Genomic DNA, 57,671 nt, shown 5'->3' with positions numbered 1-57,671 from the left:
GCAGTCGCGCGGATGCAACTCCATACGGCCGGCTTCAATTTTTGCTAAATCCAGCAGGCTGTTGATCATTTGTAACAAACGATCTGCATTTTTGAGCACCCGGTTCAGATCATCCTGCAGATCAAACTGATTTTGCAGTTCCAGCTGTTCTTTTACTAAATCAATGTAGCCAATGATCGATTGAATCGGAGTGCGTAATTCATGGCTCATATTGGCCAGAAATTCTGATTTATGGCGGCTGGATGTTAAGGCCGCATCACGGGCGCTGGTGAGTTCTATGGTACGGATCTGTACCAGAGCTTCCAACTCGTTTCTGTGCTGACGCAATTGTTCATCCCGTTCATTTAAGGCTGTCATCATTGCGTTGTACGACAAGGCTATTTGCTGAACTTCTGATGTTCCGGCTACCCTGACCTGTTGATGCTGTTGTGTCAAATCTGCTTCTGACATACTTTTCGATAAGGTATTCAATGGCTGAGTGATCTTTTTAACACTATGGTTTATGACAAGCAGAAGCAACAATAAGGCTGCGGTAGTGATCGCCAGCATCGCCAACATAATAGAGTTACTGTAGTTACTCAAACGTTCTTTACTGAAACTAACCAGCGCATAACCAATATGTTGGCGCCCGTCGCTGTCAAAGGATAGCTCTGCTGCATTGTCGTTTTGTTCTAATACGACTGCAGCAGCCAGATACCAGTAGTGTTTATCCTGCCAGTTCAGACTTTGCTCCGGTGTTTGTGGCCATTGATGGTGCTTGAACAGTCGTTTATTTTCATCTGAGCCATGCCAGACCAGAATTTCGTTGCTTGCAGTAAGCAAACCTACTCCGGTCACGTCAGGGAAGCTGCTGATTTGTCCTAATGCATTTTCAGCGTTTTCAGCACTTTCTGTCAGCAAAGCCAACACCGACTGATTAGCTAACGAGCGTACCACCTGCTGTGCATTGGAAAATACCATGGTACTGGTGTGGCTGGTGGTCATCCAGACCAGCAACACACTGAAACAACTCATCATAAAAACCAGACCAGGTACCAGAAGTTTAAGAAGTTGTCGCCTGAGAGTCGGGGAATGTTGAGGCATCAGTATTATTTGTTGAACACAATAGAAAAGTTATTACGCAGCTGGGTGTTGTACGCAAATCCAAGATGTGCCGCTGTTCGCAGATTGACAGCTAATTGCATTTTATCCATAGGCAATACGGATGAGGCTATTTCTTTACTGCGAAGTCTTTCCACCATAAAGACCAGGCCTTTGCCCAATTCATAGTGATTCGGGAACATGGAAAACAAAGCGCCCCTTTTGGCATGCTCTGGTTTGCTGGAGAATAACACCAGATTGTGTTCCCAGGCATATTCAAGCAGTTTGGGTAAAATGACCTGCTCATTTGCAGTCACTGGGTCCAGCGGCAACCAAATGGCGTCTGTTTGTGGGTCTAATTCTTTAAGCAATGAGTCATATTCTGCTACTGCATTTTTCAAATCGGACACTTCGATATGTAATAAGGTTAACCCCAACTGATCTGCCTGAGCTTTAGCCCTGCCAATCAACCACTTATTCGCTGGGGTGTGCAAAACGGCCACACGTTTGACTGAAGGAGCCAGCAAACGAAGTGAATCAAACAATACTTTAGGTTCGGCCAATAAACTGACGCCTGAAATACCGTTGGGTTGGATAGGTAAAGCACCCACTGCCACAGATTTACGCTGATACACCTCTTTTGCAACCTGATAACCACTTTTTCCAAGCGCGATGACCATTTGCTCATTGTTTTGATCAAGCTGTCGCACTGTATCTGTGACTGAGAATGTTGATTTGAGTGGGTACAATTTTATCGGGCCCTGATATTCATCCTCAATACCTTTGACGATTTGCTTAAATATCTCATCGTAAGGTGCTTTAACTTCGGGATAAATAACTGACAGCACTTCTGCTGCCAAAAGCGTTGGACTGCTCAGCAAAAGAGAAATAAGACAGAGTTGTTTATACAACAATTTGCCCATTACTATGTTGGCTACCCGTCATCTGTTTGTATTGCCTGAGTTTAACCATGAAATTGCAGTTTTTACCAGAAAGAAATCAGGGTTATTGTGAACAATAACCCTGATTTGTGTTTAAGGGATGGCCGGATACTGGTAGCTGGCACCAATACCTAAAGGTATACCCAGCATCCAGAACAGTATTAAAAAGGCGGTCCAGCATACCAATAAGGTGATGGAATAAGGCAGCATCAGTGCCACTAAAGTACCAATACCTGTTGATTTCACATACTTCTGGCAAAACACCACGATCAGCGGAAAATAAGGCATTAAAGGGGTGATGATGTTAGTTGACGAATCACCAACACGGTAAGCGGCTTGTGTTAAGTCCGGTGACACACCCAATTGCATTAACATAGGCACCAGTATGGCGCCAATCAGTGCCCATTTTGCCGAAGCTGAACCTATCACCAGATTCACCAGACCTGTCAGCAACACCAGGCCGACCAGATTTAATGCCATAGGAAAGGCCATCTCCTGCAGATAATTAGCTCCTTTAATGGCAAGCAAAGCACCTAAATTCGACTGACCAAACGCGAAAATAAACTGAGCACAGAAAAATGCCATCACAATGTAGTAGCCCATACCGCTCATGGCTTTGCTCATACCCTGCACTACGTCTCTATGGGTTTTTACTTTGCCTGAAACATAGCCGTACACTATGCCCGGCAGCAGGAAAAATACAAAAATAAGTCCGACTATTGATTGCATCAAAGGGGCTGAAGCTGCTGTCAGTTCACCTGTACCAGAACGCCATGCTGAGTTTTCTGGCCATACTGCTGCCACTAAAACTGCTGCAGCAACCAGCATCGACAGCAGGGCAAAACGTAAACCTTTGCGCTCGCTGTCATTTAATGGCTCCATCGAAGGCAACTGTTCAGGATCGCCATCCACTTTAGTTTGTTGCAAGCGAGGTTCAACAAATTTATCGGTTAATATCCAACCTACAATCACAATCAACACCACAGAAGCTGTAGTGAAGTAGTAGTTATTTAACGGGTTGATCACCAGACTGGCAGCTGCAGGGTCTGCTGATAATCGGGCTGACGCCTGAGTTAAACCAGCCAGCAGTGGGTCTAAGCTTGAAGGCACAAACAAAGTAGCAGCAAAACCACCGGACACACCAGCGAAAGCCGCTGCAATACCAGCCAGAGGATGACGACCTGCGGCATAAAAAATCACTGCGCCTAAAGGAATAACCAGCACATAACCTGCATCTACTGCAACGTGGCTTAAAATACCTACGGCAATCAGCACCGGGGTCAGTAAACTTTTCGAGGTGACAGCTAAAATGCTGCGAAGGCCTGCGTTGATAAAGCCTGTGTACTCAGCCACACCTAAACCTAACATGGCAACCAGCACCACACCCAAAGGAGGGAAATTGACAAAGGTGCTGACCATTTTTGCCATGAAATCAGCAAAAGCTGCACCTTCCAACAGGTTTTTTACCTGAAAAGGCTGACCTGTGCGTGGGTCTATATCAGTGAAAGTCACACCTGATAAAGCCCAGGACAAACCCCAGACTAAAAACATTAATAAAGCGAATAAGATAGCGGGGTCGGGCAGTTTGTTACCAATACGTTCTATGGCATTGAGACTGCGATTGAGCCAGGAGGTTTTTACGGCACTGGATGTCATGGATACTCCGTGTTGTTGTTTTAGTCATCTGCTGTGACTGTTTTTTTTGTGGTTTTACCTTATCCTGCTTTGATAAAACCGTAAATAAGAAATCATCAGGAACGATTTTTAACAATGCGAAGCATTGGCCCGCAGGGTACTCTGCAGGATTGCAGAGAATAAAAAATCGTCAGGAACGATTTTTAACAGCTTTAGCTGGCCCAAGGGGTGAGCGCCATGGATGGCTGCGAATAAAAAATCGTCAGGAACGATTTTTAACAATGCGAAGCATTGGCCCGCTGGGTACTCTGCAGGATTGCAGAGTATAAAAAAGGAGAGCAAGGCTCTCCTTTTTACATCATTTTTCATGCAAAACAAAAACTTAGATCTTGGCTTCTGAGCGCAGAATTTCTGCTTTGTCGGTATTTTCCCAAGGGAATTCGTTACGGCCAAAGTGACCATAAGCTGCGGTAGCGCGGTAAATTGGGCGCTCTAACTGCAACATTTGGATCAGACCGTAAGGACGTAAGTCGAAATGACGGCGGATGAGAGCTATCAGTTGATCTTCGCTTAGCGTGCTGGTGCCAAAAGTTTCAACGCTGATAGACGTAGGTTCAGCCACGCCTATAGCGTAAGACACCTGAATTTCACAACGTTCAGCTAAACCGGCAGCGACTATGTTTTTCGCTACATAACGAGCAGCATAGGCAGCTGAGCGGTCCACTTTGGATGGATCTTTACCAGAGAATGCACCACCACCATGACGAGCCATACCACCGTAGCTGTCTACAATGATTTTGCGGCCTGTTAAACCACAGTCGCCCATAGGACCACCGATGACAAAACGACCCGTTGGGTTAATGAAAAACTTGGTTTTATCGCTCAGCCACTCAGCAGGTAATACTGGCTTGATGATATGTTCCATCACAGCTTCACGCAGGTCGGCGGTTGAAATAGTGTCACAGTGCTGAGTGGATAACACGACAGCATCAATACCAACAGGTTTGCCATTTTCATAGACAAAACTCAGCTGAGATTTAGCATCAGGACGTAACCAGCTTAAGGTACCGTCTTTACGCACTTTCGCTTGTTGTTGCACCAAGCGGTGAGAATAAGTAATAGGAGCCGGCATTAACACGTCAGTTTCATTGCTGGCATAACCAAACATTAAACCCTGATCGCCTGCACCTTGTTCACTTGGATCTTTTTTATCCACGCCCTGGTTAATATCAGGAGATTGTTTACCAATAGCGCTTAAAACAGCACAGGAATTGGCGTCAAAACCCATGTCTGAATGAACGTAACCTATATCACGGATAGTGCTGCGAGTGAGCTCTTCGATGTCGACCCAGGCTGAGGTAGTGATTTCACCACCTACTAACACCATGCCTGTTTTTACGAAGGTTTCGCAAGCAACACGGGCTTTTGGATCTTGTTCTAAAATGGCATCCAATACCGCGTCAGAGATCTGATCAGCGATTTTATCCGGATGTCCTTCAGAAACAGATTCAGAGGTAAAAATGTGTTGTGCCATTTACGTATTCCACATGTTGGTTGTTATCGCGCCTGGGCGCTGTAATTTGGGGCCGCTATTTTAGTGAAAGCTGCAAGTCAATGCCAGCACTTTCTGCCGCCCGGACGTCTTTAATGCTAAAACTGGTCAATGTATCGGCCAGAGCAGATAAAACTTTGCTTTAGAATGGATTAAAATTTGCGATTTGCTCAATGCTCTGTGAAAATGAGCCGAACTTTGCCGTATCCATGTAAAAACAGCGTTCACCCGCTAAGCAGCCAATCCAATAAATACAGAAAAGAGCAGTGCATACGGGTAACCCCACCCCTTGGATCAAAGTCATATAAAGTCAATAAAGCAGGAGAGAAGATGCCATCTCGTAAACAACTCGCTAACGCCATTCGTGCTTTGAGTATGGATGCAGTGCAAAAAGCGAAATCAGGTCACCCGGGCGCCCCTATGGGCATGGCAGATATTGCTGAAGTATTGTGGCGCGATTATTTAATTCACAACCCACAAGACCCAAGCTGGGCCAACCGCGACCGCTTTGTGTTGTCTAATGGCCACGGCTCTATGTTGTTGTATTCCCTGCTGCATCTCTCTGGTTATGATTTAGGCATTGAAGATTTAAAACAATTCCGTCAGCTGCATTCCAGAACTCCGGGTCACCCTGAATATGGTTATGCACCAGGTGTTGAAACCACCACTGGTCCCTTAGGTCAGGGGATTACCAATGCTGTGGGTATGGCCATTGCTGAAAAAGCTTTAGCAGCCCAGTTTAACCAGCCTGGCCACGAGGTGGTTGATCACTACACTTACACCTTTTTAGGTGACGGCTGTTTAATGGAAGGCGTGTCACACGAAGCCTGTTCGTTAGCCGGTACTTTAGGTTTAGGTAAATTAATTGCATTCTGGGATGACAACGGTATTTCTATCGATGGTCATGTAGAAGGCTGGTTCACCGACAATACACCTGCACGCTTTGAGTCTTACGGCTGGCATGTGATTGCTGGTGTAGATGGTCACGACTCCGCCGCTATTGCAGCTGCTATTGAACAAGGTCGTGCTGTCACTGACAAGCCAACCTTAATTTGCTGCAAAACTATTATTGGTTACGGCTCACCGAATAAATCCGGCTCACATGACTGCCACGGCGCTCCTTTAGGTGATGCTGAAATTGCAGCAACCCGTGAATACTTAGGCTGGCAGCATGCTCCTTTTGTGATCCCAGAAGATATTTATCAGGACTGGGATGGCAAAGCCAAAGGTTTATCTGCTCAGCAAAGCTGGAATGACAAGTTCGCAGCTTATGCCAAAGCTTATCCTGAACTGGCCGCTGAATTTAAACGCCGTATGGCGGGTGATTTACCGGCAGATTGGGCAGAAAAATCGGCCGCTTACATTCAACATTTGCAGGACAACCCACAGTCGATTGCAACCCGTAAAGCCTCTCAGAACAGCTTAAATGCTTTTGGTCCTTTATTGCCTGAGTTGTTAGGGGGCTCAGCCGACTTAGCAGGTTCTAACCTGACGATTTGGTCTGGTTCTAAAGGAGTAACTGCAGAAGATGCCAGCGGTAACTACCTGTATTACGGTGTGCGTGAATTTGGCATGTCCGCCATGATGAATGGTATTGCTTTGCACGGTGGTTTTATCCCGTACGGTGCTACTTTCCTGATGTTTATGGAATATGCCCGTAACGCCGTGCGTATGGCCGCTCTGATGAAGCAACGGGTTATTTTTGTGTACACCCACGACTCTATTGGTTTAGGTGAAGATGGCCCAACTCACCAGCCGGTAGAACAGTTGGCTTCATTACGTGTGACACCTAATTTGATGAACTGGCGTCCTTGTGATGCGGTGGAATCAGCGGTGGCATGGCAGGCCGCAATTGAGCGCACTGAAGGCCCAAGCACTTTAATTTTCACCCGTCAGAATCTGGTGCAACAGCCTCGTACAGCGCAGCAACTGGCTGATGTACGTAAAGGTGGTTATGTATTGTTAGATTCTGTTGGCACGCCTGAACTCATTCTGATCGCCACAGGTTCTGAAGTAGAGCTGGCTGTACAGGCCTATCATCAGTTAACAGCAGTTGGTCGTAAGGTCAGAGTCGTTTCTGTGCCTTCAACCGATGTATTTGAAGCCCAGAGTGCTGCATACCGCGAATTGGTATTGCCTTCAGCCGTCACCAAACGTGTGGCTGTTGAAGCCGGTATTAAAGACTGCTGGTACAAATATGTTGGCCTGACAGGTAAAATCATTGGCATGGACAGCTTTGGTGAATCGGCTCCGGCTGAGCAGCTGTTTGAACACTTTGGTATTACCACGGCCGCTGTAGTTGCAGCTGCCAACGAATTGTTCGCATAAAAATGAAAAGGGGCCTGGTGGCCCCTCTTTTTGATCAGTAAAAGTGTCAAGCTGGTAATGAAGCGGGTAATAGGGTAGCAATGACCATTAAAGTGGCAATTAACGGCTTTGGCCGTATAGGTCGGAATATTCTGCGCGCCGTCTATGAGTGCGGTTTAACAGAGCAAATTCAGGTAGTGGCCATTAATGAATTGGCCGATGCCAAAGGTATAGCCCACTTATTAAAATACGATACTTCTCATGGTCGTTTTGGTTTTCCTGTGGAGTTAACTGCACAGGGCTTGTTGGTGAATGGCGATCCAATAGCTTTATTTTGTCAGGCCGATCCGGCGCAGTTGCCCTGGAATGAATTAGACGTTGATGTAGTTCTTGAGTGCACTGGCGTATTTCATAGCCGCTCTGATGCGCAGCTGCATTTAGATGCGGGGGCAAAAAAAGTATTGTTTTCGCATCCAGCCGACGCTGATATTGATGCCACCGTCATTTACGGCATTAACCAGCATTTGCTGACAGATGACATGACAGTGGTCTCTGCCGGTTCCTGTACCACCAACTGCATAGTGCCGGTGATCCAGGTGCTGGATCAGCATTTTGGTGTTGAAAGTGGCACTATTACCACTATTCACGCCTCGATGAATGATCAACAGGTGATTGATGCTTACCACAGTGATTTACGCCGTACCCGCGCTGCCAGTCAGTCTATTATTCCGGTAGATACCAAGTTAGCCCGAGGCATAGAACGTATACTGCCTCATCTGGCCGGGCGTTTTGAAGCCATAGCTGTGCGTGTGCCTACTGTGAATGTAACGGCAATGGATTTAAGTGTGACTTTGCATCAGGATGTGGATTTAACACAGATCAATGAGGTTTTACAGCGTGCAAGGGCAGGGGAGTTGGCTGGTATTCTGGATTACACCGAAGAGCCATTGGTTTCAGTAGATTTTAATCATGATGCGCATTCGTGCATTGTCGACGGTTCACAAACCCGGGTCAGCCATAAACGTTTGGTGAAATGTTTAGTCTGGTGTGACAACGAATGGGGCTTTGCGAACAGAATGATCGACACAACCCGCGCTATGATGCGTTTTGTCTGAAGTTTCATTTAAATTAATACTAAAAAATTAATCAAATCACAGGAGTCTGGTATGTCAGTTATTAAAATGGCGGATGTTGATCTAACGGGAAAACGGGTATTGATCCGTGAAGATTTAAACGTGCCGGTGAAAAATGGCAAAGTGACCTCCGATGCACGTTTAAAAGCCGCTATCCCTAGCATTGAACTGGCGCTGTCAAAAGGCGGGAAAGTGATGGTCTGTTCACATTTAGGCCGTCCTGAGGAAGGTGTGTACAGCGACGAATTCTCAATGGCGCCTGTGGTGGATTATCTAAACGCTGCTTTATCTGTGCCTGTGCGTTTGGTGAAAGATTACCTGGACGGTGTTGACGTCGAGACTGGCGAAGTCGTTGTCTTTGAAAACGTTCGCTTTAATAAAGGCGAAGGCAAGAACGACGAAACTTTGTCGAAAAAGCTGGCAGCTTTGTGTGATGTATTTGTGATGGACGCTTTCGGCACTGCACACCGTGCTCAGGCGACCACTCATGGTGTGGCAAAATTTGCGCCTGTAGCTTGTGCAGGCCCTTTACTGGCCGCTGAGTTAGATGCCTTAGCTGCAGCGCTGAAAAATCCTCAACGTCCTTTGGTTGCCATTGTTGGTGGGTCAAAAGTGTCCACTAAACTGACAGTGCTTGAGTCTTTATCCGGTATTGTGGATCAGTTGATTGTGGGGGGCGGTATTGCCAATACTTTTATTGCGGCTCAGGGTTATCAGGTGGGGAAATCGCTGGTCGAAACTGACTTGATTCCTGAAGCCAAACGTTTAATGGCTCAAGCCAAAGCGAACGGTGGCTCTATTCCTGTACCAACAGATGTAGTGACAGGCAAAGCTTTTGCCGAAGACACTGTGGCGACCACTAAGTCTGTTGCTGATATCAGCGAAGACGATATGGTGTTTGATATTGGTCCTGACAGCAGTGCTGCTTTGGTTGATATTCTAAAGAATGCCGGCACTATCGTCTGGAATGGGCCTGTAGGGGTATTTGAATTCGCCTCTTTTGAGCAAGGCACTAAAGCTTTGGCTTTGGCTATTGCGGACAGTAAGGCGTTTTCAATTGCTGGTGGGGGCGATACCTTAGCTGCTATTGATAAGTATGAGTTAGCTGACAAAATTTCTTATATTTCGACCGGTGGTGGCGCCTTTCTGGAGTTTCTTGAAGGTAAAACCTTACCAGCAGTGGAAATTCTGGAACAACGTGCAAACGGCTGAAGCTAAAACTGCTAAATTACCACTAAGAACAAAAATCTGAAAAATGATGACCGCTGTTTCTGTCCATTTAAGATCACCTCAGGTGACAACAGAGTCAGCGGTTTTAAAACACAACCTTTACCCTACACAAAAAGAGAGGATCTCATGGCTCTTATTTCAATGCGTCAAATGCTGGACCACGCCGCCGAGTTTGGTTATGCAGTACCGGCGTTTAACGTCAATAATTTAGAACAAATGCGTGCCATTATGCTGGCCGCTGATGCGACAGACAGTCCTGTGATAGTGCAGGCTTCTGCCGGTGCCCGTAAATACGCCGGCGCACCTTTTTTGCGTCACCTTATTCTTGCTGCTATTGAAGAGTTCCCACATATTCCGGTTGTAATGCACCAGGATCACGGCACCTCAGCTGCTATATGCCAGCAGGCTATTCAACTAGGGTTCTCGTCCGTCATGATGGATGGCTCTTTAGGAACTGACGGTAAAACTCCTATGGATTATGACTACAATGCCGATATAACGCGTCGGGTTGTAGAAATGGCGCATGCTTGTGGTGTTTCCGTAGAAGGCGAATTAGGTTGTTTAGGCTCGCTTGAAACCGGAGCCGCTGGTGAAGAAGATGGCATAGGCGCAGATTGCATCTTAAGTCATGACCAAATGTTGACGGATCCGGAAGAAGCTGCCCAGTTTGTTAAAGCTACAGGTGTGGATGCTTTAGCTATCGCTTGCGGTACTTCACATGGCGCTTACAAGTTCAGTCGCCCGCCTACTGGCGATATACTGGCGATTGACCGCATTAAAGATATTCATGCCCGTATTCCGGATACACATCTGGTGATGCACGGTTCATCTTCAGTACCTCAGGAATGGTTGGCTATTATTAATGAATATGGTGGCGCTATCCCTGAAACTTATGGTGTGCCAGTGGAACAAATTCAGGAAGGTATCAAGTTCGGCGTACGTAAGATCAATATAGATACTGACTTGCGTTTAGCCTCAACAGGAGCTATTCGTCGTTATATGGCGAAAAACCCTGCAGAATTTGATCCTCGTAAGTATTTGCAGGAATCAGTCAAAGCTATGACTGAAATTTGTAAAGACCGTTATCAGGCCTTTGGCACTGCTGGTAACGCGTCAAAAATAAAAGCCATTTCTCTTGAGCAAATGGTAAAGTTGTATGAGTCGGGAAAACTAACACCGAACATTAAATAAGCAAAAAATTTAATGAATTATTAATACAGGAAAGCTCCTGATTTTGCTTAAGTTTAAAAGGGTATAAGCCGTTTTTAAATTGCAACAAAACTGTCATCGTTGACTGTCGTTGTTATATTGACAATCCGCGAGTTTGCTGCAATGATGCGGGCGGTTTACCCTTTAACCGGGTTATTTTTTGTTACAAAAAATTACCTTTCAAAAACAGGTTACGTTAATCAGCAATTATTGGTTGGGAACTATGTCTAACAATAACATTCGTAAGAGTCTGGTTGCTTCTGCTCTGTTTGGAGCATTCGCATTGGCCAGCACTTCAGTAGCAGCAAATCAACTGTCTGAAATTCATAAAGTGGGTCAGCAAAATATCCGCGCCTCAGTACAGTCTCAGGAAAAGATCAACAATATTTTTGACCAAAGCCAGGAATTATTGGCTGAGTACCGTCAATTAGTTGAACAAACTGAAAACTTAAAAGTTTACAACAATCACGTTGCTAAGTTGGTTGCCGATCAAAACGTGCAGTTGGCCTCTTTTGATAAGCAAATTGGTACTATCGAAGGTACCAAACAGGGTATCGTTCCTCTGATGTATCGTATGGTTGATACTTTGGAAGCCTTTATCAACGCAGATATGCCAATCGATCTGACGAACCGTTTAGCTCGTGTTGATCGTTTACGTGCTGTGTTAGGTAACTCAGCGGTAAACACTTCTGAAATGTACCGTCTGGTGATTGAAGCCTACCAAATCGAAAAAGATTTAGGCACAGCTCTGGTGACTTACACTGACAAACTGGCAGTGGATGGCAACGAAATTACTGTGAACTATGTTTACGTAGGTCGGGTCGCCTTACTGGCTCTATCTCTGGATGAAAAACAAGCCTGGATGTTCAACAGAGCTACAGGTCAATGGCAAGCTCTGGGTGAAGAATACGTTCAATCTACCAGATTCGCTATTCGTGTTGCGGGTAAACAAGCTGCCCCAGAATTGTTAAAACTTCCAGTGTTAGCAGCGGAGTAAGCATAAATGAAGAAAGTTTTTAAAGGTTTAGTAATTGCAGCTACTGTCACTTTGTCTGCAGGCGTGTGTTTAAACGCAGCGGCAGATACTGCCAAGCTGGATCAATTATTAGAGCAAGTTAAACAGTCTCGTACTGCTGAAGGTCGAATTAACCAACAGCGTGAAAAAGAGTTTTTAGCTGACCGTGCAGACAAGCAAGCTCTGTTAAACAGAGCAAAAGCTGAATTTTCTGCTGAAGAATCACGTGGCCGTTCTTTAACTCAGCAATTTGCTGATAATGAAGGTAAATTAGGCGCTAAAGAAGCTGAGTTAGTTGCAGCTCAAGGTACCTTAGGTGAGATGTTTGGTATTGTACGTGGTGCTGCTACCGAAACTATCGGTGGTATCGCTATGTCTAATATCAGCGCTCAGTACAAAGGCCGTGAACAACTGCTGAAAAAGCTGGCAGAAGCCAAAGAGATTCCAGAGATCAACGAACTGGAAGAATTGTGGATTGCTCTGCAAACTGAAATGACTGAGTCTGCCAAAGTTTCTAAGTTTGAAGGAAACGTTGTTGCTCTGGACGGTAACTCTGCTCAGGCTTCTGTGACTCGTGTTGGTGCTTTTAACCTGATTTCTGACGGTGGTTACTTAGTATTTAACGCTGATACTCAGGAAATGCAGCCTTTGGTTAAACAACCAGAGTCTTTTGTTGTAAGTGCTGCTTCTGCATTCAAAAATGCTGCGGCCGGTGAAGTGAAACCAGTTTATATCGACCCTACTGGTGGTAACTTACTACGTCTGAAAACTCAGGAAGCCACTTTGGAAGAGCAATTCCACCAGGGCGGTACTGTTGGTTACGTAATTACAACATTGCTAGGTATTGGTTTGCTGATAGGTTTATTGCGTTTCTTAGCTCTGACTGCAGCCTCTTCAGGTGTAAATGCTCAGCTGAAAAATCTGTCTAACCCTTCAGAGAAAAATGCTCTGGGCCGCATCCTGAAAGTTTATCATGACAACAAATCTGTTGACGTTGAAAACTTAGAGCTGAAACTGGACGAAGCCATTATGCGTGAAACTCCGGATATCGAAAAAGGTATCGGTATTATCAAGCTGATTGCTGCTGTTGGTCCTTTGTTAGGTCTGTTAGGTACAGTTATCGGTATGATCGGTGCGTTCCAGGTTATTACCTTACACGGTACTGGTGACCCGAAAATCATGGCTGGCCAGATCTCAATGGCGTTAGTAACAACTGTTATGGGCCTGTTATGTGCTCTGCCATTGCTGTTCCTGCACGCAATGTTACAAACAAAATCAAACTCAATCCTGCATGTCCTGGATGAGCAAAGCGCTGGTATCATCGCTGCTCATGCGGAGAAGGAGAAAGCGTAATGCATAGCCTGATAGAGCTTTGGGAATCTGTCAGGGATTTTGTCGCAACCGGCGGTGATGTATTGTATATCGTCGCCATAGTGCTCTTCGTCATGTGGGTATTGATCATAGAGCGCTTCTGGTTTATCAGTCGGGAATATCCGGTTCTGCGTAATAAAATTATTGCAGACTGGGACGCCCGGGTTGATACAACCTCATGGTATGCGCATAAAATTCGTGACGCGTGGGTGTCTGAGGCATCTAGCAAACTGAATAACCGGATTAATGTAATCAAGACTTTGGTTGCTATTTGTCCCATGGTTGGTTTGTTAGGTACTGTGACCGGTATGATCGCCGTATTCGAAATTATGGCGGTACAAGGTACTGGTAACCCGAGACTGATGGCAGCTGGTATTTCAATGGCAACAATTCCAACTATGGCTGGTATGGTTGCATGTTTATCGGGTGTATTTGTAACGTCTAAACTGGAAGGTAAGGTGAAATCAGCAGTTCATGAATTAGCTGATAGCATGCCTCATCATTGATAGAGAGTAATTTATGGCACGTAAAACTAGACGTGAAGGCGAAGAGGCCGCAGTAGATTTAACGCCAATGTTGGACGTTGTATTCATCATGCTGATCTTCTTTATCGTAACGACCTCGTTCGTTAAAGAAGCTGGTATAGATGTACTTCGCCCTAAGGCGACAAAAGCTATATCTAAGCCGTCAGCTACTATCTTTATTGCTATCCGTCCAAACGGTGAAATCTGGATGGATAAACGTGCGGTAGACGTTGAGCGTGTAGGTGCAACAGTTGAGAAGCTGTTAGCTGAATCGCCAACTGATACAGTCATTATTCAGGCAGATAAAGAAGCTAAGCATGGTGTTGTGGTTTCAGTAATGGATCAGATCAAGCTGGCTGGTATCGATAAGATTTCGATCGCTGCGGAGAACAAGTAATATGGTAAGGTTATTACTATCACTGGTACTTGGTGCGGTAATAACGTTTTTCCTGTATGTGTTGATGGCATTCCTTATAGGTGGGGATGATACGTTCACCAATGCTAAAAAGGAACAAATCGTTATTGAAATAAACTCGACACCGCCTGAGTCTAAAGCTCAGACTCGTGTTCGGGTACCGCCACCACCACCACCACCGCCGCCAGAGCCACCAAAGGCTCCGGTTGCTGAACCCGCTTCAACAGACACAGGTGGAGTCATTGGCTTTAACATGCCGACTGTTGATGTAGGTGGTGCAAGTTCAGGATTAGGCGATCCTTCTTCAGCAATGATGCGTGATGGCGATGCTACTCCAATAGTTCGTATTGAACCAAAATACCCTGTGCAAGCTGCTCGTGATGGCCTGCAAGGGTGGGTGAAAATGCGTTTTACTATTCTGGAAGATGGCAGCGTTGGCGAAGTCGAAGTTGTAGAAGCTGAACCTAAACGTGTATTTGACCGTGAAGCAATTCGTGCTTTGAAACGTTGGAAATATTCGCCAAAAGTGGTTGATGGTAAAGCAGTGCAGCAACCGGGTATTATGGTTCAGCTGGACTTCTCCTTAGATCAGGCTGGGGGTTAACACTATGAAGAAAATAAGTTCACTTACTTCTGCGTTGATCGTATTGGCTAGCTTTGGTGCTACTACTCTGAGTTCTTATGCTGTTGCAGCTCCGAACCCGGCGAAAATTGAAGAACGCAAAAACCGTAAGACGACTGTTGTTGGCGAACGGGTAGGTAAAGCTATTAGTAAAGCTTACGATTTGTACAGTGCTGAAAAACTGAATGAGGCTATTGCTGCTTTATCAGGCATTGATGCAAGTAATGAGTTTGATAAAGCTTTTGTCAATCGCTTTTTAGGCAACATGTGGGCTGCGAAAGACGAGAAAAAAGCTATTAACTACTTACGTCAGGCGGTTAAACCTGACATATTGAGCTTTACCGACCAGGCTGCTTCTTTACGTTTGTTAGCTGACCTGTTATTAAGCGATAAGCAATACAATGAAGCGATCAAAACCTATTACCAGTGGATTGATTTCACTGGTGAACAGGACGCGAACCTTTATCTGCGTATTGCCAGTGCTTATATGGAAACCAAGCAGTATCAGAAGGTGATTGAACCTGCTGATAAGGCTATTGCACTGCAAGATAAAGCTAAGCCAAACGCTGGTCCTTATACGTTGAAATTTTCAGCTTATTACGAGATGAAAAACAACAAAAAAGCGATTGAAGTGTTGGAGACCACTGTACAACTTTTTCCATCGGAAAAACGTTGGTGGACTTATCTGGCTCAGTTTTACAGTATTGAAGAGCAATACGAAAAAGCTTTGGTTACCTTAGAAGTGGCTGCAAGGCAAGGTATGCTGGATACAGCCAATGAGTTTAAATTGTTATCTCAGCTGTATTCAAACGCCAATATCCCTTACAAAGCGGGCACAACGCTGGAAAAACATATTAAGTCTGGTTTAATCCCTAAAGATAAAACTATGCTGAACAGTATGGCCAGTTCTTTCCAGGCAGCGCGTGAAATGGATAAAGCAGCTCAGTATTACGGTGAGTCAGCTCAGTTAGACAATGACGCCGATGCCTATCGTCGTCAGGGTTCATCACTGATCCTTGCTGAAAAATACTCTGCCGCTGTAGTGGCTCTGAATAAGTCATTGGACGCTGGCGTAAAAGTCAAAGGCCCAGTGTATCTGGCTCTGGTTGAAGCTTACTTCTATCAGAACAAGTTCAGAGACGCCTACCAGGCTGTGCAAAAAGCGAAAGCTGATCCTAAATTTGCCCGTCAGGCTGCAAGTTGGGAAACTTACATTAAAGAACGCGCCAGTAAAAACAACGTGACGCTTTAATTGTTAAAAAAACCCTGCTTCGGCGGGGTTTTTTCTTTATGTCATTTGTAACTTGTCCGTGTTTTATTCTCTTTGTTCGTCAGATTTCTTTCTCCTTCCAGATACTGCCTCTTGCCATTTGTAGAGCAGGGCAGGGTTGCCTATGTTATTTATTTTGCTGTGAATTGCTGCTTCAATCGGCAGTTAGTTTAAAAAATACGCGAACAGTTAAGCCTTTCTAAAAAACTGTTGACACCTTTGGTCTCGGCCCCTAGAATTCGCCTCGTCTTGTAGGGGATTGCTCAGCAACTTCTACAATTGGTGTGGGGCTATAGCTCAGCTGGGAGAGCGCTTGCATGGCATGCAAGAGGTCAGCGGTTCGATCCCGCTTAGCTCCACCAAAGATTTTGTTCCAGTGTCCCTTTCGTCTAGAGGCCTAGGACACCGCCCTTTCACGGCGGTAACAGGGGTTCGAATCCCCTAAGGGAAGCCAACAAAATCTGACAAACTGACTGTAGTGTCCCTTTCGTCTAGAGGCCTAGGACACCGCCCTTTCACGGCGGTAACAGGGGTTCGAATCCCCTAAGGGACGCCAATTGGTCAGTACAAAATGTGATGTTTATGCGTCTGTCCCTTTCGTCTAGAGGCCTAGGACACCGCCCTTTCACGGCGGTAACAGGGGTTCGAATCCCCTAAGGGACGCCAGCATCATATGAAGATTTATCCAGTGTCCCTTTCGTCTAGAGGCCTAGGACACCGCCCTTTCACGGCGGTAACAGGGGTTCGAATCCCCTAAGGGACGCCACTTCAGCGTTATATCTGCAAGTGGGGCTATAGCTCAGCTGGGAGAGCGCTTGCATGGCATGCAAGAGGTCAGCGGTTCGATCCCGCTTAGCTCCACCAAATTCTACAGCTTCATTTCATCTTCATAGTGTTCAAACTCCTAGTCCGATTTATTGTCATTATCAAACCACACTCAGGCGTTGCATAGAGTCTATCTTTACTCTTTAAAGCAAGAAAAAAGCGACTTTGCAGCCGCTTTCTGACATTCCTCAAATGTCGTTACATTTTCACTCTAGACTCAAAACCAAAGGCAGCATTAAATCTGCGATAACAGGTTGGGCATCCAGGTTCGGATGCAGTCCATCTGCTTGCATCCAATGCTGTTTTAACGCTATGGTCTCCATAAAGAAAGGCCAAAGCGGTATTTGCTGCTGTTCTGCCACTTTTGGATATAAATTAGTAAATTGTGTGGTGTAACGTGGGCCATAGTTCGGCGGAATACGTATTTGCATTAACACAGCCTTACTGTCCTGTTGTTTGATGTGCTCTGCCATCTTATTCAGGTTGCTTTCAAGTTGTGGTATTGGAAAGCCACGCAGGCCGTCATTTGCACCTAATTCGATCAACACATAATCGGGTTGGTGTTGTTCCAGCAGGGCGGGTAAACGGGCCAAACCTCCGCCTGAGGTTTCGCCACTGATACTGGCATTGACTAAGGTCCAGTCACTGGCTTGTTGGTCCAGCTTTTGTTGCAGCAGATAGACCCAACTTTGTTGTTGGCTTAATCCATAACCGGCGCTCAGACTATCGCCAAGAATTAACAGCGTTTTGGCCTGCACTGCAGCTGCAGTGAACGACAGGACCAAAAGCACAACGTAGATCAATCGAATCATGAAAACACCTATACCTCATATTGTTGCAAAAGATGTTGTGAAAACAGTTCAGCTCACTGGATCTGAGCTTACCATACTGCAAGATATCCACCTTACGATCAATCAGGGCGCGACAGTTGCCATAGTGGGAGCTTCAGGTTCAGGCAAATCCACGCTGTTAGGCATATTGGCAGGTTTGGATTTGGCGTCTTCCGGTGAAGTCTATCTGGCAGGTCAGCCGTTGCATCAACTCAGCGAAGATGAACGTGCTGAATTAAGGGCCCGTTCTGTTGGTTTTGTGTTTCAGTCATTTTTGCTGTTACCCAGCCTTACTGCGCTTGAAAATGTCACTTTGCCTGCTGAACTGGCAGGTATGCCTGACGCAAGGGCTCGTGGTCTTGAGCTGCTGGCGCAGGTTGGCTTAAGCCACAGAGCCGATTTTTTCCCTAATCAAATGAGCGGGGGTGAGCAACAACGAGTTGCCATAGCCAGAGCTTTTATTACCAAACCAGCGGTATTATTTGCCGACGAACCTTCCGCCAACCTGGACAGCGCCACAGGTGAAAAAATTGAAGACCTGTTGTTTGAACTGAACGAACAACAAGGCACAACCTTAGTGCTGGTGACGCACAATCATGAATTGGCACAACGTTGCCAATACAGATTCCAGATGCATGCAGGCCGTTTAGCCGCTGATTTAACTCAGACCACAGAGGATAAGCGCCATGTGGGGTAAAATAGCCTGGCGGCTGTTCTGGCGCGAATTAAGCAGAGGCGAGTTATGGGTGATCGCCTTTTCATTATTTCTGGCGGTATTAACTGTCGTCAGTTTGTCCGGTATCACAGAATCTGTGCGTTCTGCTTTGTATCAGCGCAGCGCTAACTTTGTAGCCGCGGATAAGATTTTGCGCTCGAGCATAGGTTTTAACGAGCAGATCCAGCAAAAAGCTGACGAGTTACAGCTGCAGTCATCCCGGCAGGTGCAATTTAACTCTATGTTGTTTGCCAAAGATTTAATGCAGCTGGTTTCAGTGAAAGCCGTCTCTGCAGGCTATCCACTACGCGGCGAGCTGAAATTAAGTTCCTCCGTCGCTGATCCCAGCCTTCTGGCTTCACTTCGGCCCAATCAGCTTTATCTGGAAAGTCGTCTTTATAGTTTGCTGAATATTAAAGTGGGCGATAGCCTTGAACTGGGTGAAAAGGAATTTATCGCGGCTGGTGTGATAGTGGCTGAACCTGATGCGCCGCTGTCGGTATTTGGCAGCTCCCCTCGTATTTTGATGCATCTGGATGATGTGGCCGCTACTGGTATTATTCAGCCTGGCAGCAGAATTAGCTACCGTTTAATGTTTGCGGGTAGCCAGCAAAACCTGGAGTTATTAGAGACACAAAATAAAGAACAGTTAGGCCCGCAGGACAGATGGCAAAAAATGGACAGAGAATCTGCTATAGGTGGCGCTCTGGACAGGTCTGAGCGGTTTTTATTGTTATCAGGCCTGCTGGGTATAGTGCTGGCGGCCTGTGCCGCTGCTGTGGCCGCTAACAGATATAGCCAGCGTCATGCCCGCTCTGTGGCTGTGATGAAAGCTCTGGGGGCTACTACGACTTTAAGCCGGAAAATTTATGGCAGCCATCTGTTGTTTGTGGTGATTTTCAGCGTTGGTTTCGGTTTAGTGGCGGGGCAGTTATTAGTGCAGTTAAGCCAGTGGGGCGTTGCGCTCTGGATGCCTGACTATTTAGCTGAATTCAGTGTCCGGCCTTTAGGCCTTGGGGTTTTAACCGCCGCCATTTGCGCTGTCTTGTTTTCAGCCCGGCCTTTGTGGCGTCTGGCCGCAGTACCGGCACTTAATGTGCTGCGCGAGAAGCCGGACCAAATGAAATTTGATCCTGTGCATTTAATCAGCGGCTCAGTCGCTATCTGGTTATTGATGTGGCTCTTTAGCGGTGATTTATGGATCAGCAGCTGGCTATTTGTGTTGTGCCTGGTATTCGCTGCTCTGCTGATGGGGTTTGCCGCTGTCATGGTTCGGGTGGCCAAGCCGATGGCCGCAGGTCAAAGCAGTGCTTTACGGCTGGCGCTGGCAAATTTACGCCGCAGATTATGGCCAAATGCCTTTCAGCTGATCACCTTTAGTCTGGCTTTATTTTTAACTTTGCTGTTGTATTTCTTACGCTCTGAGTTGCTGGATCAATGGCAACAACAAGTGCCGGAAGGTGCGCCGAATCAGTTTCTGGTGAATTTAACAGAGCAGGACAAAACATCACTGCAACAACTGGCTATTCAACACAACTTAGAACTGACCGAATTTTACCCTATGGTGAATGGGCGGGTAATGGCGGTGAACGGTGAAAACTTTGCCGATGAAGCCACTAAAGAAAAACCTGAACAACGTCAGGGCGTTGGACGCGAGCTGAATCTAACCTGGTTAAACCGTATTCCGGATAACAACGAAGTGGAAAGTGGCCAGTGGTTTAGTGCTGATTCCAAAGCTGAAGTCTCGGTTGAGTCGCAAATGGCAGAACGACTGGCATTAAAATTGGGCGATAAGTTGCAATTTTCTGTCGGGGGCCAGGTATTTGACGCCACTATTACCAGTATCCGTAAAGTGGACTGGAACAGTTTACAGCCGAACTTCTATATGGTGTTATCACCTGATCTGATGCAGGGCTTTCCGGCCACTTATATCACAGCTTTTTATCTGAATATGTCAGAGCAGGAGTTGTTGAACCAGATAGTGCGGCAATTCCCGACAGTCAGTCTGATTTCTGTGGATACCATTTTAAAACAGGTAAACGATATCATCAGCCAGGTCTCTGTGGCTTTAACCTTTATTCTGATTTTGGTTTTTGCTTCCGCTGTATTGGTGCTGGTGGCGCAAGTTCAGGCCACGCTGGAGCAAAGGGAACAGGAACTGGCTATTTTGCGGACTTTAGGTGCTAAATCAGCTTTTTTAAAAGCTGCGCTTTTGTATGAGTTTGCCGCTTTGGGGGCTTTAGCCGGGCTTTTTGCCACTATTCTGGCAGAAGTATTGCTGGCTGTAGTGCAACAGCAGTTTTTTGATTTGCCTTACCAGCCGCACTGGAACCTATGGTGGCTTGGTCCTGTATTGGGGGTTGCTTTAGTCACAGTGCTTGGGGCATGGCAGGTCAGGCAGCTGCTGAAAATGTCAGGCAGTACCTTGTTACGACGCGCCCTTCAAAACTGAAGGGCGTTTAAGGCATCTTTAAGATGGCTGTGGTTAAACTGAAAACCATGGTCCAGTAAACGTTTGGGTTGCACATTCTGGCCAAATAGTAGTAGGTCTGCCATTTCGCCAAAAACTAAACGTAATACAAAAGCAGGCACTGTAAAAGGTGCCTTTTTGCCAAAACGTTCTGCCAGCAACTGACTGAATTGCTTATTGCTGACAGGGCGGGGGGCCGTTGCATTAAAAGGCCCGCTCAAGTCATCCCGTTGCAGTAAAAAATCAATCAGACGCACCATATCTTCCAGATGGATCCAGGACATAAACTGTTTGCCATCCCCTATAGGGCCACCTAAACCCAGTTTAAACAACGGCAGCATCTTTGCTAAAGCTCCGCCTTGACTACTCATTACTATGCCTGTGCGTAGCAGACAGACTCTTGTCTGTGGACTTGCAGAACGTTGAGCCAGATTTTCCCAGCGGGCACAAATATCATGGCTGAATTCCGGGTAAAAAGAACTGTGTTCTTCCGTCACTATTTCACTGCCCTGACGACCGTAAAAGCCTATGGCAGAGCCGTTGATCAAAACTTTAGGTGGGGTAGCACAGTGCTGGATTTTTTCTGCCAGTGCTTCTGTTAATTGCCAGCGACTTTGGCAAATTTTTTGTTTTTGCGATTCGCTCCAGCGTTTATCCGCTATAGGCTCGCCGGCCAGATTGATCACCGCATCTATCTGGTTGAAGTCGAAATCGTCAAGAGATTGCTGATAATCAGCCTCAACACCAAGAGTTTCTCTGGCTTTAGCTGAAGAGCGGCTAAGGACAAAAAGTTGATGCTGGCCTTGCCATCCTGCAATAAGCGCACGGCCTATCAGTCCGGTGGCACCGGTGATCAGGATCTTCATGAGTAAAAGCCTCCACAACTAAAGTATTGAATACAGCCAAGTATAAGCGGTTTAATACGGTTGTGAGGCTTATTCTGGTTTAGTATGAACTTGCTTTAATAATTCGATACGTTGTTTGAAGTGGTACAGCTGGCACTGTTTGTATACAGCGCTTGCTGTCTTATTGTCAGGCAGCTGAAGTATAAACTGCCAGCGGCAGTCCTGTTCGGTGTACAGAGCAAAGGTTTGACGGGATTTATTAAACAGCTTTAAGCCATCCTGGCGGCCCGTACTGCTTGCTTGTTCTTCCAGTTTGAATAAGTGGTTGTTTTCCCAGGTAGTTAACTCTCGTTTACTCTGCTCAAGCTGCTGATCCAGACATTGCATATACTCCATTTTCGATAATGTTTTTTGATCACAGGCTTCTGTGGCCAAAAGCGAACATACACTGAAAGTGGTTGCGAGCAGCAGTAGTTTGATCATTTTAGTCCTGACTCCGGAAAACGAATGACAAAACGCGCCCCACCCAAAGGGCTTTGGGAAACCTGGAGTTCACCTGAGTAGGATTTCACCAGCTCTGAGACAATAGAAAGACCTACACCATGCCCTTCTTTGTAGGTATCCAGCCTGGTTCCGCGCTGAAACAATTCTTCTCTTTTATCCTGAGGTATACCAGGACCATCATCTTCAATATCCAGTTGCAGCGGTTTGCCAAAGGCACTGATTTTTACCCGTCCGTTACATGCTTTGCAGGCATTATCAAGCAGGTTGCCTAATATCTCCATTAAATCGGTTTCATCACCACGAAATACCACCTGATCGGTGCACTGAATTTCAATGAGGCAACCTTTATCCCGATAAATTTTACTTAAAGCTTGCTCCAGTTTATCAATCAAGGGTTTTACTTTAATTTGCTTATGCCATAAATCCTGGCCTGAACTTGAGGCCCGTTTTAACTGATGCTCTATCATGCCGGTAATACGGTCAAGCTGTTCACGCAGCTCAGGCTGTTCAGACAGCTTAGAGGTGCGTAACACGGCTATAGGAGTCTTTAGTGCGTGGGCTAAGTCACTTAAGTGATGACGGTAGCGCTGCTTTTGCCTGTTCTGATTGGCCAGCAGCAGGTTTAAGTCTTCTTTAATTTTGTTCAGCTCAGAAGGGTAGTCGTGCAGCAGTTGTTCCTGCTGGCCACTTTCGAGCTTGTGGATCTCCTTGTCCAAAGAAGTTAAAGGTTTAGTGATCCAATAGTAGGCTAACAAAGTTAAACCTATCAGCACCAAAGCTATACCAATAAACCACTGGCTCAGGGTTTTCCTGAAGGTGTCGAGTGGCTCCTGCAACAGTTGATCATTTTGCACTACATGAATGGTCAGCGGCAGTGTGTTATCACCTAAGTCAAACAGCACAGAAAAAGACAATACCCAGTATTTTTGCTGGTATTGCTCCATCAATACAAATTCATGTGAGGCAGGCAAAATCTGATGAGTGGGCGGGTCAAACTGCTGATTAATAGAAGAGTCGGACTGCCATAACAATTCGTTTTCGCTGGTAATAAAAGCGGCCAAACCTGAGTCTGGCCGATAAAAATCCGGTGGCAGCAAGTTGTTACTCAGCTCCACTTTGCCTTCATTTGGATGCACTTCGGCCAAAATGGAGTACATATGTACTTCAAGTTTCTGCTCAGTACTGGTCAGCAGTTGGGTATAAAAAGCCTGTTCTATCGCAAAAAATGAACTGGGTAATAAAAAAAACAGCAAAAACAGGCTGATAATACCCTGACGAACCTTGAGCGATAACTGCATTTAGCTGACAACCATGGTAAAACGATAACCGCGTCCACGCAGTGTTTCTATAGGTTTTAACTCGCCGTCCGGGTCCAGTTTTTTCCGCAGACGCAGGACAAAGACTTCAATGACATTACTGTCCAAATCGAAATCCTGATCGTAAATATGTTCTGTCAGCTCAGTTTTGGAAATGACTTTATTCGGGTTGTGCATAAAGTACTCCAGCACTTTGTACTCATAAGCCGTCAGGCTGACTTCGTCTTCACCCAACCAGACTTGCTGAGTTCTGCTGTTCAGCTTCACAGGGCCAGAATGCAGCATAGGATCGGGCTGCCCTGCAGCACGTCGTATTAAAGCATTAATACGTGCCAGCAGCTCTTCTGTATGAAAAGGTTTGGTCAGGTAATCATCTGCTCCGGCGTCCAGTCCTTCCACTTTTTCCTGCCAGCTGCCACGGGCTGTTAATACAATGACAGGGGTCTTAATGTCATTCTGGCGGGCTTTACGAATAAGACTCAGACCATCCATTTTAGGCAGGCCTATATCAATAATGGCCAGATCATAAGGGTATTCGCTTAACTTAAACCAGCCGTCTGCTCCATCATGGGCTACGTCTACGCTAAATTGCTGTTGCACTAAATGCTCGCGGATTTGTTCCGCCAATAAAGTCTCATCTTCAACAACTAATAAACGCATGGGGCTTCCTTTTTAAACTGGCACAAACAAAGTGGGGTTATGCTAGAACACTCTGTCTGCGGCGGCAATCCTTAACATCAGACAAATCGTTGAAAGTATAAGAACTAAGGTCTGAATTGCTGCTGAACACTTTTACTCGTCGTACTTGAAGCCGCAGCTTTGTTGACTGCGCTACTTTCGGCAACTCTAATTCCTTAGGTTGAATTTGTTTTAAATGTGTAAAAATATTGATGCAAAAAGTTGTATTTTGGCTATCTTTATTGACGAGGTTGCAACTCAAAGTGGTTCTTATGTCTCTGCTTACCGGATTGTAGTTGCTGGCAACAACCTTCAGCAACACAGTGAAGAGGCAAAGAACTGTTAAAAGGAGAGAACTGTGATGAAAATCGCACTCGTTGCAGCAGTCATGGCCAGTCTGGCCTGTGCAGTTAACTTAACCGTAGCACAAGAACTGGCGAAAGCCCCTTTGTCCGTCCCTGCCGCAGCCAAAGTGGCTGATAAAGCCAAGCTGAATATTAATCAGGCTTCTGTAGAACAGTTAGACGCATTGCCTGGTATAGGCGAAAAAAAAGCTCAGGCCATCAAAGATTACATCAGCGCCAATGGTCCAATTAAAGACCAAAAGCAGTTGACGGAAGTCAAAGGTATTGGTGAGAAAATGGCGGCTCAGATCGCAGAGCATGTCAGCTTTTAAACAGCTTAGCCGCTAAACCATAGCCTTCACTGGGTCCAGAACTACGCGCTCGTCAGTTGTCGCCGAGCGCTTTCATTTGCTCATTGGCCCATTGAATTGCAGTGTGATAGGCATCAGGTACAGATTTACTATCAAGTTTCAGGGATTGGATCAGTGCATTTGCATCATCCCAGGCTGCTTGTTCATAAAACTTAATCAGTTGCAGATACTGCGCCATAGGGCCAACACCATCGATCAGTGCATCTTTAATGTCTTTGGACAGGGGCAGTTTACTCATCACTGAGCTCATGGGTTCATCCAGTATCGCGTCCATCAGTGACATCATACCGGTTAAAAAGGCTTTTGAGAGGTCAGAAAACCCTGCCAGTCTGGCAATGTCTTCGGCAAAACGTGCTCTTGTCATCGCCAGGCGCATCAGCTCTGCAGGTTTGTCGCTGCTGATTTGGGCGGTAAAAAGCACGGATAAAAAGCGCTTGAGTTCAGCCTGGCCCAACACCACAATGGCTTGTTTAATAGTGGCTATTTCAGCACGACGTTTAAATACGGCTGAATTGGTATAACGCAGCAGCTTGTAAGATAAATGCACGTCCCGTTCAAATACAGCAGTGATGGTATTTAAATCCATCTCTGTTTTTGCGGTCTCGTACAATAATTCAGCCAACGTCATTTGGGCGGGTGACAAAGCCCGGCTTTGCATCATCTCAGGACGGGAGAAAAAATAGCCCTGAAAATAGTCAAAACCTAAATCCACCGCCTGCTGAAATTCTTCATTGGTTTCTACTTTTTCCGCCAGCAGTTTGATATGGGGAAATTCCTTAATGGCGTCTTTAATTTGTAGCATGGTGTCGAGGCTGGTGGCGCGAAAATCAATTTTGATAATGTCGATCAAGGGGTAAAAATGTCGCCAGACGGGTTGGTGAATATAGTCGTCCAACGCCAGAACATAACCCTGAGCTTTAAGTAGTTCACACTCGGCCAATAAACGTTTACCAGGCTGAACTGTCTCCAGTATTTCGATCACCACCTGCTCACAGGGCAACATGGACGGGTACTTTTTCAGCAAAGAATCAAGCGTGAAGTTAATAAAGCCTGGTTTATCGCCAAGAAATTCATCCAGACCTAAATTCAGCTGACTGCCTTCAATCATACGGGAGGTGGCTTCGTTGCTGTCGACTTCAGGAAACACGTTCTCCACACCATCCCTGAATAACAATTCATAGGCAAACAGGTTTTTGTCTTTATCCAGAATAGGTTGGCGTGCAGTGTAAAAGTACATAGGTCCCTGAACAGCTAAACAGAAGTCATGCTTCAATGTAGCAAAGATCTGTGGGAAAAGACTATGGTCTTACAGATATTTTCAGAGATTGCAGGAGGAAACAGCAGGCAGATCTGAATAAATGATCTGCCTGCTGTTTATGACTTAGTTATTTTCTAATTTATCAGATACTTGCTGAAATAGTTGGCTGACATTAGCAGCTGGAGCAGAGGTTAGCAGACTCACCAGCCAGGTCAGCAGCGCAGAAACAACAACACCAGGGATCATGGCATAGAGAAAATCATTTAACTGTTTACCATCAATCTGGTAAGGGCTGTACGCCCAGAACAGTACAGTCAGAGCACCTGTTGTGATACCCGCCAAAGCACCCCAGTGATTCATTCGCTTCCAATACAGACTCATCAGCACTACAGGACCAAAAGCTGCACCAAAACCAGCCCAGGCGTTGGCGACTAAACCTAAAATGGAGCTGTTGCTGTCCAGAGCCAGCAGGATGGCGACAAGAGCTACGGCAAAAACCGAAGCCCGGCCCACCAATACCTGCAAACTGTCGCTGGCTTTTTTGTGCAAAAAGGTTTTGAAAAAGTCCTGAGTTAATGCGCTGGACGTGACCAGAAGCTGAGAAGAGATGGTACTCATAATGGCCGCCAGAATTGCGGCTAATAACAAGCCGCCAACCAACGGATGGAACAGTACCTGAGAGAGCAGAATAAAAATGGTTTCAGGGTCTTTCAATGGCATTTGAGTTTGCTGCACATAAGCGATACCGACAAAACCTACCGCCATGGCACCTAAAATGGAGATAATCATCCAGGACATACCAATACGACGGGCTGCTTTAAAATCCTCGACAGAACGTATTGCCATAAAACGCACAATAATATGTGGCTGACCAAAATAACCTAAACCCCAGGCCAGTAAGGAAATAATGCCAAGCGCACTGGTACCGGTGAATAAATCCAGATGTTTTGGATTCAGTTGCTCTATGGTGGCGAACAACTGAGTGGGTTGGTCTAAAGCGCCAAAAGCAACCAGCGGCACCGCAACCAGAGCCACAAACATAATAATGCCCTGCACAAAGTCAGTCATACTGACAGCCAGGAAACCACCTAATAAAGTGTAAGTAATGACGACACCAGCGGTCAGAAACAGGCCAAACTCGTAATCCAGACCAAAGACTTCATCAAATAATTTGCCACCGGCGACCATGCCTGATGAGGTGTATAAGGTAAAAAACACCACTATGACGACCGCAGATACCAAACGTAATAATCGGGTTGGGTCGGAGAAACGATTTTCCAGATAGTCGGGCAGGGTGATGGAGTCTTGTGCCAATTCTGTATAAACCCGAAAACGGGGGGCCAGCAGTATGTAGTTCAGGTAAGCACCTATGACTAAACCAACACCAATCCAGATTTGCGAGATACCAGCGACATACATAGCGCCTGGCACACCCATCAGTAACCAGCCACTCATATCGGAGGCTCCAGCGGATAAAGCAGTAACGCCCGGGCCCAGTTTACGGCCCCCTAACATATAGTCGGATAAGTTACTGCTGGATTGGCGGTAGGCGTATAAGCCTATTGCCAGCATAGATAAAAAATAAATGGATAAAGCTAAAATAGTTGCCGTGGCCACTGTGATTCTCCCGCTTTGTTATTGTTCTAGTTATAAAGTGGTCGCATGCTATCAATAGCCATGGACTACAGCCAGTTTTTTTAGTCAGATAAACAGAGTGCTGCTGCCAATCGCTGTTCACTTTTATTCCGGATACAATTCAGGCAGAGCGTTTTTATCCTCTGGTTTTTCCAGTACTAATTTTGACCAACAGATCCATAACATTTTGCCTTGCCAGTTTTGCTGATCTTTTTGATATAACTGCTGATTCAATAACTGCAATTGCTCCGCGAAGTTTTCATCTTTGCACCATTGTGCTAATTCGGTCAGTGAAGCAGGTGCTCTGCCAAATTGTTGCTGAGCCCACAACATCAGCCACTGTCGTGCACAACCCGCATCGTTGTTATGACAAGCCTGCTGCAGTTTTTTCGGATTGGCTTTGGCTGAAGCTGAATTGTGCACCATGGCTTTTGTTACAACGGCTCTTTTGGGTCTGAACCAAAGCAATGCAACCACAGAACAAAGCCAGAGCAGACTGAGCACTGAACTGGTGTAATTCCATTGCCATGGATTGTTTTCGGCAGTCTCTGTGACTGAACCTTGTAAAGCAGGCGTCACCAGGGGTACGCTGCTTTGTTGTGGCAATTCAGGATTCACCTCTACCGTTAAACGTTTTTCCGGTAAGGTGGCGTAATGCACTGAATTGGTTTTTTTATTCCACCAGGGAAGCTTCACTTCAGGCAACACCAGTTCGCCGGTTTTGTTGGCAACCACAGCCATGCTAAAGACTTTTTGCGACACCAGGGTGCCATTACGTTCTGCTTGTTTGGCCTGAGGCTGTTCTTTGTAAAGTTTTACGCCATCAGGTGCGTTCAGAGGCAAGTCGGGCAACTGATGTTCTGCTACATCTAAAGCAGTTAAGGTAATAGTACGGGTGACAGGTTCGCCTTGAGTCAACTGTTCGGTTGCAGGGCTCCACTCCTCATTTAAGCTGACTAAATCTGCGATCAACCAGTCGCCCGGAAAATTATCCGGTCTGGGCGCAACTTCAATAGTTAAATCACTGGCTGTGGCACTGACCGCTTTGGTTTGGGCAAAATAGTCATAACGGCCTGAGTTTCTGTCCAGCATTTCGCCGCTGAGCGTTGACCCTGGTAGCACAAAAGTACCACTACGCTCAGGAATAAGCCGGTAGCGGCGGGTAAAAGTGCGGTAACGCTCGCCATTGACCAGTTCGCTGCCTTCTTTGTCTTTGCCCAGTTGTTCTATACTCAGGCCATCCACTTTAGGTTCACTGAGTGAACCCCGTTGTAAATCACCCTGAAAAAAGATTTTTACTTCCAGATAGGCCAATTGCTGCACATAGAGCTCACTGCTATCCAGGCTGCTTTGTAAAAACAGCACAGGGTCGTTGCTGTTTTGAGTTGAGGCTGAAGACTCCACGACCTGCACTTCAATAGCGGAGGAACTGATGTCCTCAATTTGAAAGGCCGGAATAACAAAAGTACCAGCTTTTTTGGCCTTCAATAATAAACGCCAACTGGTAGTGCGGCTGGCCTTGCCGTTGATGATCTGCATTTGCTGCCCCATAGAAGGGCCTTGCACTATAAAATGTTGATCCAGGACAGAAAAATCCGGTTGATGTGCCACCTGATCGTCAGCGACCAGTTCCAGCACTGCAGTTTCACCCAGCAATAAAGGGTTTTTATCTAAAGATACTTTTAACTCAGTGAAAGCCCAGACCGGGCTACTTAGTATTAAAAACAAGCCTAACCACTGCTTTACCATTCTTCGACAACTCCGGCTGGTGGTTGATCATAACGACGTTTTTGATATTCAAGCGCCATCTTACGGCGTAATAACAAAGAAGGATCGTCCTGTACTTTGCGTAATAAATTATCCAGTTGCTGGCTTTGCTCTGCGTTCGCATTAGGCCAGGCTTCAGAAATTGCTTTGTGTTGCTGTTCCTGTTCCTGCTCTTCCTGCGGTGCAGCAGCCTGTTGTTCTGCCTGTTCAGCGGCTTGTTGCTGCTGCTCTTGCTTTTGTTGTTCGGTTGGACCTGGCGGCTGATCTTTTTGTGAAGCCGCATCATCAGCTTGCTGATCCGACTGCTGTTCGGAAGATTGTTGATCGGAGTATTGCTCATCAGACTGCTGTTGTGAAGATTGTGACCCTTCGCCTTGATCGTTGGATGACTCGCCTTGCTGCTGGTCCTGTTCTTCGCCTTCACCTTGCTGCTGGTCTTGTTGCTGCTGTTGTTGCTCCAGTGCTTTTTTCACCACATCAATATTTTGTCGGGCTTTATCAAGCTCCGGGTTTTTAGCCAGAGCCTGCTGATAGGCTTCTATTGCCTCTTCATATTTTTTTTGCTGTGCCAGACTATTGCCAAGGTTATACCATGCATCTGCACTGTCCTGTTTCCGATATGACTGTTCAGCAGCGGTGTAATCTCCGGCTTTATAGGCGGCGTTTCCTTTCCACAGCGGGTCGTCAAAGTCTTGCCAGGCGCTGCTGTAATCTCCTTGCTGATAAGACTGTTGCGCTTTTTGATTTTTTGTTTGCCACAGGTCATTCCATTCAAAAGCTTCAGCCCTGGGTAAAAACAGCACCAGTACAAATACAGTCAAGGCGCCACGTTTATGTAGCCACAAAGCCAGAGGTAACAGCAGCCAGACCAGATAAACGGCGTTATCCTGCCATTGATCACCAAAAAGCTTTTGTTGCTCTTCGCTGTCGGTTTTTTTATCCAGAGGTTTTAGCGCCAATAAAGCGTCGATATCACTGTCTTCTGAACCCGCCACAGCAAAAACACCTGAACGTAACTCAGCCAGCTGTTGTAACTGTTCCAAAGGGACCCGGGGCAGCACTATAGCGCCCTGACGGTCTTTTAATAACTCACCATTACTTAAACGCACCGGCGCACCTTGGGTGGTGCCAAAGGCCAGTACAGATAAACGATGCGGCCACTTGTCCATCAAATCACGTAACCGAGGGTAATCAGCAGAAGCAAAACCGTCGGTAAAAAGCACCACGTCTCCTTGCAGATAACCGCCTTGTTTAAGCAGCTGATCGGCCAGTAATAATGCCGCTTCCACATTAGATCCTTGCACTGGCATGATGTCGGGGCTGAGTTCAGGCAACAGCAACCGGACATTATTGTGATCCTGAGTCAAAGGTGAAATGACAAAAGCATCGCCGGCAAAACTAACTAAAGCCAGTTCTCCTTCTTTGACGCCATTGATGTAATCCAGCGCTTTAAAGCGGGCCTGAGTGAATCTGTCCGGCGATAAGTCGGTTGCGCGCATCGACATCGACATATCCATCAAAATGACTGTGGCTTTTTTCAGTTGGAACACTGGCTGCGGCAGCCTTTCCCAGCTGGGGCCAGCCAGGGCAATCACGCTAATCAGCCAGATGATCAGCAGCAACCACAACTGCGGTTTTTGCTGCTGTGTGGCTGGCACAGTGAGTAATTCTTTTTGCAGATGTGGTGCTATCCAGTGTTGCCATGCGCTTTGTGGCTGACGTAGTTTGGCGAATAGCCCCCAAATCAACACAGTGGGCAAGATCAACCAAAAGTACTCTGGCCTTAACCAATGAAAATCAGCCCACATTTTTTATTCTCCCTGCAAAGCGCACCTGGCTTAAGGCAAGTAACACAGAACAAAACAAAGCGGCGAATAAAGGCCAGTGCAACAGGCTTTGCTGTGGACGATAGCTGATTTGATCACGCTCTATCGGCTCTAACTGATCCAGCAATTTATAAATTTGTGCCAGTTCAGCTAAATCGCGGGCGCGGAAATATTTTCCACCAGTTTCTTCTGCGATACGGGTTAGCAGCACTTCATCTAAATCCTGCGACGGGTTGATCAACTGACGGCCAAAAATGCTTTGCTGCACCATTTGTTCGGCACCCACGCCCACAGTGTACACTTTGACCCCTGCAGCTTTGGCCAGTTGCAAGGCTTCCATTGGCTGAATCACACCTGCGGTGTTCGCACCATCACTTAACAAAATCAGTACTTTGTTTGAGGTTTCGTAAGTGTTCAGCCGTTTAACCGCTAAGCCTATGGCTTCACCTATGGCGGTCCGTTCACCAACTAAACCCCGTACTGCTTCGTCCAGCATGGTTTGAATAGTGGTTAAGTCATAGGTTAAAGGCGTTTGCTGATAAGCGGCATCGCCAAACAAAATCAGACCAATACGGTCGCCTTTGCGTTTTTGAATAAAGTCGCTGACAACCAGCTTTACCGCTTGCAGTCTGTCTATGCTCTGGCCCTGATGCTGCATATCACTGATGGCCATAGAGCCGGATAAATCCAGCGCCAACATCAGATCCCGGCCTTGTTGTGGCAAGGTGACAGTGTCTCCCAGCCATTTAGGTTGAGTGGCAGCCAGCACTAAAAAACACCAACAGAGTAAAGCGAGTAAGGTTTTGACAGAGCGGGGCGCTTTGCTTGTCAGTCCATGCCCCTGGCTACCGGCTTTAATCAGCGCTTTGTGTGTTAAAGGGCTGCCTTGCTGCTGAGTTTTGCGACGCAATAACAAAGGCAAAGGTAATAGCAAAAACAACCAGGGGTAGCTGAATTCAAACATCAAAGCCGCTCCAGCTGTTTGACAGAAACTTTATGCAGCCACTTTTCAGCAAATTGCCGATAAATGGTGAATTCAGCCTGATCCGATGCAGATTGATACAGCACTTTCTGTAAATCAGGTAAAGGCTGTTGGGGTAATTGTTGTTGTAAAAACTCTTGCCAGTGTTTCACCGGAGCAGACAACACGCTATGACCCGGGCTGTAACAGCGCACCAGACGCTTCAGTAATTCATTCAGTTCAGCGCTCTGATCTGATGCTTTAATCAGCCGCAATTCTGCTTTAGCCTGACGCAAGGGCAAAGCTTTTTGCCATTTTTTCCAGAAAAAACGAAAGCCATAGGCCAAGAGTACAATCACCAGCACAGTCAGCAACCACCAGCCAGGCGCCGGTGGCCAGAAGGTATTCAGCACTGGCTCCTGAATATCAGCCAACGCCAGTTGAGGTTCAGTGTTCGCCATCAGGCCAACTCCTGTTTAATTGTTCAATCAAAGGCAAAGCAGCGCTTATTTCCAAATAGCGGCAATTGAGCTTTTTTAAGTTCAATTGCAAGGCCTGTTGCCACTGGTGTTGCTGCTGCTTATAACTGTCTTTTAACACGGATGAACCTAAATCCAGCGTTTTTAGCTCCACACCATCTGTCACTGCTGCTAAACCAGAAGCAGACAAGGGCAGTTGCAAATCCAAAGGATCGGTAATATGCACACAACGAATTTCATTATGCTGGCGCATCGCCTGCAAATGACGCAAGCCTTGTGCGTCAAGTGCGCTGAAATCTGAGATCACAAAAAGAAGTGCACCAGGGCGGGCTAAACGACGCATTAAACCCAACGCATGGTTAATAGTGGATTCTGCCGCCATACCTTGGTTTTGCTGCACTTTAATCAGCGCATTTAAATACCGCAACACCGCTTGGCTGCGCGCTGCAGGTTTTAGCTCCAGCACCTGCTGTTCACTGAAGATCAGACCACCGAGTTTGTCGCCGGTTTCCCGCACATGCCAGGCCAATAAGGCGGCTAAATGCGCTGCCTGCACCGACTTGAGTAGCAGTTTTGTGCCAAAACGCATCGACTCAGATAAATCGGTCAGGATAAACACCGGCCGCTCTTTTTCTTCGCGAAATAATTTGGTGTGCACTTTGCCTGTGCGGGCAGTCACGCGCCAGTCGATGGTGCGTACATCATCACCGGGTTGGTAATGCCGTACTTCATCAAACTCCATACCCCGGCCTTTACTGCGGGCCAGATAGGAGCCAGCCAGCTTACTTTGGATCGCCATTTTAGGGGCCAAATCCAGCAACGCATGATGACGCTGATAGGCCAGCAGTTGCGGCAAATCCAGATGGATACCGTCTGTGGCCAGTTGTTGTAATTGAAGTTGGGTATTCATCAATGGCACATCAGGCAACAGGAACCAGTTTTAGAATCTCTCTGAGCACATCATCTGTGCTTAAGCCCTGAGCTTCGGCATCGTAAGTTAAGATCAGTCGATGACGTAACACGTTAAAAAACACCGCCTGAATATCATCCGGCGTAACAAAGTCACGACCTTCTAACCAGGCTTTAGCCCGGGCACAACGTTCCAGTGCAATACTGGCGCGTGGGCTGGCGCCATAAGCTATCCATTTTGCCAGTTGCTCGCTGTAAGCTGCGGCATTGCGAGTCGCCATCACCAACTGCACTATGTAGTTTTCCAGGCTTTCGGCCATATGCAGTTTTAAAATATCCTGGCGGGCGGCAAAAATATCGGCCTGGCTGATAGGGCTTAGTTTGGCTTTTTCATGAGATAAAGCTTCACCCCGGGTTAAACGTAATATAGCCAGTTCCGTAGCTGCATCCGGATAATCCACTTTGAGGTGCAATAAAAAACGGTCCAGCTGGGCTTCAGGTAAAGGATAGGTTCCTTCCTGTTCCAGCGGGTTTTGGGTTGCCATCACTAAAAACAGCTCTGGCAGGGCATAGGTTTTGCGGCCTACGGTAATTTGTTTTTCCGCCATAGCTTCTAATAAAGCCGACTGTACCTTCGCTGGTGCGCGGTTAATTTCGTCAGCCAGAATAATATGGTGAAACAAAGGGCCAGCCTGAAATTCAAATTGCCCGGTTTCAGGACGGTAAATATCTGTGCCTGTTAAATCGGCTGGTAATAAATCCGGCGTAAACTGAATGCGGTGAAAACGACCTTCTACCCCGTGGGCCAAAGCATTCACTGCTCTGGTTTTGGCCAAACCAGGTGGGCCTTCCACCAGCAAATGACCATTGGCCAATAAAGCCAACAAAATACCTTCTGTCAGCGCATGCTGACCCAAGACCTGACTGTCCAGATAGTCTTTTAAAGCGGAGAATGCCTTTACCATAATACTCACTACTGTTTTTAAGTTATTGTCGTCAGCTATTGTTGTTTATTTTCCAAGCAGTTAGCTCAAAAAAAAGCTAGGCTAAGACCACTTGCTTTTATATAAGGTTCAAGACGTTTTAAAACAAGTGTTTTAATTTGACTAATCTCTGGTTACAATCAAAACCACCTACAGGTCAGACCTGTCACGAGTCACACTAAGAGGATTGTCCATGGCTGCGCCACTACAACTTACCACACGTCAGGGAGACCGTATCGCCATAGTGCGTGGTCTGCGTACTCCATTTGCTAAACAAGCGACCGAATTCCATGGCGTCTCAGCGCTGGAATTGGGCAAGCTGGTGGTCAACGAATTGTTGATCCGTAGCGAATTGTCGCCCAAGTTAATAGATCAACTGGTTTTTGGTCAAGTTGTACAAATGCCGGAAGCACCAAACATTGCCCGTGAAATCGTATTAGGCACTGGCATGAATGTGCATACAGATGCCTTCAGCGTCACCCGTGCTTGTGCTACCAGCTTCCAGTCTGTGGTGAGTGTGGCTGAAAGTATGATGGCAGGTGTCACCGAAATCGCTATCGCTGGTGGTGCAGACTCAAGCTCTGTGTTACCTATTGGCGTCAGCAAAAAATTAGGCCGTGCTTTGGTGGATTTAAACAAAGCCAAAACTTTTGGTCAGAAGCTGGCGATTTTCCGCCGCTTAGGTTTAAAAGATTTATTACCAGTGCCTCCAGCAGTGGCTGAATACACTACAGGTTTGTCGATGGGCGACACTGCTGAACAAATGGCCAAAACCCATGGCATCAGCCGTGCTGATCAGGATGCAATGGCGCACCGTTCACACAGCTTAGCGGCGCAGGCCTGGAAAGATGGTTTGTTAAAAGATGAAGTGATGGCCGCTCATATTGAGCCGTACAAAACCTTCCTTGAAATCGACAACAATATTCGTATGGATTCCAAACTGGAGTCGTACAGCAAGTTAAAACCTGTATTTGACCGGCAGTTTGGCACTGTTACAGCAGCCACCAGCACGCCTTTAACTGATGGCGCTTCAGCTGTACTGATGATGACCGAAAGCCGCGCTAAAGCCATGGGGTACGAAGTGTTGGGTTATATCCGCAGCTATGCTTTTGCTGCTATTGATGTCTGGGAAGATATGCTGATGGGCCCGTCTTATGCGACACCTATTGCTTTGGACCGTGCTGGTCTGAAACTGTCTGACTTAACTCTGATTGAAATGCACGAAGCTTTTGCTGCTCAGGCGCTGGCCAATATGAAAATGTTTGGCAGTAAGAAATTTGCTGAAGAAAAGCTGGGCCGCGCTGAAGCCATAGGTGAAATTGATATGGCGAAATTTAACGTCATAGGCGGCTCGTTGGCCTACGGCCATCCTTTTGCTGCAACAGGCACCCGTTTAATTACCCAGACTTTAAATGAATTAAAACGCCGTGGTGGTGGTATTGGTTTAACCACAGCTTGTGCTGCCGGTGGTTTAGGCGCTGCCATGATAGTGGAGACTGAATAATGAGCCAGCCGACTCTCGATACAAAATCAACTTTTAGTTTAAGTATTCGCCCTGATCAAATTGGTGTGATCAGCATGGATGTCGCAGGCGAGAGCATGAATGTGCTCAAGGCTGCTTTTGCTGATGAAATTAAATCTTTGCTCAGCGAAATAAAGAACAATAAAGATATCAAAGGTTTAGTCATTATCAGTGGCAAACCGGATTCCTTTATCGCTGGTGCTGATATTTCTATGCTGGATGGCTGCACTACAGCGCAGCAAGCCGAAGACATTGGCCGTATGGGCCAACTGGTATTTAACCAGCTTGAAGCTTTATCTATTCCTTTAGTGGCTGCTATTCATGGCCCTTGTTTAGGTGGTGGTTTAGAGCTTGCTTTGGCTTGTCATGCCCGTGTTGCGACTAGCGACAATAAAACTGTCTTGGGTTTGCCTGAAGTGCAGCTCGGCTTATTGCCTGGCAGCGGTGGTACTCAGCGTTTGCCTCGTCTGGTTGGTATTCAAAAAGCCCTGGATATGATTTTAACCGGCAAGCAGCTGCGTGCTGCTCAGGCGAAAAAAATTGGTTTAGTGGATGCGGTAGTGCCAAAAAGTATTCTGCTCGAAGCCGCAGTACAACTGGCACTTAAAGGCAAACCAGCTGATCGTGACGTCAAACTGAACTTTGTCGGTAAAGTGCTGGAAAAAACACCTTTTGGCCGCGCTATTGTATTTAATCAGGCAGAAAAACAAACTTTAGCTAAAACTCATGGCAATTACCCGGCCCCGCTTAAAATCCTTAAGGCGATTAAAGCCGGTGTAGACGGTGGTTTTAATAAAGGTCTGGATGTGGAAGCCAAAGCTTTTGGCGAGCTCTGCATGACCAATGAGTCGAAAGCTCTGCGTTCATTATTTTTCGCCACCACTCAGATGAAAAAAGAGACGGGTGCAGGGGATGTTGTGCCACGTAAAGTGCACAAAGCCGCTATTTTAGGTGGTGGTTTGATGGGCGGTGGTATCGCTAACGTCACAGCGACTAAAGCGGGTGTGCCGGTAAGGATTAAAGATATCAGCCAGCAAGGTATTTCTAACGCAATGAAATACAGCTACAGCCTGCTGGAGAAAAAACTGCGTAAACGTTTTGTCACTAAGACTGAAGTGCAAAAACAAATGTCCTTGCTAACAGGCACGACGGATTACAGCGGTTTCCATGATGTGGATTTAGTGGTTGAAGCTGTATTTGAAGATTTAAACTTAAAACAGCAGATGGTGGCAGATATCGAAGCTAACTGTTCAGAGCATACTGTGTTTGCCAGCAACACCAGTTCATTGCCTATAGGTCAGATCGCGGCCAAAGCGGCTCGCCCTGAAAATGTCATTGGTCTGCATTACTTCTCTCCTGTGGATAAAATGCCTTTGGTTGAAGTGATAGCGCATGACAAAACCTCGGCTGAAACCATTGCGACTACTGTAGCCTTTGCCCGCAAGCAAGGTAAAACGCCGATCGTAGTCAAAGATGGCGCAGGATTTTACGTGAACCGTATTCTGGCGCTGTATATGAACGAAGCGGCTAATCTGCTGCTCGAAGGCGAACCTGTTGAAGCGCTGGATAAGGCCTTGGTGAAATTTGGTTTCCCTGTGGGTCCTATTACCTTGCTGGATGAAGTGGGCATAGACGTAGGCGCAAAAATCTCCCCAATTCTGCTGAAGGAGCTGGGTGAACGTTTTACCGCACCGGCTGCCTTTGACCGTTTATTGGCCGATGGTCGTAAAGGTCGCAAAACGGAAAAAGGTTTTTACCTGTATGGCGCTAAAGCCAAAGGTAAAAAACAGGTCGATGCCTCAGTCTATAGCGTATTGGGTTTAAACCCTGTATCTAAGCTCAGCGGCGATCAAATAGCTCTGCGCTGTGTGGTGCAAATGCTGAACGAAGCCGTGCGCTGCTTAGAAGAAGGCATTATCAGCAGCGCCCGTGATGGTGATATAGGCGCCATCTTCGGTATCGGCTTCCCGCCGTTCTTAGGAGGCCCGTTCCGTTATATCGATCAGATGGGTGCCGCTACCTTAGTTGCGCATCTGCGTAGCTTTGAGAGCCGTTTTGGCGCACGTTTTGCCCCAAGCAAACTGTTACTTGAAAAAGCAGAACAGAACTCTACTTTCTATTAAGCCATATTTTGCTCTGAAAAAAGGCTGCTATCTGTCCGATAGCTGCCTTTTTTGTTTCTTTTGCCTGGTGTCTTAGCGCCGTTTTGTTTTGTTACATCTTATTCGTCGCATTATCTGCAGCTGTTCTGGCTGTAAAACAGCTGCTGTGTTAACGTTTTGTTGTTTTTAATCACTAAACTTTAAGCACAAAAAAGAGAGAGAATGATGCCCAATCCGGTCCGTATTCTTGGTTATGGAGTTGCCATGCTTACCAGTATCCAACTGATGGCCGCTATGCCGTCAACAGCCCCAGTCGCGCCAACCAAACCCTATATGGTTAAATCAGAACATGGCGACAGGCAAGACCCTTATTATTGGTTAAGGGATGATAAAAGAGAGGCTCCCGAAGTTTTGGCTTACCTGAATGCCGAAAACCAGTATTACCAGCAGTATGCCGATCACTACAAAACACTGAATAAAACCCTGGCGGATGAAATTATTGGCCGGGTGAAACAGGATGACAGCACTGTCCCTGCCATCAAAGGGGACTATTCCTATTACACCCGCTTTGAGCAAGGCAAAGAGTATCCTATTTATGCCCGTAAACCCAAAGCAGGTGGCACTGAGCAAGTGATGCTGGATGTGAACAGCATGGCGCAGGGTAAAGATTTCTATCAGATAAGCAACTATCAGGTCAGCCCTAATCAGCAGTTACTGGCTTATGCAGAAGACACCACGGGCCGTCGTAATTACAACCTCAAAGTTCGTGATCTGCGCACAGGCAAAGACTTACCCACTGTTATTACAGGGGCTGAAGCGTCTCTGGCCTGGTCGGCTGATAACAGTCAGCTGTTTTATATTGAAAAAGACCCGCAAACTTTATTAGGCACCAAAGTGCGCCGCCATACCCTGGGTCAGGATGTGACAAAAGATGAATTGTTGTATGAAGAAAAAGACAGCAGTTTTTATATGGGGGTTGGTAACACAGCCGATGATCAGTACGTAGTCGTTTGGCTGGGAAGCACTGTGTCGAATGAGATGCTGGTGCTGAAAAGTGATGATAAGTCTGGCAAATTTACATCCATAGCACCACGTCAGCGCGATTTTAAATACGAAGTTGAGCATATAGATAACCGTTGGGTGATCATGACCGACTGGGATGCGCCTAACTACCGACTGATGACAGTGAAAGATGACCAGATAGGTGATCGCAGCCGCTGGCAGCCGTTGCTGGCCCATAACCCTGATGTGTTTATTGATTCATTTCAGTTATTTACCGACTATCTGGTGATTAACGAGCGTAGCAATGGCCTGGACAGAGTGCGTTTGATGCCATGGTCTGATTTAAGTAAAGCACAGTACGTCGAATCCGATGAGGCCGCTTATGTGGCAAAAACAGATAACAATCCAGAACAAAATAGTCAGTGGCTTCGTTACCGTTATACCTCCTTGACCACTCCGTCGTCTGTGTACGAAATGCATATGAAAACAGGCGAAAAACGTTTGTTGAAAGAGCAGGAAGTTTTAGGTGGTTTTGATAAAAACAATTATCAGACAGAACGCGTCTGGGCGACTGCTCAGGATGGCACTAAAATTCCGGTGAGTCTGTTGTATAAAAAGGGCCTGAAAAAAGATGGCACAGCACCTTTGTATCAGTACGCTTATGGCTCTTATGGCATCTCCAGCGCGCCATCCTTTCGCAGCACAGTGATCTCTTTGGTTGACCGGGGTTTTGTCTACGCTATTGCTCATATTCGCGGTGGTCAGGAAATGGGCCGTGCCTGGTATGAAAACGGCAAATTATTGAAAAAGGTCAATACCTTTACTGACTTTATTGATGTCACCGATTATCTGGTCACTGAAAAGTATGCAGCTAAAGATAAAGTCTTTGCTATGGGGGGCAGTGCAGGTGGTTTATTAATGGGCGCTATTGCCAATATGGCGCCGGAAAAATACCGTGGTCTGGTCGCCCATGTACCTTTTGTGGATGTAGTCACTACTATGCTGGATGAGTCTATTCCGCTGACCACCAATGAGTTTGATGAGTGGGGCAATCCAAAACAAAAAGCCTATTACGACTACATGTTGTCTTACTCCCCTTATGATCAGCTAAAAAAGCAGGCTTATCCGGCTATGCTGGTGACTACAGGTTTGCATGACTCCCAGGTGCAGTATTTTGAGCCGGCTAAATGGGTTGCTAAGCTGCGTACCATCAAAACGGATCAACAGCCTTTATTGTTCCGTACCACTATGGAAGCGGGTCATGGCGGCAAATCCGGGCGTTTCTCACGTTTGATTGAAGTCGCGGATGAGTACGCCTTTATTTTGTCTTTGCTGCCAGCAAGTCCGAAGTTTTAAATTGAAATTTACCGGCGCTGCATCTGTGGTGCGCGCCGGTTTTTTTGTCTTTTTTCAGGCGTGACCAAAATTTCGGCGTATTTTGCTGCATTTTTATCAGTCAGTCGTCAAACAGGCTGGTATACTGCGGCCGTTTTTGAGTCGGGAGTACTAAAGGGGAGTATAACGTGGTCTTTGTCCTGAGCCTTTTTTGTCTGAGCAGTGTCAGTATTTATATTGCGGCTTTGCGTGCCGGTATGGCGGCCAAACGCTGGGCTCTGGCCGCTTTGTGTTTGGGACCTCTGGTACTGCCTTTGTTTCATAACCACAAAAGACTCACCTTACGCCGTGCCTTTGGCCGCTTTTCTAATTTCTTTTAAGCCGATCCTTTCCGCTATGCTCCAGGTATCAAAATTTGCAGTTTTGCCTGGTTAAAACGGTTATTCGTCAAACAGTTGCGTTTATTTTCTGAGCAAAATGCCGCTTCTGCGACAAAGTAAAATCATTTCTTTTGACAAAGCAAAATTTTTGTTTGACGAGTCTGATTTTGTTTACCATACTGCGCACAGTTTGATTCGGATAGCTGTAGAGACAACAAAATTAGAGGAAAAAAGTGATGCAGCAAAGTTTTGTCGCTAACCGTCGCTTTTTCGATGACCAGAATTTCCCTAAGGGATTCACCAGGTCCGGGCGCTTTACTCTGGCAGAGGGTAATCTGCTGGAAAAACATGGCAACGCCATGCAGGAACTGGAAGCAGGCTCACGCCAGCCAGTCAATGAAGAAGAGCAACGTTTTATCGCTGTTTGCAAAGGCGAGCAGGAAGCAGCCAGTCAGTATGAAAAGGTCTGGATAAAGTACAAACAACGTTTGCAGGAAAAACGCAAATTTCATACCGTGTTCGGTAAGAAGCGTATTGCAGATGGTGGGGAAGACTTCTCCTTTGTAGATAACGACGCAGATTAAAAAGTAATACTCTGAAGAAAGGGTTAGCTCAGATCCAGTACCTGGTATTGGATCTGGACTAACCCTTTTTTGTTTTGTGGTATGGATGCTTTCTGGCTAAAGCTCCAAGACCTTTTTAACCAGTAACTGCAGTCAGTTTTGGCTTTTGCTGTTTCTGTTGCTTTAAGAACAAACCAAAATCGTGGGCTGACAACGGCTTGCTATAGAAATACCCCTGAATAATCTCACAGCGCAGCTGCTTTAGCTGCTGTAACTGCTCAGCTTGCTCTACCCCTTCCGCTACTACCGTCAGGTTCAGGTTGTGCGCTATGGTGACTATAGTGTCCACCATATTGCGGCCACGAGCCGTATTCATATCGTCGATAAAGGCTTTATCTATTTTTAAGGTATTCAGCGGAAACTGTTTTAAATAAGCCAAAGACGAATAGCCGGTGCCAAAGTCATCCATCGCCAGATGAATACCGCGGGCGCGCAGTTTTTTCATGGTATCTATCGCCAGAGTTGGTGATTGCATCACCGTGCCTTCAGTGATTTCCAGCTCCAGATGGTAAGAGGGCAGTTCAGAGCGCTGCAGAATGTCGTCTATTTGCTCGCATAAAAACGGCAGCATAAACTGCTTGGCTGACAAGTTTACGGCGACACGGCCATGAAACAAGCCCATATCTATCCAGCGCTTGACGTCTTCGCAGGTTTTTTGCAAAACCACTTCACCAATTTCAAGAATTTGACCTGTTTCTTCTGCCACCGGAATAAAAGAGGCAGGGCTGATTAAGCCTTTTTTCGGGGTAATAAAACGTACCAAAGCTTCCATACCCACCAGTTGACCAGTGACTATGTCCATTTTTGGCTGATAAAACACGGTGAAATAATCTTCTTTTAAGCCGTGACGGATCAGGTTTTCTACTTGCAGTCGTTTGACCGCCAGTTTGTTCATCGAGTCATTAAAAAACAAGTAACGGTTGGCGCCTTCGTGTTTGGCATGATACATGGCGGTATCTGCGTTTCTCAGCAGCGCCTGAGGGTCGTGGCCATCTTCCGGATACAACACTATGCCAATACTGCTGGTGATCGCCAGTTCATGCTGCTCGATAAAAAAGGGCAGGTTAATTTGTTTTAATAAATCTTTGGCCAGACTGGTAATGCTGTGAATATCATTGGTGTTCTCCAGCAGAACTGCAAACTCATCGCCGCCTAAGCGGTATAACTTGGCTTTAAAACGAGTAAAGTGACTTAACCGCTCTGACAGTTTGCACAACAAGGTATCGCCAAGTTCATGGCCAAGAGAGTCGTTAATTTTTTTGAAGTTGTCTAAATCGAACACCAAAAGTGCATGTTCTACCTGTTCACGTACCAGTTGAGTTAAGTGGCTGGAAAAACGAGCTCTGTTGGGTAAGCCTGTTAAGGTGTCGGTGTCCGCTAAACGATTTAATTCGGCTTCGCGTTTTTTCCGCTCGCTGATATCAGACACCACACCAACAAATTGCTGCACCTGACCCAGCTCATCTTTAATCACATCAAAACTCAGCTCAGCCTGAAATAATTCGCCGTTATGGCGTTTATCTTCAATTTCTCCGGCCCAATAGCCTTGCTCCAACAACGCCTGACGGATTTCATGTAAAAACCGGGCAGGGTAGAGACAAAGTTCAAATACGCTGTGCAACACCGATTCACGGCTTTTGCCTGTCATGCTGACAAAAGCAGGGTTGACTTCCAATAACGCAAAATTAGTGTCACAGACCATCACAGCGTCGGAGATATTATCCAGGCAACGGGCAAACAGGCTTAAGCGCTCTTCGGTTTCTTTTAATTGCTGAATGTTTTTTAAGGTGCCGGTCATCCGTATCGCCTGACCTTGTTCATTTAATTGCACTACTTTGCCACGGTCTAAAACCCAAACCCATTGGCCGTTGGCGGCTTTAATGCGGTAGCTGGCTTCAAAAATGGGGGTCATGCCATGCATATGTTGTTGCAGTGAACTGGTAACCCGCTCTACATCCTGTGGATGGATCTCTGAGCGATTGGGAGGGAATTGCTGACTGTCGCCCGGTTTTTCCAAAGGTTGATGCCAGGAGCTGGAGCGATACAGCTGACCTTCCTGCATATCCCAGTCCCATAACTCATCACCGCTGCCCCATAAAGACAAGCGTAAACGTTCTTCACTTTGTTCCAGTTTGGACTGGTAACGCCGCATCCGCACTATGCTCAGATGAGCCAGCGTTAATGCAACAACAGAAAGGGCACAGATGACTGTCAGCACATAAGGTTGCAACTGCTCCCAACCTGCGGCAAACACAGGCAAAGGTGCAGTCATAACAAGGCTTAATGGCAGCAATAAAACAGGAGTAAGGCGCACAGTCAGACTTTTTTAATGGATATCAATTCACGTTAACGAATGTTGTCCGCACTGTCAAAGCCATTCCGACAATAAAGGCAATTTCTCTAACAAGTTGAATGGGTTTTGCTCAGTTAAATGACTGTGAGCCGGCTTATCTCCTGTAGCAAGGAAAATGGCATCGTAATCCGCTGCCAGTAACTGGTAAAAAAACGCGATAAAATCGGTCAGGCTGAGTTGCTCCAGCGCCAGTTCAATCTGCTCATTTAAATCAAACTGATGATCACCTTGCCCTATAGCCAGCCACAGCCGTTTTGCTCTGGAACCTAAGCTGCTGTCGCGCTCTTTTATTTGGGTGGCCAGACCTTGTTTCATCTGCACAAATTCATCTTCATCCAACTCTTCGAGTTCAGACAAAAAGTTTTTATAAAAGGCCAAAGTGGCCTGGTATAAATCAGCGCATGAAGCCGCAGGGCTTTGGATATAAAAAGCTATACCAGGTAGCAGGTTCATTGGCACATAACCTGTACCCACCAGATAACCCAACTGCTGCTCTGTGCGCAGCACATGGAAGTATTCCGGAGAGAGTAAATGATTGGCCAACATAAAAAGCGCCATGTCCACAGGCCGCTTTTGCCGTGACGGCAAATAAATCACCAGCGCCTGATCACTGTGTTCAACAGGCACCTTGACCCACACAGGCCCTATGCCCTGGGTGTTGTAGCGCTGACGAGGCAAAGCTTCCCCTTGCTGTTGTTCAGACAACCAACCTTTTAACGCCTGACTTAACTGTTCAGCGTCCACTTTACGCCAGTTGCCCAGCATAAAAGCTTCCAGATGAACTTGTTTCAGCAATTGCTGGTGAAACGCGATAAAAGCGCTGAAGCTTTGTTGTTGTAAAGCCGCCGCCAGTTGATCAATATCCGGGTTCAAAGGTTGCAACAAAGACGATAACTGGCTGAATAACTTCGAGACAGGTTTATTTTTGCTGTGATTTTGCCAGTGCCGGATTAACTGGCGTTTGATTTCATCAAAACGTTGTTCATCAAACTGACAAAAGGCCATCTGAGCTAACAGATCCGCCACCAATTTAATCTGGTTCCCTGCTAAGCCGCTGCTGTGCAAACTGATGCCGTTATGCTGCACATGCAAATGGTAGGTCAGACCTGCAGTGGTTGCAGCATAAAAGCTTTCGTTGATCTGATCCTGAAACAACTCCAGCCATAAACGGCTGCTGGCCATTTGAGTCACAGAACCAATGCAGTTGGGTAAATTCAGCTGCACAAAAATATGACCTTTGGGTGTTTTAAAGTCAGTATCGGCTTTAAACCATAATTTAAAGCCGCTTTCTTTCGCCACTAGCACCGGCTTGGTCATATGAGCGGCGTCAGCCAATAAGTTCAGCTCTGTCACCAGATAAGGATTACTTTGTGGCAGATGGCTGCTTGCTGGCACTTTAGCCTGTAAATAGTGGCTTAGCTGGCTTTGCTGCAGAGGCTGCACACTATAAGGCGTCTGATACCAGCGCGCTTCCCGGTTGGCTTTGATGTCCGGGGCAATAAACATCACCCTCATATTGTCTGGTCTGAAATGCCCCAGCAGTTCGCGGTACAAAGCTTCAGGCGGCAAGTCCATACGGTAGTCACCATAGACATAATCATCCACCGGATAATGCTGCATATTGACGGATAAATCACAGGCCCCTTGCAAGGCGGTGCTGGGCTCCTGGTATAAATAGCTCCACTGCACTAAACGCTGGCGTTCCAGAAACAAATGCTGCGGGAAGGGCGACTGACGCAGTAATTGCAACTGACCAAACAAAGCTTCAATAATCTGTTCTTTAGCAAATACACCTTGTTCTGTCAGCTCAAACGACAGCGTGAAATCTTTATAGTTGCTGCCATCTATACCGCCGCCTGCACTTAACTGATTGACCCAGCCATTGTCTTTGATAAATGCCAGTAAAGAGCCAGGACCTTCATCACCTAACAAATGCGCCAAAAAAGAGATCAGCTTGTATTTGTACCAGGGCTGGATATCTGGCAAGGCAAAGCTGGCGACCAGCCGCTGGCTGAATTTGTGGGGTGCTATATCCAGTTGCAGGGCCTGATGTTCTGCCAGATACAAAGGCTGCGACAAAGCGGCTTTGGCACAAACTTCATTGGGTAAAGCATCAAAATACTGATGAACCAGCTGTTCCAGTTGTTGCAAGGGCAAAGGCGAGACCAGACACAAGCTCATACGGCGGGTGCCGTACTGGTTTTTAAAAAACTGCTGCACGGCCTGTTGCAGGCTTTGTTCTGGTGTATCGCATAAGGTCAGTAAATTACCGACTGAAAATTTGGCAAAAGGGTGGGCAGGATTAACAGTCTCTTTGTGAACCTGATAAATTCTTCTGCTGTCGTCTTTGAGTTTGAGTGAAAACTCAGCTTCAATGGCCTGACGCTCTTTTTCTATATAATCGGCGTGAAACAACGGCGCACGAAACATATCGGCAAACCTGTCCAAAGCCTGTTCGAAGTAGTCTGTGTCTATATCAAAGAAAAAGCTGCTGTGTTCAGTGCCCGTCCAGGCATTGTGACTGCCACCATGATGATTGATAAAATGTTGGTACTCACCGGCGTCCGGATATTTTTCAGTGCCTAAAAATAGCATATGCTCCAAAAAGTGTGCCAAACCTTGTCGTTCGGCCGGATCGTCAAAATGTCCGACATTCACAGTCAGAGCCGCAGCACTTTTTTCTGCGTCTTGTTGATGCACTAACAGCACCGGCAAATCGTTGGGTAAAGTCAGCGCTAAATACTGACGTTTATCGTTAGGGCTTTGCATTAACTGGTTTTTTTTCAACTTATGCCTCGTGACGGGAACCCTGAAAATATGGAAGGCAAGGGTTCTTCATAGCGATTAGGAATATAGTAACGCAATTTTATGCTTTATTAGCAGTTACTGTCGGCATTAACTTTCATTATCATAGCGCACTCTTTTCGCGAGCGTCGCGAAGTTGTAACTGGTAGCAACAATGGTTAATTTGGTTATTATGCGGCACGGTGAAGCTGAACCGCAGTACTTGAGCGACAGTGAACGACAATTAACAGCAGCAGGTCAGGCCGAAGTCAGTGAAATGGCAGAGTGGCTGCATCACCACTATAGTGCATTTGACCGGATTTTCTCCAGCCCTTATCGCAGGACTGTGCAAACCGCCGCAGTTTTAGTGCAAAAAGGCTTGTTAAGCCAAGCTGTTGAACTCAATACAGATCTGGTTCCTGAAGGCAATGCTCAGTTAGTGGTCGACTTTCTTGACATGCTGTATGCCGAAAACCCACAGGCGAAAATTTTGTTGGTATCGCATATGCCGCTGGTCAGCTTTTTAGTCGAAGCTTTTACCCGCAGTGGTCAGACGCCGATTTTTGATACTGCGGGTATGGCTTGTATTGATTACCATCAGCACAGGGGCATGTTATTGGAATATGCCTGTCCAGGCATGATCCATCTGATTAAGTCGGTGTCCTGAGCAACACCAATAAAGCACCATCCCGGCCCCATTCTGTTGGGGCCGTATGAAAAGCCCTCACATTTGGATGCTGTACCAGCCAGTTAGGTACTCTTTTGGCCAGAATACCTAGACCTTTGCCATGCACCACACAAGCACAGTTAAAATGCTGTTGCTCGCAATAGGCCAATAACCCCGCCAGTTCTGTTTTGGCTTGGAGTTGGGTTAAGCCATGTAAATCCAATACCACTGCAGGGCGAAATTCGCCCCGTTTTAATTGCCGGGCTAAGGTGGGGTCGTCACCCGTCTGAACAAAAGCTAGCGTAGAACCGTCACTTAAAAAACCTTCGTACTGGTCTGAAAAGTAAAACAAATGGCTATCTGGACTGCTATTTGTTAAAGTGGCGGCCATTCTGACCTTGCCGGGTTGGCGGGCAAAAGGTATCTTGTCCTGCTGCAAGGGGCGTGCGCCTGTCACCGAGTCACGGAACAGCTGCTTTTCTTCATCAGGAAGATCGGGAGATGAAGAAGTGTTCTTTTTTTCTTCAGAAAGAAGATCTAAAACTGGTGTTTTTTTTCGCATGCCCGAAGTCTAACCAATCAAACGAGTAAAACACAATGACAGAGCACCAAAGCAGCCATCTGACTGCGGAAATTATAGACGAAGCCATCCGCGAGCTGCATTCTATCCATGACTGGTTACGCTGGTCTGTCAGTCAGTTTAATAAAGCCCATATCTATTTTGGCCACGGCACCGACAATCCATGGGATGAAGCGGCTTTATTATTGGCCCATAGTCTGGATATGGCACGCATCACAGAAAACCTGTTGCCACTGCGCGTGACCCGCTCTGAAGCCCGGGTTTTTTGTGATTTGTTGTTGCAGCGTGTGGAACAACGTATTCCGGCAGCCTATTTAACTCAGCAAGCCTTTTTCTGTGGTTTGAGTTTTTATGTGGATGAGCGGGTGTTAGTACCACGTTCTCCTATAGGCGAATTGATCACCAAAGGCTTCCAGCCCTGGTTTCAGGCACAACAACCCACACGTATTTTAGATTTATGCACTGGGTCTGGTTGTATTGCTATTGCCTGCGCCAAACAATTTCCTGATGCTGAAGTGGATGCTTTGGATATCAGCGAAGAGGCTTTAGATGTGGCCATCTTTAATATTGAGCAACATGAGCTGGAGCATCAGGTGTTTCCTATGTTGTCTGATGGCTACAATGCGATTAAAGGCCAGACTTACGACTTAATAGTCACCAACCCGCCTTATGTGGATGCTGAAGACATGGCTGATTTGCCGGATGAGTACCATCATGAACCGGAATTAGGTTTAGCTTCAGGCCATGATGGTTTAGAGCTGACACGCCGTATTTTATCTGAAGCAGCTGAGCATTTAAATGACGGTGGCTGGCTGATTTGTGAAGTAGGTAACAGTATGATCGCGCTACAAGAGCTGTATCCGGATTTGCCCTTAGAATGGCTGGAATTTGAACGCGGTGGTTTAGGTGTATTTGCCATCAACAAAGCCGATTTGGTGAAACATCAGGATAGTTTTGAAGCCTAGTTTTGAAGCAAGGTTTTCAGGCTTAATTCTGAAACATAATTTAGAAGCTTAATTCGTCAGAACAGATAACAAGATGCAGGAGTAGAAGATGTCGGGTAATTCTATAGGCCAACTGTTTAAAGTGACCACCTTTGGTGAAAGCCATGGCCCGGCCATTGGTGGCATAGTGGATGGTTTGCCGCCCGGCTTAAAACTCGATTTAGAACAAATTCAGCATGAACTGGACAGACGTAAGCCAGGCACTTCACGTTACACCACGGCTCGACGTGAAGATGACATCGTCAAAATTTTATCCGGTGTGTTTGAAGGTTATAGCACGGGCGCATCCATAGGTTTGTTGATTGAAAATACCGACCAGCGCTCACAAGATTATTCAGCCATTAAAGACCTGTTCCGCCCAGGCCATGCCGATTACACCTATTGGCATAAGTTTGGTATTCGTGATTACCGTGGTGGTGGCCGCTCGTCCGCCCGCGAAACAGCAGTGCGTGTCGCAGCTGGTGCCATTGCCAAGCAGTATTTAAAAGCGAAGTTTGGTATCGAAATTCGTGGTTATATGGCGCAACTTGGCCCTATTAAAGCGCTGAAACTCGACTGGGATCAGGTAGAACAAAATGCCTTTTTCTGTCCTGATGTGGATGTGCTGGAACAGCTAGATGAGTATATGCGTCAACTGAAAAAAGACGGCGACTCAGTAGGTGCCCGCATTAATGTGGTGGCATCAGGTGTACCTGTGGGTTGGGGCGAACCTGTGTTTGACCGCATTGATGCCGATATAGCCCATGCCATGATGAGCATTAATGCAGTCAAAGCTGTAGAAATTGGCGATGGTTTTGCAGTGGTTGAACAGCGTGGCTCTACTCACAGGGACGAGCTGAGCTTAGAAGGCTTTAGTGCGAACCATGCAGGTGGCACCTTAGGCGGTATTAGTTCAGGTCAGGATATTAACGTCAGTATTGCGTTAAAACCAACCTCCAGTATTAGCATACCTGGTAAAACTATTACCACCAGTGGTGAAGAAACAGAAATGATCACCAAAGGCCGTCACGACCCTTGTGTCGGTATTCGTGCAGTGCCTATTGCCGAAGCTATGTTGGCGATAGTGCTGATGGATCATTTTCTGCGTCACAGAGCACAAAATGCCGATGTCGTAGTCACGACACCAGATATAGCAAGGCAGCGCTAGTGCTTTAAGGTAGAATACAAACGTCGCTTTATGCGGCGTTTTGCTTTTCTCTGCGGCCAATGTGCTGTTAATTTTTGTAGTGGAAATCTGATGAAACTTGCCACCACCCCAGCTTTGGGGCTTGCTTACTTTGCTTATTTTGCCGTCCTTGGCATTTTTGTACCTTACCTGCCGATGTTTCTCGATGGCCGTGGTTTTAATTCTCACGATATAGGCTTGCTGCTGGCGATAGTGACCACTACTCGTATTATTGGTCCTAGCCTGTGGGCTATGGTGGTGGAGCGTAAAGGCGATCCAATCAGCGTGATGCGCTTTGGCGCTGTGCTGGCGTCCATTGGCTGGCTGAGCAGTTATATGGATTTTGGCTATTGGCCGCTGGTCGTGGGCCTGGGTTTATTCAGCTTATTCTGGACTGCCATTTTACCTCAGCTGGAAGTCAGCGCTTTTCATTATTTGAATAACGACAGCACAGTCTATGGCAAGGTTCGCAGCTTAGGCAGTGTGGGTTATATCCTGGTGGTGATCCTGGGCGGCTTGTTGCTGCAACAGTTTGGGCCTGAATTTTTGACCTGGGGCGCCACTATTTTTCTGGCGTTGCTACTGGGGACTTTGTTTTTACTGCCGTCTTTTAGCATGAAAAACACCGAAGGGCAGCAGTCTATTCGTTTTCGCACACTGTTTAAACATCCGGTGTTTTTACGTTTTATGGCCGCTACTTTTTTAATGCAAATCAGTTTTGCGCCTTTTTATGGTTTCTTTATTTTATATTGCCGCGATTTAGGCTACAGCGGTGTCACCTCTGGTTTAATGATAGCGCTGGCTGTGCTGGCAGAAATTGTCGCGTTTTTCTACGCAGGTAAGGTTCTTAACCGCTTTAGTTATCGTGTTTTACTGACCTTCTGTTATGGCCTGACCATAGTGCGCTGGCTGATTGTGGCTTACCTGGCACAGCATTGGTACTGGCTGGCTTTTAGCATGTTATTTCATGCCGCCAGTTTTGCCTTAGCGCACAGCTGCGCTATGCAGTTTATTCAAAGCTTTTTTGCACCAGCGCAACGTAGCCGTGGTCAGGCTTTGTATGCAGGTGTGGTCTACGGTGGTGGTGGGGCTATAGGCGCTTATTGCGCCGGAGTATTATGGGCTGACGGACCTGGCGCAACTTTAACTTTTGTCAGTGCAGCAGTGGCGGCTTCAGGCGCAACTCTGATGGCCTTTTCTTTACCAAAAACGCTCAGGCAACAGCAAAACCTTTAACGCAGTAAAGAGTTCCTGCTGGGCATTAGGGGTGTAAAAGGCTACAATGCGGCGTTTTTTTTACGCTGTAGAGGTTGCTGTGGCCAGTCAGTTTCGTTTAGGTTTAATTATCAATCCTGTAGCCGGAGTAGGTGGTGCTGTAGCGCTTAAAGGTAGCGATGGCGTAGTGGAGCAAGCTCTGGCATTAGGGGCTGTGCCTCAGGCGCAACACAAAACTGCTTTGGCGTTAGAACCATTAATCGCTTTGAAAGATCAGCTGCAAATCCTGACTGTTGCCGGTGCTATGGGGGCTGATTTATTGGCATCTTTAGGTTTTAACTTTCAGATTTGTTATACACCAGAATCCAGCCAAACCTCTGCAGAAGACACTGAACAAGCCGCTGCAGCCATAGCAGAGCAGGGTGTGGATTTATTGCTTTTTGCCGGTGGCGATGGCACAGCCCGCAATATCTGTACTGCTGTGGGTGAACGCTCCACTGTGCTGGGCGTACCTGCAGGTTGTAAAATCCACTCTGGTGTGTATGCCATCAGTCCATCGGCTGCAGGTAAGGTTATAGCTCAGCTGGTGAAAGGCGAGTTAGTGACTTTAACTGAAGCTGCTGTGATGGACATCGACGAAACCGCCTTCCGGCAGGGCATAGTTCGTGCCAAACGTTTTGGTGAAATGCGTATTCCAGCGGAGCTTCGTTACATCCAAAGTGTAAAAAACGGTGGCAAAGAATCCGAAGAGCTGGTGCTGGATGATTTAGCGGCCTACATAGCAAACACCATGGACGATGATGTGCGTTATGTGATGGGCTCAGGTTCCACTGTGGCCTCTGTGATGAAAGAACTGGATTTACCTAATACCTTATTAGGTGTAGATGTGGTTGAAAATGGCAAGCTGATTGCGTCTGATGTCACAGCCACAGAGTTGCTGTCGCTGGTGCAGGACTATCCAAGCAAACTGGTGATTACGTTAATAGGTGGGCAAGGCCATGTGTTTGGCCGGGGCAATCAGCAGTTAAGCCCTGCTGTTATTCGCGCTGTTGGCCGCGCTAATATTTGTTTAGTGGCGACTAAAACTAAATTACAGCAGCTTGAAGGCCGGCCTTTACTGGCGGATACAGGCGATGCTGTGCTTGATCAGCAATTACAGGGCCTGATGCCTGTGCTGGTAGGGTATAACGATTATGTGATGTACAGACTAGGTCTGGAGGAGTAAAAATGCAGGACGTTCAGGCCTATATTCAGCAGGTTGCGCAGTTTTTAGATGCAATGGTGCAACACGCCAGTGATGATGAATTATTTGCCGGTGGTTATTTACGTGGCCATTTTGATTTAGCTGTGGGCCGTTTAGAGCTGACAGAACAGCAATTTGAGCGTGCTGAACTTACGGGTTCTGTACAACAAAGTCTGGATCTGGCTATTGCCGGTGGTGAGCTGACAGAGCAGGACCAAAGCTTAGTGCTGGGTTTGTGGCAGCAACTGCAACAACTTTCGTGATCTGATGTTGTATCAGATTGAAACTGAAGCCGAATTTGATTTGCGCTTCTACAACGCGCTTTGTGCGCCAAACTACAAGTGAACTTTATGTCTACTAAATTTACCAGCTTAGAGCAACACGCCAGCTATGGCATCGGTCTGCAAATGGGTCAGCAACTGGCTGACAACCCGTTTGACGGTTTGGATATTCTGGCAGTAGCTGCAGGTTTAGCTGCTGCTTTCCAGGGTGATGAGCCAGAAGTATCTGAACAGCAAATTGGTGCTGCTTTTCAGGTGATCAGCCAGCGTATGCAAGAACAACAGGAAGAACAAGCCAAAGCTTTAGCCGGTGCAGGTGAAGTTTTCCTTGCTGAAAATGCGAAAAAACCAGGCGTGACAGTGACTGAGTCTGGCTTACAGTACGAAGTATTAGTACAAGGTGAAGGCGAGAAGCCAACCAAAGCTTCTACTGTGCGTACGCACTATCATGGCACTTTAATTGACGGTACAGTGTTTGACAGCTCGTATGACCGTGGTCAGCCTGCTGAATTCCCGGTATCTGGCGTGATCGCTGGCTGGACTGAAGCGCTGCAACTGATGCCAGTTGGCACCAAGTTACGTTTAACTATCCCACACAACCTGGCCTACGGTGAACGTGGCGCTGGTGGCAAAATTGCCCCATTCAGCACTTTAGTCTTTGATGTGGAACTGCTGGCTATTATTGGCTAATCTGTTGTTTTTAAAATAAAAAAGGAGCCTATTGGCTCCTTTTTTATGTCCAGGGAAGGACGGTATGTCGCAACTGTCGGGAACGTTGTTGCGACGATGTCCAGGGAAGGACGGTATGTCGCAACTGTCGGGAACGTTGTTGCGACGATGTCCAGGGAAGGACGGTATGTCGCAACTGTCGGGAATGTTGTTGCGACGAATTTAAGTGGATCCTAGTCGTACGGATTGTATTTTTTCTTCTTAAACTGGCTGAAAATTAACATCAGCGACAGCACCGTATAAACCACAAAAATCACTCTTGTCCAGACGGGCATAGACAGGTCCATAAAGCGCCAGGCTATATCACCACACATACCAGTAGGGTTAAAGATTTCCGGGAACCATTTATCTAACGGCAAGCCCAGCGGGAATTCAGGAAACAAACTGCAGGTATATAAACCGCCGGATTGCACCAGCTCTTCTACGCCTACGTGTTCGTGGGTGATCATAAAACCCCAAACCGAACTGGCACTAAAAGTGAACAAAGCTATCCAGCGCAATAAAGCATTGGCTGGTGATATTAAAGCAATCAGGGCTGCAAAAATCACACCTGTTAATGCCGCTCTGGCGTACACACACAACATGCAAGGCTGCAAATTCATCTGATATTGAAAGTACAAGGCCAGACCTAACAACACCGTGGCTGACAGAGCTAAAATGAGCCATGCCGATCGTTGTTTTGACCATTTTGCCAGACTGGATAACATTCGGATCCCTTTGTTTGATAAAACAAAACTATAAGTCGGTCAATCTAAGGCAAAAACAGCGGAAAGACAACCCACAGCACGTCGAACAGCTATTTTTAATCCATAGCTTGTTAACTGCTTTGTCTCTGGTACAATCAGTGCCATTTATCGGACATTATAATAATGACAACGGGCCCCTCCGCATGACTATGAATTTAATTAAAGCGCAAAGCCCAGCTGGTTTTGCTGAAGAATATATTGTTGAATCCATCTGGAATGGTAAATTTGCTCCAGGTTCCATTCTGCCAGCTGAGCGTGAACTGTCAGAGCTGATAGGGGTCACTCGTACTACCTTACGTGAAGTGCTACAGCGTTTAGCCCGTGATGGCTGGTTGACTATCCAGCACGGCAAACCAACCAAAGTAAATAATTTCTGGGAAACCTCGGGCTTAAATATTTTGGAAACCCTGGCTCGTTTAGATGAAGAACGTATGCCGGAACTGGTGGACGAGCTGTTATCTGCCCGCACTAATATCAGTGCTATTTATATTCGTGGTGCTATCAAAACTCATAAAGAACAGGTGATCGCTTCTTTCGCCGGTGCAGAAGATTTAGCGGATACAGCCGAAGCTTTTGCAGCTTTTGATTACAACCTGAATCATGAAATGGCGCTGCATTCATCCAACCGTATTTATGTGCTGATTTTAAATGGCTTCCGTGGCTTGTATAACAAAATCGCCCGTTTTTACTTCTCATCGGCTGAAGCCCGTGAACTGGCGCGTCAGTATTACAACCAACTGAAGCAATATGCTGAAGCCGGTAAACATGATGAAGTGGTGTTTGCAGTACGTAGGTACGGTAAAGAAAGCGGAAAAATCTGGGCTGGCTTACGCTCGCAAATTCCAAAAGATTTAATCGAATAATCTGAAACCGCCGAAAGGCGGTTTTTATTCGCCGCCATCCATGGCGCTCACCCTGTCGGGCCATCGTCGCTGCGCTCCGATGTTCAAAATCGCTCCTGGCGATTTTGTTTTTTTATCCGATAAGCGGTACTTACCTTTATCACCTTGTCACAGCGGTTGGGGCTGGTTATTATATTGCCATATATAATATAACCTTTAGTTATATGGGGCGAGTTATGCAAAAGTCTGCCATCCGGCCACAAGAAATTTATCTGGATAATAATGCCACCACAGCGGTGCTGAGTTGTGCCGCAGCTGCTGTACAGCATACGATGCAGCAGTGTTTTGGTAATCCGAGCAGCAGCCACAGCACTGGCATTAAAGCCAAAGTGGAGCTGGAAAGCACCAGACAACTGGCTCGTCAACTGATTGGCGCAGGATCGGGTGACATCGTTTTTACCTCAGGTGCCACTGAAGGCATTCAGAGTTCTATTTTCTCTGCCTTGTTGCATGCCCGTATGTCCGGAAAAACAGGAGCCACTTTTAGCTTATTGTATGGCGCTACTGAACACAAAGCTGTGCCTCAGAGCCTCGAACACTGGAATCATGTGTTGCAGCTGGGCGCGACTATTAAAGCTATTCCGGTCGATCAGCATGGCCTTTTGGATTTTGACTTTATTCGTGCTGAACTGCCAAACACCCTGCTGATTTGCACTATGGCCGCCAATAACGAGACAGGGGTAAAGCAGGACCTTGCCGCTTTGCAGCAACTCATCCGTGCCGTCGCCCCAGACGTGTTGTGGATGGTGGATTGCGTGCAGGCACTTGGCAAAATGCCATTGCAGATGGAGCAAATGACCATAGACTACGCGCCCTTTAGTGGTCATAAACTCTATGCTCCCAAAGGCATAGGTTTTTTGTATGTACGCAAAGATACGCCTTATCAGCCATTATTAGCCGGCGGCGGGCAAGAGAGTGGTTTGCGTTCAGGTACTGAAAACTTACCCGGTATTGCAGCCTTACAGGCGATATTTCAGCAGTTGAAATTAAAAGAAGGTTCGGTCTTTCAGTCAGAACCGCAGCTGTGGGGCTATCGTGAGCAACTGCTGTCCGCGTTGCGTCAGGTCTTTCCTGACTTAGTTCTGAACAGCGACAGGCCTTATATAGTCCCTACCACCATCAACTTCTCTGTGCCGGGTTTTGCCAGCAAAGACATTATGGATTTGTTTGATGCCGCTGGTATTCGTGTCAGCTCAGGCTCGGCTTGCAGCTCTAAAATTCCGACCAGTTTTGTGCTGAATGCGATGGGTTTACCGCTTTGGCGTAGTCAGGGGGCTATTCGTTTATCTTTTGGCCCGGCTATGACTGCAGAGGAGTGTCAGCAAGCCTGCAAGGCTATTGTGGCATTAAAGGTGGTAGTCAATTCCTGTTGTCTGGTATTAAGTGATGCCAGCAGTACAGAGCTGCAGCCGTTGGCCGGCTTAGTGCAGTTAAAACATGAAGATTTATGCAGTTATTTACTGGTGTCGGCTGAAACTTCAGAAGTCATTATTATTGATGCTGTATTGCCTCTGGCCAGCCGGATCGCACTTTTAGTGCAGGGGCATCAGTTAAAAGTACGGGCTATTCTGGATACGCATTTGCACAAAGACCATCCGTCGGCCCGGCCTGAACTGGTGACCTTGTTAGCTGATTTACTGAACCAGGCAAACACCAACAGCCTTGGCTGGCCTTTAGACGAAACCAGCCTGAAGATGGGGTCTTATCAGTTGAACACTGTGGCAACTCCTGGACATAGCCCTGAAGCTGTGACTATTTTGGTACGGCAGCAGCAACAAAAGTTTGCTTTTGTTGGCGATTTTATTCTGCCGGGAGGCACTGGACGGCTGGATTTACCTGGTGGAGACAGTCAGGCGTTTCGCCAGAGTTTACGCGCTTTGAGCCAGCAGCTTGAACCTCAGACCTTATTATTATCGAGTCATGATTACGCCCAGCGTTTTTTCACACGCTGGGATCTGATGCTGCAGGAGCAGCCTGTATTGCAACAGATCCTCAACACCGAAGATACGCCCGATCAG

Annotated in this window: 48 protein-coding genes and 5 tRNA genes (2 of these 53 running past the window's edge); 32 read left to right on the top strand and 21 right to left on the bottom strand. The window is 46.6% G+C overall.

All coding sequences use genetic code 11. The features are described from left to right. From J2W69_RS12240 to metK, 4 genes are all read right to left on the bottom strand, one after another. Window positions 1-1,014 carry the 5' portion of a HAMP domain-containing sensor histidine kinase gene (locus J2W69_RS12240; RefSeq protein WP_310278801.1) on the bottom strand. 453 nt of this gene lie to the left of the window's left edge, so only the first 1,014 of its 1,467 coding nucleotides appear in the window; its start codon is at window positions 1,012-1,014; its stop codon lies beyond the left edge, outside the window. Between the two features lie 74 nt (window positions 1,015-1,088). After that, the gene (locus J2W69_RS12235) at window positions 1,089-1,940 is read right to left on the bottom strand and encodes an ABC transporter substrate binding protein (RefSeq protein ID WP_310278798.1); all 852 of its coding nucleotides are present in this window, start codon (window positions 1,938-1,940) and stop codon (window positions 1,089-1,091) included. 174 nt (window positions 1,941-2,114) lie between these two features. Continuing rightward, window positions 2,115-3,677, bottom strand: a complete 1,563-nt coding sequence (locus tag J2W69_RS12230; RefSeq protein WP_310278795.1) for an AbgT family transporter — start codon at window positions 3,675-3,677, stop codon at window positions 2,115-2,117. 361 nt (window positions 3,678-4,038) lie between these two features. Further along, a complete protein-coding gene (gene metK, locus J2W69_RS12225) occupies window positions 4,039-5,190 on the bottom strand; it encodes a methionine adenosyltransferase (protein WP_310278792.1) in 1,152 nt (383 codons plus the stop codon). A 348-nt stretch (window positions 5,191-5,538) separates the two neighbouring features. Here metK and tkt point away from each other — a divergent pair, with 348 nt between their 5' ends. From tkt to J2W69_RS12150, 15 genes are all read left to right on the top strand, one after another. Next, window positions 5,539-7,536, top strand: a complete 1,998-nt coding sequence (gene tkt, locus J2W69_RS12220) for a transketolase (protein WP_310278789.1) — start codon at window positions 5,539-5,541, stop codon at window positions 7,534-7,536. Window positions 7,537-7,616: 80 nt separating this feature from the next. Next, window positions 7,617-8,630: an erythrose-4-phosphate dehydrogenase gene (epd, locus tag J2W69_RS12215; protein ID WP_310278786.1), complete on the top strand. Its 1,014-nt coding sequence runs from the start codon at window positions 7,617-7,619 to the stop codon at window positions 8,628-8,630. A 51-nt stretch (window positions 8,631-8,681) separates the two neighbouring features. Then, window positions 8,682-9,860, top strand: coding sequence for a phosphoglycerate kinase (locus J2W69_RS12210; RefSeq protein ID WP_310278783.1), 1,179 nt, complete (start codon window positions 8,682-8,684; stop codon window positions 9,858-9,860). 144 nt (window positions 9,861-10,004) lie between these two features. Continuing rightward, window positions 10,005-11,069, top strand: coding sequence for a class II fructose-bisphosphate aldolase (fba, locus tag J2W69_RS12205; protein ID WP_310278780.1), 1,065 nt, complete (start codon window positions 10,005-10,007; stop codon window positions 11,067-11,069). A gap of 241 nt (window positions 11,070-11,310) precedes the next feature. After that, complete coding sequence (locus tag J2W69_RS12200) at window positions 11,311-12,084, top strand: DUF3450 domain-containing protein (protein ID WP_310278779.1); 774 nt, start codon at window positions 11,311-11,313, stop codon at window positions 12,082-12,084. Window positions 12,085-12,090: 6 nt separating this feature from the next. Then, a complete protein-coding gene (locus J2W69_RS12195; RefSeq protein ID WP_310278776.1) occupies window positions 12,091-13,455 on the top strand; it encodes a MotA/TolQ/ExbB proton channel family protein in 1,365 nt (454 codons plus the stop codon). Further along, on the top strand, window positions 13,455-13,979 hold the full coding sequence (locus tag J2W69_RS12190) for a MotA/TolQ/ExbB proton channel family protein (protein ID WP_310278773.1): 525 nt from the start codon (window positions 13,455-13,457) through the stop codon (window positions 13,977-13,979). Before J2W69_RS12195 ends, J2W69_RS12190 begins: the two co-directional genes overlap by 1 nt. 13 nt (window positions 13,980-13,992) lie before the next feature. Continuing rightward, the gene (locus J2W69_RS12185; RefSeq protein WP_310278771.1) at window positions 13,993-14,394 is read left to right on the top strand and encodes an ExbD/TolR family protein; all 402 of its coding nucleotides are present in this window, start codon (window positions 13,993-13,995) and stop codon (window positions 14,392-14,394) included. A gap of 1 nt (window position 14,395) precedes the next feature. After that, a complete protein-coding gene (locus tag J2W69_RS12180; protein WP_310278768.1) occupies window positions 14,396-15,016 on the top strand; it encodes an energy transducer TonB in 621 nt (206 codons plus the stop codon). A 4-nt stretch (window positions 15,017-15,020) separates the two neighbouring features. Next, a complete protein-coding gene (locus tag J2W69_RS12175; RefSeq protein ID WP_310278765.1) occupies window positions 15,021-16,286 on the top strand; it encodes a tetratricopeptide repeat protein in 1,266 nt (421 codons plus the stop codon). Window positions 16,287-16,590: 304 nt separating this feature from the next. Further along, window positions 16,591-16,666, top strand: a tRNA-Ala gene (locus J2W69_RS12170). Between the two features lie 118 nt (window positions 16,667-16,784). Beyond that, window positions 16,785-16,860, top strand: a tRNA-Glu gene (locus J2W69_RS12165). A 34-nt stretch (window positions 16,861-16,894) separates the two neighbouring features. Further along, window positions 16,895-16,970 (top strand) — tRNA-Glu (locus tag J2W69_RS12160). Window positions 16,971-16,994: 24 nt separating this feature from the next. Further along, window positions 16,995-17,070, top strand: a tRNA-Glu gene (locus tag J2W69_RS12155). 22 nt (window positions 17,071-17,092) lie between these two features. Continuing rightward, window positions 17,093-17,168: transfer RNA gene (locus tag J2W69_RS12150), tRNA-Ala, on the top strand. Between the two features lie 167 nt (window positions 17,169-17,335). On the opposite strand, the gene J2W69_RS12145 is transcribed toward J2W69_RS12150, so the two are convergent. After that, the gene (locus tag J2W69_RS12145; protein WP_310278762.1) at window positions 17,336-17,941 is read right to left on the bottom strand and encodes an arylesterase; all 606 of its coding nucleotides are present in this window, start codon (window positions 17,939-17,941) and stop codon (window positions 17,336-17,338) included. Here J2W69_RS12145 and J2W69_RS12140 point away from each other — a divergent pair. Next, complete coding sequence (locus tag J2W69_RS12140) at window positions 17,940-18,656, top strand: ABC transporter ATP-binding protein (RefSeq protein WP_310278759.1); 717 nt, start codon at window positions 17,940-17,942, stop codon at window positions 18,654-18,656. The genes J2W69_RS12145 and J2W69_RS12140 overlap by 2 nt on opposite strands. Beyond that, the gene (locus tag J2W69_RS12135) at window positions 18,646-21,126 is read left to right on the top strand and encodes an ABC transporter permease (protein ID WP_310278755.1); all 2,481 of its coding nucleotides are present in this window, start codon (window positions 18,646-18,648) and stop codon (window positions 21,124-21,126) included. The genes J2W69_RS12140 and J2W69_RS12135 overlap by 11 nt, the downstream gene beginning before the upstream one ends. On the opposite strand, the gene J2W69_RS12130 is transcribed toward J2W69_RS12135, so the two are convergent. From J2W69_RS12130 to J2W69_RS12115, 4 genes are all read right to left on the bottom strand, one after another. Then, the gene (locus J2W69_RS12130; protein ID WP_310278752.1) at window positions 21,117-22,010 is read right to left on the bottom strand and encodes a TIGR01777 family oxidoreductase; all 894 of its coding nucleotides are present in this window, start codon (window positions 22,008-22,010) and stop codon (window positions 21,117-21,119) included. The genes J2W69_RS12135 and J2W69_RS12130 overlap by 10 nt on opposite strands. 69 nt (window positions 22,011-22,079) lie before the next feature. Further along, on the bottom strand, window positions 22,080-22,472 hold the full coding sequence (locus J2W69_RS12125; protein WP_310278747.1) for a hypothetical protein: 393 nt from the start codon (window positions 22,470-22,472) through the stop codon (window positions 22,080-22,082). After that, the gene (locus J2W69_RS12120; protein ID WP_310278744.1) at window positions 22,469-23,791 is read right to left on the bottom strand and encodes an ATP-binding protein; all 1,323 of its coding nucleotides are present in this window, start codon (window positions 23,789-23,791) and stop codon (window positions 22,469-22,471) included. Before J2W69_RS12120 ends, J2W69_RS12125 begins: the two co-directional genes overlap by 4 nt. Further along, complete coding sequence (locus J2W69_RS12115; RefSeq protein ID WP_233078257.1) at window positions 23,792-24,469, bottom strand: response regulator transcription factor; 678 nt, start codon at window positions 24,467-24,469, stop codon at window positions 23,792-23,794. A 379-nt stretch (window positions 24,470-24,848) separates the two neighbouring features. On the opposite strand from J2W69_RS12115, the gene J2W69_RS12110 reads away from it, so the two are divergent. Beyond that, on the top strand, window positions 24,849-25,163 hold the full coding sequence (locus tag J2W69_RS12110) for a ComEA family DNA-binding protein (RefSeq protein ID WP_008897866.1): 315 nt from the start codon (window positions 24,849-24,851) through the stop codon (window positions 25,161-25,163). Between the two features lie 52 nt (window positions 25,164-25,215). Here the strand turns inward: J2W69_RS12110 and J2W69_RS12105 are convergent, their stop codons facing one another. The 8 genes from J2W69_RS12105 to J2W69_RS12070 all read right to left on the bottom strand — a co-directional run bounded on the left by J2W69_RS12105 (window position 25,216) and on the right by J2W69_RS12070 (window position 35,002). Beyond that, window positions 25,216-26,439 (bottom strand): EAL and HDOD domain-containing protein, encoded by a 1,224-nt coding sequence (locus J2W69_RS12105; RefSeq protein WP_310278737.1) that lies wholly within the window; start codon window positions 26,437-26,439, stop codon window positions 25,216-25,218. A gap of 144 nt (window positions 26,440-26,583) precedes the next feature. Next, window positions 26,584-28,077 carry a sodium/proline symporter PutP gene (putP, locus tag J2W69_RS12100; protein WP_310278734.1) on the bottom strand — a complete coding sequence of 498 codons (1,494 nt, stop codon included), beginning with the start codon at window positions 28,075-28,077 and terminating at the stop codon, window positions 26,584-26,586. 123 nt (window positions 28,078-28,200) lie between these two features. After that, window positions 28,201-29,844: a BatD family protein gene (locus tag J2W69_RS12095; RefSeq protein WP_310278730.1), complete on the bottom strand. Its 1,644-nt coding sequence runs from the start codon at window positions 29,842-29,844 to the stop codon at window positions 28,201-28,203. Then, window positions 29,838-31,670, bottom strand: coding sequence for a VWA domain-containing protein (locus J2W69_RS12090; protein WP_310278727.1), 1,833 nt, complete (start codon window positions 31,668-31,670; stop codon window positions 29,838-29,840). Before J2W69_RS12090 ends, J2W69_RS12095 begins: the two co-directional genes overlap by 7 nt. After that, window positions 31,660-32,652, bottom strand: coding sequence for a vWA domain-containing protein (locus tag J2W69_RS12085; protein ID WP_310278724.1), 993 nt, complete (start codon window positions 32,650-32,652; stop codon window positions 31,660-31,662). Before J2W69_RS12085 ends, J2W69_RS12090 begins: the two co-directional genes overlap by 11 nt. Continuing rightward, window positions 32,652-33,110: a DUF4381 domain-containing protein gene (locus J2W69_RS12080; RefSeq protein ID WP_310278722.1), complete on the bottom strand. Its 459-nt coding sequence runs from the start codon at window positions 33,108-33,110 to the stop codon at window positions 32,652-32,654. The genes J2W69_RS12085 and J2W69_RS12080 overlap by 1 nt, the downstream gene beginning before the upstream one ends. Continuing rightward, window positions 33,097-34,038 carry a DUF58 domain-containing protein gene (locus J2W69_RS12075; RefSeq protein WP_310278720.1) on the bottom strand — a complete coding sequence of 314 codons (942 nt, stop codon included), beginning with the start codon at window positions 34,036-34,038 and terminating at the stop codon, window positions 33,097-33,099. Before J2W69_RS12075 ends, J2W69_RS12080 begins: the two co-directional genes overlap by 14 nt. A gap of 10 nt (window positions 34,039-34,048) precedes the next feature. After that, the gene (locus J2W69_RS12070) at window positions 34,049-35,002 is read right to left on the bottom strand and encodes an AAA family ATPase (protein ID WP_310278717.1); all 954 of its coding nucleotides are present in this window, start codon (window positions 35,000-35,002) and stop codon (window positions 34,049-34,051) included. A gap of 211 nt (window positions 35,003-35,213) precedes the next feature. Here J2W69_RS12070 and fadI point away from each other — a divergent pair, with 211 nt between their 5' ends. The 5 genes from fadI to J2W69_RS12045 all read left to right on the top strand — a co-directional run bounded on the left by fadI (window position 35,214) and on the right by J2W69_RS12045 (window position 41,945). Beyond that, a complete protein-coding gene (fadI, locus tag J2W69_RS12065) occupies window positions 35,214-36,524 on the top strand; it encodes an acetyl-CoA C-acyltransferase FadI (protein WP_008897857.1) in 1,311 nt (436 codons plus the stop codon). Then, the gene (fadJ, locus tag J2W69_RS12060) at window positions 36,524-38,665 is read left to right on the top strand and encodes a fatty acid oxidation complex subunit alpha FadJ (RefSeq protein WP_310278714.1); all 2,142 of its coding nucleotides are present in this window, start codon (window positions 36,524-36,526) and stop codon (window positions 38,663-38,665) included. Before fadI ends, fadJ begins: the two co-directional genes overlap by 1 nt. 243 nt (window positions 38,666-38,908) lie before the next feature. Beyond that, a complete protein-coding gene (locus J2W69_RS12055) occupies window positions 38,909-41,002 on the top strand; it encodes a S9 family peptidase (protein ID WP_310278711.1) in 2,094 nt (697 codons plus the stop codon). 167 nt (window positions 41,003-41,169) lie between these two features. Then, complete coding sequence (locus tag J2W69_RS12050; protein ID WP_008897854.1) at window positions 41,170-41,361, top strand: hypothetical protein; 192 nt, start codon at window positions 41,170-41,172, stop codon at window positions 41,359-41,361. A 236-nt stretch (window positions 41,362-41,597) separates the two neighbouring features. After that, the gene (locus J2W69_RS12045; RefSeq protein WP_008897853.1) at window positions 41,598-41,945 is read left to right on the top strand and encodes a MaoP family protein; all 348 of its coding nucleotides are present in this window, start codon (window positions 41,598-41,600) and stop codon (window positions 41,943-41,945) included. Window positions 41,946-42,060: 115 nt separating this feature from the next. Here J2W69_RS12045 and J2W69_RS12040 read toward each other — a convergent pair whose 3' ends face one another. Together J2W69_RS12040 and J2W69_RS12035 are read right to left on the bottom strand one after the other, a co-directional pair. After that, the gene (locus J2W69_RS12040) at window positions 42,061-44,256 is read right to left on the bottom strand and encodes a putative bifunctional diguanylate cyclase/phosphodiesterase (RefSeq protein ID WP_310278706.1); all 2,196 of its coding nucleotides are present in this window, start codon (window positions 44,254-44,256) and stop codon (window positions 42,061-42,063) included. 96 nt (window positions 44,257-44,352) lie between these two features. After that, a complete protein-coding gene (locus J2W69_RS12035; protein WP_310278703.1) occupies window positions 44,353-47,124 on the bottom strand; it encodes an insulinase family protein in 2,772 nt (923 codons plus the stop codon). A gap of 172 nt (window positions 47,125-47,296) precedes the next feature. Here J2W69_RS12035 and sixA point away from each other — a divergent pair, with 172 nt between their 5' ends. Next, window positions 47,297-47,788 (top strand): phosphohistidine phosphatase SixA, encoded by a 492-nt coding sequence (gene sixA, locus J2W69_RS12030; protein ID WP_310278700.1) that lies wholly within the window; start codon window positions 47,297-47,299, stop codon window positions 47,786-47,788. Here sixA and smrB read toward each other — a convergent pair. After that, a complete protein-coding gene (smrB, locus tag J2W69_RS12025) occupies window positions 47,772-48,350 on the bottom strand; it encodes an endonuclease SmrB (RefSeq protein WP_310278697.1) in 579 nt (192 codons plus the stop codon). The two genes, sixA and smrB, sit on opposite strands and share 17 nt — an antisense overlap. A 35-nt stretch (window positions 48,351-48,385) precedes the next feature. Here smrB and prmB point away from each other — a divergent pair, with 35 nt between their 5' ends. From prmB to J2W69_RS11995, 6 genes are all read left to right on the top strand, one after another. After that, entirely contained in the window at window positions 48,386-49,333 is a 948-nt protein-coding gene (prmB, locus tag J2W69_RS12020; RefSeq protein WP_310278693.1) for a 50S ribosomal protein L3 N(5)-glutamine methyltransferase, read from the top strand. A gap of 88 nt (window positions 49,334-49,421) precedes the next feature. Continuing rightward, window positions 49,422-50,519, top strand: a complete 1,098-nt coding sequence (gene aroC, locus J2W69_RS12015) for a chorismate synthase (protein WP_310278690.1) — start codon at window positions 49,422-49,424, stop codon at window positions 50,517-50,519. Window positions 50,520-50,609: 90 nt separating this feature from the next. Then, window positions 50,610-51,773 carry an MFS transporter gene (locus J2W69_RS12010; protein ID WP_310278686.1) on the top strand — a complete coding sequence of 388 codons (1,164 nt, stop codon included), beginning with the start codon at window positions 50,610-50,612 and terminating at the stop codon, window positions 51,771-51,773. A 46-nt stretch (window positions 51,774-51,819) separates the two neighbouring features. Next, the gene (locus J2W69_RS12005) at window positions 51,820-52,977 is read left to right on the top strand and encodes an ATP-NAD kinase family protein (protein ID WP_310278682.1); all 1,158 of its coding nucleotides are present in this window, start codon (window positions 51,820-51,822) and stop codon (window positions 52,975-52,977) included. A 2-nt stretch (window positions 52,978-52,979) separates the two neighbouring features. Beyond that, complete coding sequence (locus J2W69_RS12000) at window positions 52,980-53,258, top strand: YfcL family protein (RefSeq protein WP_310278679.1); 279 nt, start codon at window positions 52,980-52,982, stop codon at window positions 53,256-53,258. 87 nt (window positions 53,259-53,345) lie between these two features. Continuing rightward, the gene (locus J2W69_RS11995) at window positions 53,346-53,966 is read left to right on the top strand and encodes a BamJ family beta-barrel-assembly machinery protein (protein WP_310278676.1); all 621 of its coding nucleotides are present in this window, start codon (window positions 53,346-53,348) and stop codon (window positions 53,964-53,966) included. 212 nt (window positions 53,967-54,178) lie between these two features. On the opposite strand, the gene dsbB is transcribed toward J2W69_RS11995, so the two are convergent. After that, entirely contained in the window at window positions 54,179-54,712 is a 534-nt protein-coding gene (dsbB, locus tag J2W69_RS11990) for a disulfide bond formation protein DsbB (RefSeq protein WP_310278673.1), read from the bottom strand. Window positions 54,713-54,894: 182 nt separating this feature from the next. On the opposite strand from dsbB, the gene fadR reads away from it, so the two are divergent. Both fadR and J2W69_RS11980 read left to right on the top strand, forming a co-directional pair. Next, window positions 54,895-55,614 carry a fatty acid metabolism transcriptional regulator FadR gene (gene fadR / locus J2W69_RS11985; RefSeq protein ID WP_310278670.1) on the top strand — a complete coding sequence of 240 codons (720 nt, stop codon included), beginning with the start codon at window positions 54,895-54,897 and terminating at the stop codon, window positions 55,612-55,614. A gap of 215 nt (window positions 55,615-55,829) precedes the next feature. Beyond that, window positions 55,830-57,671, top strand: the 5' portion of a protein-coding gene (locus J2W69_RS11980; RefSeq protein ID WP_310278667.1) for an aminotransferase class V-fold PLP-dependent enzyme. 402 nt of this gene lie beyond the right edge of the window; 1,842 of the gene's 2,244 nt are visible here — the first part of the coding sequence; it begins with the start codon at window positions 55,830-55,832; the stop codon falls past the right edge of the window.

The sequence above is a fragment of the Rheinheimera soli genome (assembly GCF_031457405.1).
In the GTDB taxonomy this organism is placed as follows: domain Bacteria; phylum Pseudomonadota; class Gammaproteobacteria; order Enterobacterales; family Alteromonadaceae; genus Pararheinheimera; species Pararheinheimera soli_A.
Note: the sequence above shows the minus strand (reverse complement) of the source record. Positions and strands in the feature narration are given on the sequence as shown.

Excerpts from the sequence above, each read along its gene's own strand:
- prmB (WP_310278693.1), top strand. The coding sequence starts at position 48,386 with ATGACAGAGCACCAAAGCAGCCATCTGACTGCGGAAATTATAGACGAA.
- J2W69_RS12085 (WP_310278724.1), bottom strand. The coding sequence starts at position 32,652 with ATGTTTGAATTCAGCTACCCCTGGTTGTTTTTGCTATTACCTTTGCCT.
- J2W69_RS12190 (WP_310278773.1), top strand. The coding sequence starts at position 13,455 with ATGCATAGCCTGATAGAGCTTTGGGAATCTGTCAGGGATTTTGTCGCA.
- J2W69_RS12010 (WP_310278686.1), top strand. The coding sequence starts at position 50,610 with ATGAAACTTGCCACCACCCCAGCTTTGGGGCTTGCTTACTTTGCTTAT.
- J2W69_RS12135 (WP_310278755.1), top strand. The coding sequence starts at position 18,646 with ATGTGGGGTAAAATAGCCTGGCGGCTGTTCTGGCGCGAATTAAGCAGA.
- J2W69_RS12095 (WP_310278730.1), bottom strand. The coding sequence starts at position 29,844 with ATGGTAAAGCAGTGGTTAGGCTTGTTTTTAATACTAAGTAGCCCGGTC.
- smrB (WP_310278697.1), bottom strand. The coding sequence starts at position 48,350 with ATGCGAAAAAAAACACCAGTTTTAGATCTTCTTTCTGAAGAAAAAAAG.
- J2W69_RS12075 (WP_310278720.1), bottom strand. The coding sequence starts at position 34,038 with ATGAATACCCAACTTCAATTACAACAACTGGCCACAGACGGTATCCAT.
- J2W69_RS12110 (WP_008897866.1), top strand. The coding sequence starts at position 24,849 with ATGAAAATCGCACTCGTTGCAGCAGTCATGGCCAGTCTGGCCTGTGCA.
- J2W69_RS12195 (WP_310278776.1), top strand. The coding sequence starts at position 12,091 with ATGAAGAAAGTTTTTAAAGGTTTAGTAATTGCAGCTACTGTCACTTTG.
- J2W69_RS12130 (WP_310278752.1), bottom strand. The coding sequence starts at position 22,010 with ATGAAGATCCTGATCACCGGTGCCACCGGACTGATAGGCCGTGCGCTT.
- fba (WP_310278780.1), top strand. The coding sequence starts at position 10,005 with ATGGCTCTTATTTCAATGCGTCAAATGCTGGACCACGCCGCCGAGTTT.
- sixA (WP_310278700.1), top strand. The coding sequence starts at position 47,297 with ATGGTTAATTTGGTTATTATGCGGCACGGTGAAGCTGAACCGCAGTAC.
- J2W69_RS12045 (WP_008897853.1), top strand. The coding sequence starts at position 41,598 with ATGCAGCAAAGTTTTGTCGCTAACCGTCGCTTTTTCGATGACCAGAAT.
- J2W69_RS12180 (WP_310278768.1), top strand. The coding sequence starts at position 14,396 with ATGGTAAGGTTATTACTATCACTGGTACTTGGTGCGGTAATAACGTTT.
- J2W69_RS12125 (WP_310278747.1), bottom strand. The coding sequence starts at position 22,472 with ATGATCAAACTACTGCTGCTCGCAACCACTTTCAGTGTATGTTCGCTT.
- J2W69_RS12185 (WP_310278771.1), top strand. The coding sequence starts at position 13,993 with ATGGCACGTAAAACTAGACGTGAAGGCGAAGAGGCCGCAGTAGATTTA.
- J2W69_RS12040 (WP_310278706.1), bottom strand. The coding sequence starts at position 44,256 with ATGACTGCACCTTTGCCTGTGTTTGCCGCAGGTTGGGAGCAGTTGCAA.
- J2W69_RS11995 (WP_310278676.1), top strand. The coding sequence starts at position 53,346 with ATGTCTACTAAATTTACCAGCTTAGAGCAACACGCCAGCTATGGCATC.
- J2W69_RS12000 (WP_310278679.1), top strand. The coding sequence starts at position 52,980 with ATGCAGGACGTTCAGGCCTATATTCAGCAGGTTGCGCAGTTTTTAGAT.
- epd (WP_310278786.1), top strand. The coding sequence starts at position 7,617 with ATGACCATTAAAGTGGCAATTAACGGCTTTGGCCGTATAGGTCGGAAT.
- metK (WP_310278792.1), bottom strand. The coding sequence starts at position 5,190 with ATGGCACAACACATTTTTACCTCTGAATCTGTTTCTGAAGGACATCCG.
- J2W69_RS12120 (WP_310278744.1), bottom strand. The coding sequence starts at position 23,791 with ATGCAGTTATCGCTCAAGGTTCGTCAGGGTATTATCAGCCTGTTTTTG.
- J2W69_RS12140 (WP_310278759.1), top strand. The coding sequence starts at position 17,940 with ATGAAAACACCTATACCTCATATTGTTGCAAAAGATGTTGTGAAAACA.
- J2W69_RS12080 (WP_310278722.1), bottom strand. The coding sequence starts at position 33,110 with ATGGCGAACACTGAACCTCAACTGGCGTTGGCTGATATTCAGGAGCCA.
- J2W69_RS12005 (WP_310278682.1), top strand. The coding sequence starts at position 51,820 with ATGCGGCGTTTTTTTTACGCTGTAGAGGTTGCTGTGGCCAGTCAGTTT.
- J2W69_RS12070 (WP_310278717.1), bottom strand. The coding sequence starts at position 35,002 with ATGGTAAAGGCATTCTCCGCTTTAAAAGACTATCTGGACAGTCAGGTC.
- J2W69_RS12210 (WP_310278783.1), top strand. The coding sequence starts at position 8,682 with ATGTCAGTTATTAAAATGGCGGATGTTGATCTAACGGGAAAACGGGTA.
- J2W69_RS12090 (WP_310278727.1), bottom strand. The coding sequence starts at position 31,670 with ATGTGGGCTGATTTTCATTGGTTAAGGCCAGAGTACTTTTGGTTGATC.
- J2W69_RS12055 (WP_310278711.1), top strand. The coding sequence starts at position 38,909 with ATGCTTACCAGTATCCAACTGATGGCCGCTATGCCGTCAACAGCCCCA.
- aroC (WP_310278690.1), top strand. The coding sequence starts at position 49,422 with ATGTCGGGTAATTCTATAGGCCAACTGTTTAAAGTGACCACCTTTGGT.
- J2W69_RS12200 (WP_310278779.1), top strand. The coding sequence starts at position 11,311 with ATGTCTAACAATAACATTCGTAAGAGTCTGGTTGCTTCTGCTCTGTTT.
- J2W69_RS12145 (WP_310278762.1), bottom strand. The coding sequence starts at position 17,941 with ATGATTCGATTGATCTACGTTGTGCTTTTGGTCCTGTCGTTCACTGCA.
- fadI (WP_008897857.1), top strand. The coding sequence starts at position 35,214 with ATGGCTGCGCCACTACAACTTACCACACGTCAGGGAGACCGTATCGCC.
- tkt (WP_310278789.1), top strand. The coding sequence starts at position 5,539 with ATGCCATCTCGTAAACAACTCGCTAACGCCATTCGTGCTTTGAGTATG.
- dsbB (WP_310278673.1), bottom strand. The coding sequence starts at position 54,712 with ATGTTATCCAGTCTGGCAAAATGGTCAAAACAACGATCGGCATGGCTC.
- J2W69_RS12175 (WP_310278765.1), top strand. The coding sequence starts at position 15,021 with ATGAAGAAAATAAGTTCACTTACTTCTGCGTTGATCGTATTGGCTAGC.
- fadJ (WP_310278714.1), top strand. The coding sequence starts at position 36,524 with ATGAGCCAGCCGACTCTCGATACAAAATCAACTTTTAGTTTAAGTATT.
- fadR (WP_310278670.1), top strand. The coding sequence starts at position 54,895 with ATGACTATGAATTTAATTAAAGCGCAAAGCCCAGCTGGTTTTGCTGAA.
- J2W69_RS12230 (WP_310278795.1), bottom strand. The coding sequence starts at position 3,677 with ATGACATCCAGTGCCGTAAAAACCTCCTGGCTCAATCGCAGTCTCAAT.
- J2W69_RS12105 (WP_310278737.1), bottom strand. The coding sequence starts at position 26,439 with ATGTACTTTTACACTGCACGCCAACCTATTCTGGATAAAGACAAAAAC.
- J2W69_RS12115 (WP_233078257.1), bottom strand. The coding sequence starts at position 24,469 with ATGCGTTTATTAGTTGTTGAAGATGAGACTTTATTGGCGGAACAAATC.